Origin of the sequence: Quadrisphaera sp. RL12-1S, from assembly GCF_014270065.1 — a bacterium.
Lineage (GTDB): Bacteria > Actinomycetota > Actinomycetes > Actinomycetales > Quadrisphaeraceae > Quadrisphaera.
The window spans coordinates 1-57,671 of sequence record NZ_JACNME010000004.1 but is presented as its reverse complement, the minus strand read 5'-3'; the positions used below and the strand labels follow the sequence as shown (position 1 = coordinate 57,671).

Here is a 57,671-nt window from a genome sequence, read left to right as displayed (position 1 = left end):
TGGTGGGACTGGCTGGCCGGCCCGAGCGTCGCCATGACGGCCCTGATCCTCCTGGCGATCTTCACGACGTCGGGGACGTTCATGCTGCTGTTCCTGGCGGCGCTGCAGAACATCGCGGGCGAGGTCTCCGAGGCGGCCACCATGGACGGCGCCAACGCCTGGCAGCGGTTCGTCTACGTCACCGTGCCGATGCTCCGGCCGACCCTGTTCACCGTCCTCACCCTCGGACTGGTGGGCACGTGGCAGGTCTTCGACCAGATCTACACCGGCACGCAGGGCGGTCCGGCCAAGACCACCATCACGCCGGCCTACCTCAGCTACACGACCTCGTTCGTCAACGGCCAGTGGGGACAGGGCGCGGCGATCGCGTTCATCCTCTTCGCGATCATCGTCGTGCTGACGCTCGTGCAGCGCGCCGTGCTGAAGGAGCGGTGATGGGGACGACGACGACCGTCGAGCGCCCGGAGGCGCCCGCACCCGCTCCGCAGCCGGCGCGGCGCCCGCGCCGGCGGTTACGGTGGACGACGGCGACCTCGTACACCGTCTTGACGGTGCTGGCGCTGGTGTACGTGCTGCCGTTCCTCGTGCAGCTGGCCAACAGCTTCAAGACGGACGCCGCGGCCACGGCCGACCCGCTCGACCTGCTGCCCTTCCCCCCGACCCTCAGCGCGTACGCGCAGCTCTTCACGGGGCAGCCGTTCGCCCTGGCGGCCACCAACAGCGTGGTGGTCGCGGTGTGCGTGACAGCGGGACGCGTGTTCTGCAGCTCGCTGGCCGGCTACGCCCTCGCGCGCCTGCGCTTCCGCGGGTCTTCGCTGGTCATGGGGCTGTTCCTCGCGGTCATCGCGGTGCCGCCCGTGGTGCTGCTGATCCCCAAGTTCCTCGTGCTCAACACGCTGGGGATCTACAACTCCTACACGGCGCTGATCATCCCGCTCGTCGCGGACGCCGCCGGCGTCTTCATCATGCGGAACTTCTTCGCCTCGCTGCCCACGAGCGTGGAGGAGGCGGCCAAGCTGGACGGCGCGGGCGCGTTCCGCACGTTCTGGTCGGTGGTGCTGCCGATGGCGCGCCCGGCGGTCATCACCATCACGATCCTCAGCTTCCAGGCGTCGTGGAACGAGCTGAGCCACTTCGTCGTGGCCTCCAACGCCCCCGAGCTCGTCACGCTGACCAAGCTCGTCGCGCAGCTCGCGTCGGGTGGGCTGGGGCAGGCCAACCAGTACCCGCTGAAGCTGGCGGCGGCCCTGCTCATGACGATCCCGGTCGCGGTGCTCTTCTTCGTGTTCCAGAAGAAGATCATGTCCACGGCCGAGGGCGCCGTGAAGGAGTAGTCCCCCGCTCCTTCCCACGCGCGCGAGGGGGCCCGTCCGGCAGCTGCCGGACGGGCCCCCTCGTCGTCGTCCCCCGCCCCCTCCCTTCCGCGACGATCAAGGAAGCTGCACCCGCCGAGTCGTGCACGACTTCCTTGATCGTCATGGAAAGGGGGCTGGACGAGGTGGCAGACGGCGACGAGGCCGGCCCGAGCGCCCCGTGAGGGGCGCCGGACCGGCCTCGTCGGACCAGCGCTGCTGGTCAGGCGCTCAGCAGGCTCCGCAGCACGTACTGCAGGATGCCGCCGTTGCGGTAGTAGTCGGCCTCACCGGGGGTGTCGATGCGCAGGCGCGCGTCGAACTCGGTCACCGTGCCGTCCTGCTTGGTCGCCGTGACCTTCAGGGTGCGCGGCGTGGTGCCGGAGTTGAGCTCGGTGACCCCGGCGATGTCGAAGGTCTCCGTTCCGTCCAGGCCCAGGGAGTCGGCCGACTGCCCCTCGGGGAACTGCAGCGGCAGCACGCCCATCCCGATGAGGTTCGAGCGGTGGATGCGCTCGAAGCTCTCGGTGATGACGGCCTTGACGCCCAGCAGCGTGGTGCCCTTGGCGGCCCAGTCGCGCGAGGAGCCCGAGCCGTACTCCTTGCCGCCGAGCACCACCAGCGGGGTGCCCTGCGCGGCGTAGTGCTGCGCGGCGTCGTAGATGGTCTCCTGCGGGCCGCCCTCGACCGTGAAGTCGCGGGTGAAGCCACCGGCGACGTCGTCAAGGAGCTGGTTGCGCAGCCGGATGTTCGCGAACGTGCCGCGGATCATCACCTCGTGGTTGCCGCGGCGCGAGCCGTAGGAGTTGAAGTCCTTGCGCTCGACGCCGTGCTCGGCGAGGTAGCGCCCCGCGGGGCTGTCGGCCTTGATGGAGCCGGCCGGGCTGATGTGGTCGGTGGTGACCGAGTCGCCCAGCTTGGCCAGCACCCGCGCCCCGGAGATGTCCGAGACCGGCGACGGCTGCGACTGCATGCCCTCGAAGTACGGGGGCTTGCGCACGTAGGTCGACTCGCCGTCCCAGCTGAAGACGTCGCCGTCGGGCGTGGGCAGCGACTGCCAGCGCTCGTCACCGGCGAAGACGTCGGCGTAGTCCTTGGCGAACATCTCCTGGGTGATGGAGGTGCCCACCACCTCGGCCACCTCGGCCGCGGACGGCCAGATGTCCTTGAGGAAGACCTGCTGGCCGTCCGAGCCGGTGCCGATCGGGTCGGTCTCCGGGTCCCAGTCCATCGTGCCGGCGAGGGCGTAGGCGATGACCAGCGGCGGGGACGCCAGGTAGTTCAGCTGGACGTCGGGGTTGATGCGGCCCTCGAAGTTGCGGTTGCCGGACAGCACCGCGGCGACGGCGAGGCCGCCCTCCTGCACCCCGGCGGAGATCTCCTCCGGCAGCGGGCCGGAGTTGCCGATGCAGGTGGTGCAGCCGTAGCCCACCAGGTGGTAGCCGAGCTTCTCGAGGTAGGGCACCAGGCCGGCGCGCTCGTAGTAGTCGGTGACGACCTTGGAGCCGGGCGCCATGGAGGTCTTCACCCAGGGGCGGACCGACAGGCCCTTCTCCACGGCGTTGCGGGCCAGCAGGCCCGCGCCGACCATGACGAACGGGTTGGACGTGTTGGTGCACGAGGTGATCGCGGCGATCACCACGTGGCCGTGGTCGAGGTCGAAGGACTCCCCGCCGGCCACCGTCACCGGCACCTTCTTGGACGGGCGGCCCGCCGGGGTGGGCAGGTCCCCGCCGGAGTGCACCGGCGCGGAGCCGTTGCCGCCGGAGGCCGACGGCGCGTCGGAGGCCGGGAAGGTCTCCTCGAGCGCCTCGTCCTGGGAGGTGCCGGAGTCCTGCCCGTCGGCACCCACGTACGTCGGCAGCGTCTTGCGGAACGAGGCCTTGGACGCGGACAGCTCGATGCGGTCCTGCGGGCGCTTCGGGCCCGCGATGGACGGCACCACCGTGGACAGGTCCAGCTCGAGGCGCTCGGAGAAGCGCGGCTCGGAGGACGGGTCGTGCCAGAGGCCCTGCTCCTTGGCGTACGCCTCGACCAGGGCGACCTGCTCGTCGGAGCGGCCGGTGAGGCGCAGGTAGTCGAGCGTGATGTCGTCGACCGGGAAGATCGCGCAGGTGGAGCCGAACTCCGGGCTCATGTTGCCGATGGTGGCGCGGTTGGCCAGCGGCACGGCGGAGACGCCCTCGCCGTAGAACTCCACGAACTTGCCGACCACGCCGTGCTTGCGCAGCTGCTCGGTGATGGTGAGGACGACGTCGGTGGCGGTGGCGCCGGCGGGGATCTCGCCGGTGAGCTTGAAGCCCACGACGCGCGGGATCAGCATGCTGACGGGCTGGCCGAGCATCGCGGCCTCGGCCTCGATGCCGCCGACGCCCCAGCCGAGCACGCCCAGGCCGTTGACCATGGTCGTGTGGGAGTCCGTGCCGACGCAGGTGTCGGGGTAGACGACCCCGCCGCGGTCGTAGACCACGCGCGCCAGGTGCTCGATGTTGACCTGGTGGACGATGCCGGTGCCCGGCGGGACCACCTTGAAGTCGTCGAAGGCGCCCTGGCCCCAGCGCAGGAACTGGTAGCGCTCACCGTTGCGCTCGTACTCGATCTCGACGTTGCGCTCGAAGGCGTCCTGGCGGCCGAACACGTCGACGATGACGGAGTGGTCGATGACCAGCTCGGCCGGGGCCAGCGGGTTGACCTTGGACGGGTCACCGCCGAGCTCGGCGACGGCCTCGCGCATGGTGGCGAGGTCGACGATGCAGGGCACGCCGGTGAAGTCCTGCATCACCACGCGCGCGGGGGTGAACTGGATCTCGGTGTCCGGCTCGGCCGAGGGGTCCCAGCCGGCGAGCGCGCGGACGTGGTCCGCGGTGGTGTTGGCGCCGTCCTCGGTGCGCAGGAGGTTCTCCAGCAGCACCTTGAGGCTGAAGGGCAGGTCAGCGGCGCCCTCGACCGCGGAGAGGCGGTAGAGCTCGTAGCTCTTGGAGCCGACCCGCAGCTCGCCCCTCGCCCCGAAGCTGTCGACGCTGGTGCTCTTGGTGCTTCCCGAGCTCATGCCCGTCCTCCCGCTCGACCGATCTCCGCTGACCGCAGACCATCCTCGCCCACGCCCGGTGTGCGTTCGTCATCGGGCACGGCTGACTGAAGTACCTTGAGCTCAAGATACCTCGTCGGGCCCACGGCCTCCCGCCGCGGGAGCGGGTCTCAGCGGGGTCGGCGCTCCTGCCGCCCGCGGGGCACGACCAGCGGCGTCCCCGTGACCGGGTCGGGGACGACGACGCAGGCGAGGCCGTAGACGCGCTCGACCAGCTCTGCCGTGAGCACCTCGGCCGGAGGCCCGGCGGCCACCACAGCGCCGTCGGCCATGACCACGAGGTGCGTGGCGTAGCGGGCCGCGTGCCCGAGGTCGTGCAGGACGGCCACCACCGTCGTCCCCGCCTCGTGGAGGTCGGCGAACAGGTCCATCAGCTCCACCTGGTGGGCGATGTCCAGGAAGGTGGTCGGCTCGTCGAGCAGGAGCAGCGGGGTCTGCTGCGCCAGCGCCACGGCCACCCACACCCGCTGGCGCTGGCCACCGGACAGCTCCTCCACCAGCCGGTCGCGCAGCTCGTCCACCCCGGTGGCGACCATCGCCTCGGCCACGGCCACCTCGTCCGCCGCCGACCACTGCCGCACCAGCCCCTGGTGGGGGTAGCGGCCGCGGGCCACGAGGTCGCCCGCGGTGATGCCCTCGGGCGCGCTGGCCGACTGCGGCAGCAGCCCGATCCGCCGCGCCGCCTCCTTGGGCCGGTAGGAGGCGAGGGTCTGCCCGTCGAGCAGCACGGTCCCGCCCTGCGGGCGCAGCAGCCGGGAGAAGGCCCGCAGCAGGGTCGACTTGCCGCAGGCGTTGGGCCCGACGACGGCGGTGAAGGACCCGTCGGGGACCGCGAGGGAGAGGTCGTCGGCGACGGCGCGCCCCTCGTACCCCAGGCGCAGGTGCTGCGCCTCGAGCCTCGGCAGCCTCGACGCCGCCCGACCGGTCTGCTCGCTCACGCCGCCGCCCTCCCCGGCCTCCGGCTGCGGACCAGCAGCAGCGCCAGCAGGTACACCCCGCCGCCCACCACGGTCACCACGCCCACCGGCACCCCGGAGGCGAACCGCTGCGCCGCCTGGTCGGCCGAGAGCAGCAGCAGGGCCCCCACCAGCGCGGACCCGAGCAGCGGCAGCCCCGGCCCGCGCATCGCCAGACGGGCCACCTGCGGCGCGGCGAGCGCCACGAAGGCGATCGGCCCGGAAGCGGCGGTCACCACGGAGACCAGGGCGACGCCGACGACGACGAGCGCCAGCCGGGCCCGCTCCACGGGCACGCCGTGGGCGCTGGCGGTGTCGTCACCGAGCTCCAGCTGGCGCAGCGCCGCCGCGAGCAGTGCGAGCAGCGGCGCCAGGAGGGCCAGCGCCGCCAGCGCCCACCGCAGGTCCTGCCAGCCGACCAGCGACAGGGAGCCGGCGCCCCAGACCGCCCCGGCCATGGCCACCTCGGTCTGGGCGCGCAGCAGCAGGTAGGTGTTGGCGGAGTGCAGCACCGCCGTGGCGGCGATCCCGACGACGACGAGCCGGTAGCCCTGCACCGTCCCGCGCACGCGCGCCAGGGCGTAGACGGCGGCGGCGGTGAGCATGCCGCCCACCAGCGCGCCCGCGGTGGTGGAGACCCCGCCGCCGGTGGACCCGGTGGCCGACCCGGTGGTGGCGGAGAAGGCTGCGCCGGCGCCGCCGCCGAGCACGGTCAGCGACAGCAGCGCGCCGGTGTAGGCGCCGGTGGAGAAGCCGATGACGTCGGGCGAGCCGAGGGGGTTGCGGGTGAGGGACTGGAAGACCGCCCCGGAGGCCCCCAGCGCAGCGCCGAAGGCCAGCGCCGCGAGCACCCGCGGCAGCCGCCACCCCAGCACGATCGTGCGCTCGAAGCCGGCGCCCGGGTCGAGCACGGCGGTGAGCACCTGGGCCGGGGAGAGCGGGTAGTCCCCCGTGCCCAGGGCCACGACCGCGAGCGCGGCGCAGGCGGCGGCCACCGCCAGCCCCACCACCAGCGGCCGCCGGTGCAGGCGGATGCCGACCACCGGCAGCCGCCCGCCGCGCCAGCCCTCCCGCAGCCCCACCGACGCGCTCACGGGGCCGGCACCCGCTGGCGGCGGACCAGGGCGATGAGCACGGGGGCGCCGAGGGCGGCGGTGACCACGCCGGCGGGCAGCTCCCCCGGACGCAGCACGACGCGCCCCACGACGTCCGCGAGCAGCAGGAGCACGGGCGCCGCGAACGCGCAGCAGGCCACGAGCCACCGCTGGTCGGGCCCGACGGCCCACCGCACGGCGTGCGGCACCACGAGCCCCACGAAGGCGATCGGCCCGGCGGCCGCCGTCGCCCCGCCGGCCAGCAGCGCCACCGCGCCCACGGACGCCGCGCGGACCAGCCAGACCCGGGCGCCGAGGGCCTGGGCGAGGTCGTCGCCGAGCGCCACGGCGTTGAGCGCGGGCGTCAGCGCCAGGGCCACCACCAGCCCGGCGGCCAGCAGCGGCCACACCGCCGCGAGCCCGGACCAGCCGCGGTCGGCGAGGTTCCCGCTCTCCCACACCACGAGGGCGGAGAAGGCCTGCGGGTCGGACAGGCGCAGGGCCGAGGTGAGCCCGGCGAGCACCGCGCCGAGGGCCAGCCCGGCGAGCAGCAGCTGGACGGGCGAGCCGCGCCCGCCGCTGGTCGAGGCCCCCACCAGCTGCACGAGCACGGAGGCCAGCAGCGCGCCCAGCAGCGCGGCCCAGACCCCGCCGCCGGTGGCCGAGGCCCCCAGCACGCCCACCGCCACGGCCGCGGCGAAGGAGGCACCGGCGGTGACGCCGAGGACGCCCGGGTCCGCCAGGGGGTTGCGCGTCACGGCCTGGACGAGGGCGCCGGAGACGCCCAGGGCCGCGCCGGCGGCGAGCCCCAGCACCGTGCGCGGCAGCCGCTGGTCGACGACGACGCCCGCGTCCGTGCCCGCTGGCGCGGCCCCGCCGCCCAGCGCCGACGACAGCGCGTGCAGGACGGTGGCCGGCGGCACCGGGCGCGAGCCGACGGCGAGGCTCAGCCAGACCGCCACGAGGAGGCAGGCGGCCATGACGAGCAGCGCCGCGCGGCGCCGCCGGGCCCTGGTCATGCCGTCCTCACATCCGTGAGGTTAGCCTGGCCTCACTCGAAGGTCGCCGGGAGATCTCCTCGCCGTCCCCGGCGCCGTCCCAGCCTGCTCGCCCCCCGCCCGTCCCGCCACCGCTCAGGAGTCCCCGTGCGCCGCCGCGACCTGCTCGCCCTCGTCCCCGCCACCGCGATCGCCGCGGCGCTGGCCGCGTGCTCCTCGGGAGGCACCGCCTCCGGCGGGACCTCGTCGGCGGCGCCGTCCGGCTCGGCCAGCGGCTCGGGCGGTGCCGGCTCAGCGTTCCCCGCCACGGTGCAGACCAAGTTCGGCGACGTCACCGTCACGGCCGCCCCGCAGCGCGTGGTCGCGCTGGGCTGGGGAGACGCCGAGACGGCGCTCGCCCTCGGCGTGCAGCCCGTCGGCGCCTCCGACTGGCTGGCCTTCGGCGGCGAGGGCGTCGGCCCGTGGGCCAAGGGCCTGTACACCAAGGCCCCGACGATCATCGCCACGCTCGAGCCGTCCTACGAGGCCATCGCGGCGCTCCAGCCCGACCTCATCCTCGACACCAAGAGCTCCGGCGACGCCGCCCGGCACCAGCGCCTCTCCCAGATCGCGACCACGGTGGGCGTGCCCACCGGCGGGGACAGCTACCTCACCACCACCCGCCAGCAGGTGGAGCTGGTCTCCACCGCGCTGGGCAAGCAGGCCGAGGGCCAGCAGCTGCTGGAGGGGCTGCGCGAGGGCTTCGAGGCCGCCGCGGCCGCCCACCCGCAGTGGAAGGGCCGCACCGCCACGGTGGCCACCAAGACCTCCAACGGCTGGGGCGCCTACGTCGCCGCCCCCGGCGCCGAGGGCTCGGACCCGCTCGGCGGGCGGGTGGAGTTCATGGAGGCCCTCGGCTTCCAGCAGAACCCGAAGATCGCCGCGCTGCCGGCCAACTCCGGCGGCTTCAGCGTGGACGTGTCCACCGAGCAGCTGGACCTGCTGGACGCCGACGTCGTCGTCGCCTTCCCGATCTTCATCCCCACCAGCGACATCACCGGGGACGCCGCCTGGGGCGCCGTGCCGGCGGTGGCCGCGAAGCACGCCCTCGTCATCGACGGGGACACCGCCAGCGCGTTCTCCCTGGGCACCACGCTGGCCACCCAGTACGCCCTGGAGCAGCTGGTGCCCCAGCTGGAGACCGTCTCCCCCTGACGGGTCGTCAGGCGCGCGTGAAGCGCGCGACGGCCTCCACGTGGTGGGTCTGCGGGAACAGGTCGAACGCGCGCAGCGCGTCGAGGCGGTACCCCAGCTCCCCCAGCACCGCCACGTCGCGGGCCAGCGCCGCGGGGTCGCACGCGACGTGGACCACCGTGCGGGGCCGCAGCGCCGCCACCCGCTCCAGCACCGGGCGGCGCGCGCCGACCCGCGGCGGGTCGAGCACCACGACGTCCACGTGCTCGTCGTCGGCGGCCATGGCCGCGAGCGCCCGGTCCACCCGGCCCGGCAGCACCCGCACCTGCGGCAGGTCGCGCAGGTTGCGGCGGGCGTCGGCCACCGCCCGCGCGTCGCCCTCCACGCTGACGACGCCGCCCTCGGCGCCGACCTCCTCGGCCAGCGCCGCGGTGAGCAGCCCGGCGCCCGCGTACAGGTCGGCCACCCGGTCGCCCGGCTCCAGAGCGGCGAAGGCCACCACGGCGCCCGCGAGCGCCGCCGCGGCACCGGGGTGCACCTGCCAGAAGCCGGAGCCGGTCACCCGGAACGTCCGCGGCCCGCGGGGCAGCTCCACCTCCTGGGCCACCCAGGTGCGGCCGCGCACGCGCGCCAGGCCCTCGTCCCCCACCACCGCCAGGGACGACGGCACGGGCGGGGTCGGCAGGCGCAGCCGGCGCCCCTGCCCGTCGCCCGTGCGGCGCGGGGTCACCACGAGCAGGCGGTCCTCACCGGGCTGCGGGGCCACCACCTCCACCGCCTCGGCGCCGGGCCAGGTCACCGCGCGCGGGTCCAGCTCGGCGGCGCGGGGGGCGGCGATGCGGCAGTCGTCCACCTCCACCACGCGGTGGGAGCGGTGCTCGCGCAGGCCGAGGCGCCCGCCCGGGCCCACCGCGTACTGGACGCGCGTGCGCCAGCGCAGCCCGGCCTCGACGTCCACCCCGTCGCCGTCGACGGCCTCCACCACCAGCCCCGACCCCGCCGGAGCGCCGACCACGCCCGCCAGGGCGGCGGCGTCGAGGCCGGCGAGGCGCTCCAGCTGCTCGGCGACCACCGCGGCCTTGAGGGCGCGCTGCGCGGGCGGCGCGGCGTGCTGCCAGTCGCAGCCGCCGCACAGGCCCGGCCCGGCCCACGGGCACGGCGGCGCCACCCGGTCCGGGGAGGGCCGCAGGACCTGCACGGCGTCGGCGCGCCAGTAGCTGTCGCGAGGGGCGCCCTCGGTGACGCGGGCCAGCACGCGCTCGCCGGGCAGGGCGTGGCGCACGAACAGCACCCGGCCCTCGTGGCGGGCCACGCAGTGGCCGCCGTGCGCGACGGCGCCGACCTCGACCTCCACCTCCAGGCCCACGGGCGAGACCTCGGACGGTGCCTGCTCGGTGCTCACCGGGACTGCCCCTCTGCTGCTGACGACGCTGACGACGGGGAGTACGGGGAGGACGACGACGCTGACGGGGGCGCCGGCCTGGCCAGACCCCCCTGGCGCACCGAGCCGGCCGCGGGGCCGTCCCAGCGGTCCTCTGCGCCTGCGGAGGAGCTCAGCTGGAACGGCACGCTGGCCACCACCACCCCGGGCGTGAACAGCAGGCGCCCCTTGAGCCGCAGCGCCGTCTGGTTGTGCAGCACCTGCTCCCACCAGTGGCCCACCACGTACTCGGGGATGTAGACCACCACCAGGTCTCGTGGCGACTCCCGGCGCAGGTCGCGCACGTACTGCACGATCGGGCGCGTGATCTCGCGGTAGGGGCTCTCCAGCGCCTTCAGCGGCACCGGCAGGTCCAGCGCGTTCCACTGGCGCTGCAGCGCCGCGGTGTCCTCGGGCTCGACGTCCACCGTCAGCGCCTCCAGCACCGACGGCCGGGACACCCGGGCGTACGCCAGCGCCCGCAGCGTGGGCCGGTGCACCTTGGAGACCAGCACGATCGCGTGGACCTTGGACGGCAGCAGCTTGGCCGCCGGGGTGGCCTCGACGGCCAGCTCGGCCGCCACCCGGTCGTAGTGCTTGCGGATGGCCCGCATGAGCACGAACAGCACCGCCATCCCCAGCAGCGTGATCCACGCGCCGCGGGTGAACTTGGTGATGAGCACGATCACCAGCACCGACCCGGTCATCCCCACGCCGACCGCGTTGATGATCCGCGACCGCACCATCCGCGAGCGCTCGCGGGGGTCGGTCTCGGTGGCCAGCAGGCGGGTCCAGTGCTTGACCATGCCGGTCTGGCTCATGGTGAAGGAGATGAACACGCCCACCACGTAGAGCTGGATGAGCTTGGTGACCTGCGCGTCGAAGGACACGATCAGCACGATGGCCACGCCGGCGAGCGCGATGATCCCGTTGCTGAACGCCAGCCGGTCCCCGCGGGTGTGCAGCTGGCGCGGCAGGAAGCCGTCCCGGGCGAGGATCGAGGCCAGCACCGGGAACCCGTTGAAGGCGGTGTTGGCCGCGAGCACGAGGATCACGCCGGTGGCGATGGTCACGAGGTAGAACGCCGGGGGGAACCCGGCGAAGACGGACTGCGCGATCTGCCCGATGACCGGGTCCTGCACGTAGCTGCCGCCCACCGGCGCGCCGTCGCGGATGAGCTGGGTGGCCGGGTCCTCGGCGAACTGCACCCCGGTGGCGCGGGCCAGCAGGATGATCGCGAAGAGCATGACGATGCTGATGCCGCCCAGCAGCGCCAGCGTGGTGGCGGCGTTGTGGCTCTTGGGCTTGCGGAACGCCGGGACGCCGTTGCTGATGGCCTCCACGCCGGTGAGGGCGGCGCAGCCGGAGGAGAACGCGCGCGCCAGCAGCAGCGCCCCGCCCAGCCCGGTCAGGCCGGCCTCGTAGCCGGGCTCGGCCACCAGCCCCAGGCCGGCGCTCTCGGCCGGCGGCAGGTCGCCCAGCACGAAGCGCAGTCCGCCGACGAGCGCCATGACGCCGATGGCGCCCATGAAGACGTACGTGGGGATGGCGAAGGCGGTGCCCGACTCGCGGACCCCGCGCAGGTTGAGGGTGGTGAGCACCACCACCACCGCCACGGCGATGAGCACCTCGTGCCCGTTGAGGAACGGCAGCGCCGCCGAGGCGTACTGGGCCCCCGAGGAGACCGAGACGGCCACCGTGAGCGTGTAGTCGCACAGCAGCGCCGCCCCCACCGTCACACCGCCGGTGCGACCGAGGTTGGTGGTGACCACCTCGTAGTCGCCGCCGCCGGAGGGGTACGCGTGCACGTTCTGCCGGTAGGACGAGACGACCACCACGAGCACCAGGACGACGACGAGCGCGATCCACGGCGACAGCAGGTACGCGCCCGTGCCGGCGATGGCGAGGGTGAGCAGGATCTCGTCGGGGGCGTAGGCGACCGAGCTGAGGGCGTCGGAGGCGAACACCGGCAGGGCGATGCGCTTGGGCAGCAGCGTCTCGCTGAGCTTGTCGCTGCGCACCGGGCGACCGACGAGCAGCCGCTTCACCGCGTCCGTGATGGGCACGAGCGTCGATGGTAGGCCGGACCGGGGGTCCCGGGGTGCGTCCGACCCCGCGGACGGCCCCGACGTCCCCGTCGTCGCCGTCGTCGTCCTCGTCGTCCCCGTCGTCGTGGTCGCCGTCGTGGTCGTCGTCCGGTCGGCGGCGCCGCCGCCCCGCCCCCCGGCCGCGCGCTGTAGGTTCGCTGGCGTGCGCGTGGTCATCATGGGGTGCGGGCGGGTCGGCTCGGCCCTGGCCCTGCGCCTCGACGCCCTCGGCCACCAGGTCACCGTGGTGGACCAGAACCCCGACGCCTTCCGGCGCCTCGGCCCCTTCGACGGGGACCGGGTGACCGGGGTCGGCTTCGACAGGGACACCCTCGTCGAGGCCGGCATCGAGAGCGCTGACGCCTTCGCCGCCGTCAGCAGCGGTGACAACTCCAACATCCTCGCCGCGCGCGTCGCCCGCGAGACGTTCGGCGTGACCAACGTCGTCGCCCGCATCTACGACCCGGGGCGCGCCGAGGTGTACGAGCGCCTCGGCATCCCCACCGTCGCCACCGTGCCGTGGGCCGCCGACCAGGTGCTGCGGCGGATCCTCCCGCAGGGCGCCACGAGCGAGTTCACCGACACCACCGGGACGCTGTCCCTGGCCCAGGTGCAGGTGCACCCGGGCTGGGTGGGCACCCGCCTGACGGTGCTGGAGGGCCGCGTCGGCGCCCGCGTCGCCTACCTGGTGCGGCTGGGCCGGGCGCTGCTGCCCGGACCGGACACCGTCCACCAGGACGGCGACCAGGTGCACCTGCTCGCCCGCGCGGAGGACGTCGCGGGCGTGGAGCGGGCGCTGGGCCGCCCGCCCGCGGCCGAGGAGTGAGCGCGGTGGCCGTGCGAGCGGCGCTGGCGCTGCAGGTGGCGCTGGTCCGGGTGGGCCGCGTGTCGAGGGTCGAGGGGGCGTCGTGCGGGTCGTGATCGCCGGAGCGGGCAACGTGGGGCGGTCCATCGCCCGCGAGCTGCTCGGCAACGGGCACCAGGTGCTGCTCATCGACAGGGACCCCCGGGCGATGAAGATGCAGTCGGTGCCGGAGGCGGACTGGCTGCTGGCCGACTCCTGCGAGACCTCCAGCCTGTCCGAGGCCGCGCTCGACACCGCGGACGTGGTGGTGGCCGCCACCGCGGACGACAAGGCCAACCTCGTGACGAGCCTGCTCGCCAAGACCGAGTACGGCGTGCCGCGCACAGTGGCGCGGGTCAACAACCCCAAGAACGAGTGGATGTTCGACGAGGCGTGGGGCGTCGACGTGGCGGTCTCGACGCCGCGGCTCATGACGGCGCTGGTCGAGGAGGCCGTCTCCATCGGCGACCTCGTGCGGATGTTCACCTTCCAGCAGGGCGGCGCCGCCATGGTGGAGCTGACCCTCCCGGCGGCCTCCCCCCTGGCCGGCACGCGGGTCGGTGACGTCGCGTGGCCGCCGGACACCGTGCTCGTGGGCATCATCCGCACGGGACGTCCCATCGCGCCGTCCCCGGACGACGCCCTGGAGGGACGCGACCAGCTGCTCCTGCTCACGGTGCAGGACAGCGAGGAGGCCCTCAAGGAGCTGCTGGCGCCCCCGGCGCCGGACCGGCAGAGCGGCCTCGAGGACTAGTGAGCCCCCTGGCTCCCTGACGGCGGGGAGCTCCCCGCCGCGGGAGCGTCCTGCGCGGCGGCTCCCGCTCGGCGCAGCGCGAGCCACGTCACCCAGGCGGCAGCGGCGAACAGCGGCAGGCCCATGGCCAGCCGGGCCACGCCCAGCGCTGTCACGGCACCCGCGAGGTAGAGCGGGGTCTGCACCGCCAGGCGCAGCACGAACAGGCCCACCCACATCCAGGTGAGGCGGCGGTGCAGGCGCAGCTGGGCGGGGTCGCGCCGCCACGCGCCGCTGCCCGGGCCTCCGCCGCGCGCGGCGGCGACGAGCAGGCCGGTCACCGGCAGCGGGCCGCCGGGCAGGGGGCCGGCCTTCGGCAGCGGCAGGGTGGAGACGGCCAGCACCACCGCGTACACGGCGTTGAGCAGCAGCCCCCACCAGTAGAAGTCGACGGCGTCGCCGGTGCGCCAGGCGGTGAAGGCGCAGATCGCCACGCCCGCGGCGCCGGCGAGCGCCTGCTGCAGCGGCTGGCGCGCCACGAGGCGCGCCAGGCCCGCCAGCGCGGCCACGCTCAGGGCGAGCCCCCCGGCCCACACCAGCGAGCGGGTGGCTGTGACCACGATCACGAAGACGAGGCCGGGGAGGACCGCCTCGACGGCCCCGCGGGGACCGCCGACGGCGTCCGCCAGCGAGAACCGCTCGCCGGAGGCGGCCCGTCCGACGCCGGACTGCAGGCTCACCGCTGCGCCGCCCGGGTCAGGAGGCGGCGGTGGCGGGGACGAGCTCGTAGCGCGGGTTGTAGACGGTCTTGCGGCCGTCGTCGCAGCCCACGAAACCCTCCACGCGCACCGCGGCGCCGGGGACGATGCCGGGGATCTCGCGCCGTCCCAGCCAGATGACCGTGAGCGTGCCGGTGCCGTCGAACAGCTCCGCCACCAGGGCCGGGACCCCCGCCCGGGGACGCAGCGTCACGGTGCGCAGGGTGCCCGAGACGCTGGCGCGCCGGCGTCCCGACAGCGAGGCGCAGGGGGTGCCGCCCATCGCGGCCGAGGCCTTCTGCGCGTCCTCGGCGATCAGCTGCTCGTTGCCCGCCGTCAGCCGCGACAGAGCGCGCAGGAGCGGGTGGCGAGAGGACTTCACTGTGCCCATGGCGACGAGGGTAGGCGCTCGGAGGGAGTGCTGCGGGCGAGTCCGGGAGCCGCTGGGCCGGACGAGCGCGCGCGGTGCACGGACTCGCCCGGGCGGCCCCCGGGCGCGCTGCTAGGCCTGCTCGGACCCCGCCGCGGACCCGTCGGCGCCGGGCTGCTGCCCGTCCGCCGGCGCGGCGCCGGGGGGCGCCTGGGGCAGCCGCAGCGGCAGCAGGTCACGGGGGGCCATGGCCTCGGCGCCGCGGACCACGACGGCGCCGCGGAGCAGCTCCTCCAGGGGGGCCGCCGCCTGGGCGTCCACCGCCGCCGGGCCGGACAGCACCGCCCGCAGGAACCAGCGCGGCCCGTCCACGCCCACGAAGCGCGCCGGCGAGGCGACCACCTGGCCGTCGGGCAGACGCGTGGGCACCTGCGCCACCAGCTCGGTGCCGTACGGGCCGGGCACCTCCTGGGAGAGTCCGCCGGAGCTGGCCAGGGACGCCGCGATCTCGTCGCGGACCTCGCCCCAGATGCCCTGGGTGCGGGGCGCGGCGAAGGCCTGCAGCTGGGCCGTGGAGCCGGCGAGCGCCACCGTGGCGGCCACCACGCGGCGGGTGCCGTCCTCGACCTCCAGCCGCAGCTCCATGCCGGGCACGCCGGGCAGGCGGAGGGCGCCGAGGTCCACCCGCGGCAGCTCGTCGTCCACCTCGGTCACGTCGAAGGGACCCTGCGGCCGCGGCGAGAGGCCGGCGGGTGCGGGGGCCTGCGCGGGCTCCGCCGAGGTCGCGGCACCGGCGCCGTCAGAGCCGTCAGCGCCGTCAGCGCCGTCACGGGAGGAGCCGGTGGTGGCCTCTCCGGCCTCGTCGTCGCGCGCGGAGCGGCGCCGGAAGATGCTCACAGCACGTCCCTCGTCGTCGTGGTGGAACCGGTCGCGGTGGTCTGACCGGTGGTCTGGCCGGTGGTCTGGCCGGTGTTCTGGCCGGTGGGGTCGGTGGTCGCCTGCGCGCCCGCGGGGGCGGCGTCCCATCCGCCGGTGGAGCCGTGCCCGCCGCTGCCCCGGTCGGTGGCGTCCAGCACCTCCACGGGCACGAACCGGGCCCGCGCCACGCGCTGGAGCACCAGCTGGGCGATGCGGTCGCCGCGGCGCACCTGGAAGGGCTCGACGGCGTCGGTGTTGACCAGGGTCACGCGGACCTCGCCGCGGTAGCCGGCGTCCACCGTGCCGGGCCCGTTGAGGGTGGTGACCCCGTGGCGGGCCGCCAGGCCGGAGCGGGGGTGCACGAAGGCGGCCCAGCCGTCGGGGACGGCCACGGCCACGCCGGTGGGCAGCGTCGCGCGCCCCCCGGGGGCGATGACGGCGTCCACGGCGGAGCGCAGGTCCGCGCCGGCGTCCCCGGGGTGGGCGTAGGAGGGGTCGGGCAGGTCTGCGGTGAGGCGCTGCAGGGGGACCTCGAGCTCCTCCGCGCCGGGCAGCGCCGCGCTCGACCCGTGCGGGCCTGTCGAGGGGCCGGCCGGGTCGCCCTCGAGCCCCGCCCCTGCTGCGAGCACGCCTGTCACGGGCCGAGCGTAGGCGGCTGCGGGACGTGCGAGGCTGGCGGGGTGGGCCTCTCGCACGAGCCGCAGGACGCGGCGCAGCAGCCTCAGCAGACCGGACCCGGGTTCTCCGAGCGCCTGTGGCCGAAGCCGGCCACGTGGCTGCTGGTGCCGCTGGCCGCGGCGTTCGGCGCCGCCACCGGGTTCATCGGCGGCCCGGTCTGGGTGGTCGTGGGCGGCGCGGTGATGGCGCTGGTGGTGGTGGCCTGGCTGGTCTCGGCCAGCTCGGTGGTGGCCCTGGGCGCGGACGGCGTGCTGCGGGTCGGGGAGGCGCACGTGGAGGTGCACCACCTCACCGGTGCCGTGGCCGCCCGCGGCGAGCGGGCCACCGCGCTGCGCGGACCGCTGCTCGACGCCCGCACGCACCTGCTGCTGCGCGGCTGGGTGGACCCGGTGGTCCTGGTGGGCCTCGGGGACCCCGAGGACCCCACGCCGGCGTGGCTCTTCTCCTGCCGGCACCCCGAGGACCTCGTGGAGGCGCTGGCGCGGCACGGCGTGAGCGGCCCCGTGGCCGTGCACGTGCCCTTCAGCGGCGGTCTGCCGCTGTGGGGCCCGGGCAGCCGCGAGGCGCTGGACGCGGCGGCGCCCCGGCCGGAGCTGGGCTCGGACCGGGGCGCTCAGGGGCGCCCCGCGGACTAGCTGCCCGCTCAGCGGGCGCCACCCGCGGGGGCGGTGGTCCTCCAGCCCCGGCGGTCCCGGGGCTGGAGGCGGTGGGTGCTGGGTGTCAGGCCGCGCACTCGGTGCAGACGAGCTGCCCGCCGTCGTCGCTGGCCAGCTGGCTGCGGTGGTGCACGAGGAAGCACTGCGAGCACATGAACTCGTCGGCCTGGCGCGGGAGGACGCGCACGGAGAGCTCCTCGCCGGAGAGGTCGGCTCCCGGGAGCTCGAAGCCCTCGGCGGCCTCGGTCTCGTCCTCGTCGACCGAGGCGGCGCCGGGCTCGTTGCGGCGGGCCTTCAGCTCCTCGATCGAGTCCTCGGACAGCTCGTCATCGGTCTTGCGGGGTGCGTCGTAGTCGGTCGCCATGGTGGCTGCTCCGGATCTGGCTGGTGGTGGGGCTGGTCGGGGTCCTGCCGGGCGCGGTGGGGACGGCTGGCCGTGGGTCGTGCCCTCCGGCGCTGAGGCGGACCGCCAGGTGTACCGGCTGCCGCCGCAGATCCGACTGCGACACGACTGGGAAACCTCTGTGGATGGCCTGCTTCTCCTCACCGCCCGCGGTGGACGGACCCCCTGCAACACCGGGGACGCCGCTGGCATGCCCGGTAGCGCCGGGATCATGCCCTACCCGCTCCAGGCGCGCGCACCGGGTCCCCCCGGAGCCCCCGCGAGGCGGCTGCCGGACCCGTGCGGAGCGGGCCCGGCAGCCGGCCGGCAGAGGGCCGGCAGAGGGACGGCAGAGGGACGGCAGAGGGACGGCAGAGGGACGGCAGAGGGCCGCAGGCGGCCTCAGACGGGCGGCAGGGCCCCCGCCCGGAACAGCTCCGCGGCGAGCTCCTCGGCGAGCCGGGGTGCGGCGGCCACGAGCATCTCCTGGCTGGCCCCGGCGCCGTCCAGGCCCACCAGCGCCACCCCCGCCTCCGCCGCGACCAGCCACCCGGCCGCCGCGTCCCAGGGGTTGAGGCCGCGCTCGTAGAAGGCGTCCAGGCGTCCGCTGGCGACGGCGCACAGGTCGAGGGCGGCGGAGCCGATGCGGCGCACGTCGCGCACCCGCGGGAGCAGGTGGGCCACCACGCCGGCCTGCTCCTGGCGCCGCTGCGCGGTGTAGCCGAACCCGGTGCCGACGAGGGCCTCCGCGAGCGGCGGCCCGGCCGCCGCCACGACCGGCTCGCCGTCGAGGCGCGCGCCGGCTCCCCGGACAGCGGTCCACGTCTCCCCGGTCTCGGGGTTGTGGACGCACCCGGCCACCGGCTGCCAGTGCGGCGGAGCCGGCTCCCCCGCCACCACGGCCACGCTCACCGCGTACGCGGGGATGCCGTACACGTAGTTGACGGTGCCGTCGATGGGGTCGAGCACCCAGGTCAGACCGCTGGTGCCCCCGGTGGTGCCGCCCTCCTCGCCGAGCACGGCGTCCTGCGGGCGCTCGGCCCGCAGGAGGTCCCGGATCAGCTGCTCGGCGGCCGTGTCCATGGCCGTGACCACGTCCGTGCGGCTCGACTTGGTGGCCGTCACGGCCCCGTGCTCGGCGCGGCCGGCGCGCACCAGCTCCCCGGCGGCCCGCGCCGCCCGCTCGGCCAGGGCGACCAGGGCGTCCGCCTCCTGCGGCGAGAGCCCGCCCGGCAGGCCCGAGGCGCCTTCGGCGGCCGGCGGCACCGCCGCGCTCACGAGGCGGTCCCGGACGGGGCGGCGGCCACCTGCGGGTCCACCCAGTCCGCGCCGCAGGCTGCCGGCCGGTCGGGCGTGCGCAGGTTCCGGCAGCACCCGACGGGGCACACGTCGTGGCTGGCGCCGAGCGGCCCCACCGCGGGGCGCTGCGGCGCCTCGCCGCGCTCCGCGGCCGCCCGCTCGACCACGAGGTCCACGAGGGTCCTCACGAAGGCGCTGTGCACACCGGCGGTCGCCGCGCGGGCCACCGGCAGCCCCAGGCCCTCGGCCGTCTCGGCGGCCTCGGTGTCGAGGTCGTACTTGACCTCCATGTGGTCGCTGATGAACCCCACGGGGGCGACCACGGCGGCCGGCGCGCCCGCCGCGCTGATCGCCTCGAGGTGGTCGTTGACGTCGGGTTCGAGCCACGGCTGGGTGGGCGGGCCGGAGCGCGAGCAGTAGACCAGCGCGCTCGGGTGCTCCACCCCGGTGCGCTCGGCCACGCGGCGGACCACCTCGGCGCGCACGGCCTCGTGCTGGGCCTCGTAGGCCCCGCCACCGGGCCCCGCGGCCTCGGCCATCCCCGTCGGGATGGAGTGCGTGGTGAAGACGAGGTGGGCGCCGTCGCGCACGTCGTCGTCGAGCTCGTCCAGCGCGGCCAGCACCGCGTCGGTGTTGGCGTCCAGGAAGCCGGGGGCGTTGAAGTAGTGGCGCACCTTGTCGGCGCGCAGCGCGCGGCCCTCCCCGGCCAGGGCGATGAGGGAGGCGGCCACGTCCTCGCGGTACTGGCGGCAGCCGGAGTACGACGCGTACGCGCTGGTGGTCAGCACCAGCACCCGGCGGGCACCGGCCTCGTGGGCCTCGCGCAGGGTGTCGGTCAGGTAGGGCTCCCAGTTCCGGTTGCCCCACACCAGCGGCAGGCCGTCCAGGCCGCGCGCGTCCAGCTCGGCCCGCAGCGCCGCCAGCAGCTCCTTGTTCTGGTCGTTGATGGGGCTGCGCCCGCCGAAGGCGAAGTAGTGCTCACCCACCTCGACGAGGCGCTCGCGGGGGATCCCGCGGCCGCGGGTGACGTTCTCCAGGAACGGCACCACGTCGTCGGGGCCCTCGGGCCCACCGAAGGACAGGAGCACGAGCGCGTCGTACGGGGCGCTCGGGGACGTCTCGGCACTCACCCGTCCATCCTGCCCCGTGCGGCTGAGGACGGCGCAGGGAGATCGACCGGAGACCGCCCGTGCGGCACCGGGCAGCACCGGACGCGGCGGGACGATCCGGTGGAAGTCCCCCGCGCGACCCGCCGGGCGCCGCGCGCGGCCGACGCGGCGCCTCGACGCGGGGGAAGCGCGGGTGGCACCCTGGCTGCTCGGGTCCGCGGCGGGGTGCCGCGGCACCGCCGCGCCGACGGTGCGAGCTGACGAGACGGGGAGGTCGGGTGCGCGACGGGCTGGAGGAGCCGCTGGTGGCGGACGCCGCAGCGGCGGGTGCGGACGCGCCCGTGGAGCTGGCGGTGGTCGGCGCCGACCCGTCGGACCCGTCGGTGCTGCTGCTGGAGGCCCCCGACGGGCGGCGCTTCCGCCTGCCCGCGGGCTCGCGCCTGCGGGCCGCGGTGCGCAGCGCGGGGCCCGTCACCCACCCCGTGCCGGTGGTCAGCGAGCCCCTGCGCCCGCGGGACATCCAGGCCCGCATCCGCGCCGGCGAGACCGCCGCGGACGTCGCCGCCGACGCCGGGGTCCCGCTGGAGCAGGTGCAGCGCTACGAGGGGCCCGTGCTGGCCGAGCGCGCCCACGTGGCCAACCTCGCCAAGCTGGCCGTGGTGCGCGGCGGTCCCGGCCGCCTGACGCTGGAGGAGGCCGTCCGCGCCCGCCTGCTGGCCCGCGGCGCCGACCCGGGCACCGCAGCGTGGGACGCCTGGCGCCGCGACGGCGGCTGGGCGGTGCAGGTGGCCTTCCGCGCCGCCGGCCGCGACCGGTCCGCCCAGTGGTCCTTCGCCCCGTCCAACCGCGTGCTGGAGCCCCTGGACGACGAGGCGCGGTGGCTGACGGCCCCCTCGGACGACCCGACGGGCCGCCGCCTGGCCGCCGTGCGCGTCTACGACGTGGAGGCCGAGGACGCCCGCCTCGAGGGCGGTCACGAGCCGGCCAGCCCCGCGGGGCACGCCTCCGGCCACGCGCCCGCGCCGTCCGCGCCGTCCACGGGTGCCGGCCCCTCGCTGGCCCCGGGCTCGGTGTCGACCACGGCGCCGCCGGTCACCTTCGAGCCCTCGCCCCCCGCGGGCCCGGTGGAGACGCCGGCCGACGGGCCGCACCGCGACGCCGGACCGCCGCCGTCGCCCCGGAGCCCGGCGCCCTCGCCGTTCGCCGCACCGGCCGCTCCGGCGTCGGCGGCACCACCGGCTGCGCCCACGGCACCGCCCGAGCTCGAGGAGCCGGAGGACGACGGCGCCGCGTCGGACGAGCCGGTCACCGCCGACGACCTCGCCTCGCGCACGCTGGACCTGCTCGACGCCCTGCGCGACCGGCGCGGGCGCCGGGTGCCCCTCGACATGGGCCCCGACGGTGAGCCCTGGGACGACGAGGAGGACGACGACCTCCTCAACGCCCTGCTGGACCTGCCCCCGGGCTCCGACCCCGACGCGCTGGAGCTGCAGGAGGAGGTCGACAGGGCCCGCGCGCGCCTGCGCATGGTCACGCCTCCGCGGGGGCTGCAGATCCCCCGCTCCGGGGACGACCCCGCCGGTGCCGGGGAGGACGACGACGCGCCGCCCGCCCCCGCCGGCCCGCGGGCCTCGCTGGGCCTGGTCCCCGCTCCCCCGCCCACCGAGCCCCTGCCCTCCACCCCGGCTCCGGTGCCGGCGCCACCCGCGACCGGCAGCACGCCGCGGGAGCTGCCCCGTGACGCCGACCTCGACGGCGAGCTCCTGCGCCGGGAGCCGACCACCCGCCGCGAGCGCTGGCGCGGGAGCGACGCCGCACCGTCCCCCCAGCCGCAGGCCTCACCACGCCCCTCCCCGTCCGGTCCCGCCCGGGACGAGGACGACGAGGACGTCCGTCCTCAGGTCTCGCGCAGCGTCCCCGCCCCGGACGGCGTCGAGGACCCCGAGCACGACGGCGACGACCCCGGCGAGCAGCCCGCCCGCCGCCGGCGCAGCGTGCCCAGCTGGGACGAGATCGTGTTCGGGGCGCCCCGGCGCGACTGAGACCGGAGCCGTTCTCGGCCCCAGCAGGGGCGCTCAGCAGGGGCGCGCGGCGGCCTCCCGGACGTCGACGTCCGTCGTCGTCGAGGGGGCGCGGCGGCCCGCGGTGGCCTCGGTCTCGCGGCGCATGTGGTGGCGGCGGCACAGCACCTCGTAGCCGACGGCGCCCGCGCCGGCGGAGACGTCTCCGACCACCACCTGCTCGCCGTCGGTGACCATCGTCCCGTCGACCGTGCGCGCGTTGTGGGTGGCCCGCGCCCCGCACCAGCACAGCGCCTCGACCTGGAGCACCTGCACGCGGTCGGCCAGCTCCACGAGGCGGGCGCTGCCGGGGAAGAGCCGGGTCCGGAAGTCGCTGGTGATGCCGAACGCGTACACGTCCACGCCCGCCTCGTCGACGACGCGGGCCAGCTGCTCCACCTGCTCGGGGCGGTAGAACTGGGCCTCGTCGCAGACGAGGTAGTCCAGCGGGCCGTCCTCGCGCGCTCGGGAGACGACGGCTTCGAAGTCGGTGCCCGCCGTCACCTCGTGGGCGGGCCGGCGCAGGCCGAGGCGGCTGGAGATGGTGTCGGCCCCGGCGCGGTCGTCCCGCGTGAACAGCAGCCCCCGGCGCCCGCGGGCGCGGTGGTTGTGGTCGACCTGGAGCGCGAGGGTCGACTTCCCGCTGTCCATGGTCCCGGAGAAGAAGACGAGCTCGGCCACACCCCCATCTTGGCGGGCGCCTCCTCAGCGGCGGCGGGGGCTCCCGGAGACCAGCAGCGGGACGAGCACCTCGTCGGCGGTGCGGCCGCCGTGCATGCCCACCAGGCCCGCGAGCTCGGGGCGCTGCACGCGGCTGTCGTGCACGGACACCGCGCCGCTGGCCGCGGCGACCACGTCGCCGGTCCGCTCGAGCACGGCCGCGTCGAGGCCGTGCGGGCCGAACCAGCCGGCCTCGACGGCCTCCTCGCGGCTGGCCACCTCCAGGACGTGGCCGAGCCGCTCGCGCCAGGTGGCGAGCACGTCGGCCGCTGCTCCGGGGGCGCAGTGCAGCTGGGGGGCGCGCGGCTCCCCCGCCACCACCTGCACCCCGGCGGCCAGCTCGGGGTCGGCGGCCACGTCCCAGCGGGCGTCGTCCGGGACGTCGACCATGCCGTGGTCGCCGGTGACCAGCAGCACCGCTCGCGGTGGCAGCCCGGCCAGCAGGTCCGCGACGGCCGCGTCGACGCGCTCCAGCTCGTCGGACCACTGCGGTGAGGCCCAGCCGTGCGTGTGGCCGGCCTTGTCGAGGTCTCCCCAGTAGACGTGCACCAGGGCGCGGGTCCGCTCCCGGGCCGCGGCGCGCAGCGACCCCAGACCGGCCTCCACCCGGCCCGCGAGGCTGGACGCCGCCCGGAAGCGCCCGCCGCGGGAGGTGGCCTCGGTGAGCCCGGAGCCGTCGAAGAAGCCCGGGCCCACCCGCGTGACCGCGGCGCCGGCGGCGGCGAGGTGCTCGAAGACGGTCGGGTGCGGCTGCCAGCGGCGCGGGTCCGGCGGCGGCGCACCGGCGGCTCCCGCCCCCGGTCCCCCGGCTCCCGGAGCGACCTCCCAGGAGAGCTCGTTGAAGAGGACCCCGGTGGCGGGGTCGCGCACCTGGTAACCCATGATCCCGTGCTGCCCGGGGTGCAGGCCGGTGCCGATGGACGCTGTGGAGGTGGCCGTGGTGGAGGGGTAGCCGGCGGCGAGCACCGCCGCGCCGGGAGCCCCCGCCGCGGCTGCCATGGAGCGCAGCCGCGGGGCGTGGCCGCCGCGCGCCGCCAGGAGCCGCTCCCCGAGCCCGTCGACCAGCAGCACGCAGACCTGCTCGACGCCGTCGTGGGCCTCCCGCAGCGCCGCGGTCAGCGGGGAGGGCTCCTCCCGGACCGGGGCGCCCAGCAGGTCCGCCACCGCGGGCAGCACGTCCGCCAGCGCGCCCTGCACCGCGGGACCGCGCGGCGACGGGGTGCTCACGCGCGCGGAGCCCGGGTGGCCCTGGTGAGGCTGCGGGCGAAGCGCCGGGCGGCCAGCACCGCGGCCTCGCCCTCGGCGTCGGCGCTGATCCGCAGCGACACGTCGTCAGCGGTCATGGTGCCGGTGTAGCCGTGGTCGGCGTCGCACTCGGGGTCTCCGCAGGTGGCGGGCTCCACGTCGAGGCGGCTGAGGGTCCCCCAGGCCACCGTGAGGGTGAGCTCCTGGGGGGCGGCGCCGGACCGGTGCCGCTCGGGCGCGGTGACGCGGTGGCCCACCACCACCGAGCGCACGTCGTGCAGGGGCACGGACTCCGAGGAGGCCACCGCCACCGGCGCACCGCCGGTCTCCGGCGGGTCGTGGTCGTCCACGTGGGCGGTGACGAGCCGGGTGGCCGTCAGGGCCAGCACCGTGACGTGGCGGCGCACGGCGTCGGCGTCGAACGTGGTCTCCAGGTGCACCAGCGCGTCCACGAGCGGCTCGCCGGCGAGGGACTGCAGGACCACGTCGGCGAGCAGCTGCGGGTAGTACCCCGTCTGCTCGAGCTCGGCCACCAGGTCCCGCGGGAGGCGCTCGGCCTCGCCGGGCGCCTCGCTGCGCCAGCCCGGCACCGCCGGTGCGCTGGACGTCCCGCCACCCAGGAGGCCCTCCGGCCCCTCCGCTCGCCGTCTGCCGGCGCCCTCACCACCCCACACGCCGGCCATCCTCCCACCGGGGTCCGACGTCAGGCGGGCAGCACCCGCCGGCCGGCGTCGGAGCGGCCCACCGGCACCGCCAGCTCCACCTGGGCCCCCAGCACCGCCAGGCCGCGCTCGGCCACCTGCACCGGCGAGAGCTCGCTGGAGAACACCTCCGGCAGGTCGTCGGCCATCACCGAGATCCGCGCCAGCAGGTCCTCCAGCGAGCCGACGTCGACGGCGGGGGTGCCCATGTACCCGAACAGGCGCGGAGCCGCGCGCAGCGTGCGGACCAGGTCCACCACGTCCACGTCGGTCAGCGGCGGGATGCGGTGGGAGACGTCCCCGAGCAGCACGGTGGTGTCCCCCGCGAGCCCGAAGGAGACCAGCGGTCCGAACAGCGGGTCCTCCAGGGTCCGCACGAGCACGGAGATGCCGGAGGGCGCCATGGCCTGCACGAGCAGCGCGGGGGCCGGCCCCCCTCCGCTGCCGGCGGGACCGGCGAGCATGGCGTCGACGTGGGCGCGCAGCTCCCGGGCGTCGCTGACGTCCAGGCGGACCCCGCCCAGGCCGGGGTGGCGCAGGTGGCGCTCGGTGGCCTTGACCACCACCGGCCAGCCCACCCGGTCCGCCGCGCGCACCGCCTCGTCCGCGGAGCGCACCGTGACCACCGGCCACAGCTGCACCCCGTAGCACGCGAGCAGGGCGGCGACCTCCTCCTGCTCCAGCCGCAGCGGGGGGTCGTCGGGCGTGCGCCCGTCCAGCAGCGACTCCACCAGCGCCCGCGCCGCCCGCGCGTCGGTGCCCGCGGGGGCCACCCGGGCGCCGTGGTCGCGCCGCCGCCACGCGGCGTAGCGCACCACGGCCGCCAGCGAGCGGACGGCGTCCTCGGGGGTCGTGTAGACCGGCAGCGCAGCGGCGGCCGGCCGGCCGGCGCCGTCGTCGTCGTCCCGGGGCCGGCTGGGGGGCTGGAGGGTGCGGGTGGGCTCCACGCCGCCGACCAGCGCGACCAGGCACGCCGCGCACGGCTTGCCCGCGGCCGCCGCCACCTCCTGCAGGGCCGTGACGACCTCCCGGTCGACCTCGGCCACCGGCGGGATGAGGCAGGCCACCACCACGTCGACGTCGGGGTCGGTGAAGACCCGCTCGAGGGCGGTCCGGACCTCGGAGGCGTCGGCCTCCGGGGCCACCACCACCGGGTCGGCCACGTCCAGCCCCCACGAGACCGCGGCCTCGGCCGCGAGCGCCGCCAGGGCCCCGGAGTTGGCGACCACGCCCACGCGCTCCCCGGCCGGCAGCGGCTGGGTCTGCAGCAGCTGCGCCACGTCGAAGAGCTGGTGGACGTTGTCCACGCGGATGACGCCGGCCTGGCGCAGCATCGCGTCGAGGGCCTCGCGGGGCGCGCGGGTCTCGCGCACGGCGTGCCCCGGGGGCACGGTGAAGGAGCTGACCCCGGACTTCACGACGACGACGGGCTTGGTGCGCGCCAGCCCCCGGGCCACGCGGGAGAACTTGCGGGGGTTGCCGACGCTCTCCAGGTAGAGCCCGACCACGGAGGTGGCGGGGTCGTCCTGCCAGTACTGCATGCAGTCGTTGCCGGAGACGTCGGCGCGGTTGCCCGCCGAGACGAAGGTGGACACGCCCAGGCCGCGGCGGTGGGCGGCGTCGAGCACGGCCACGCCGAGCGCCCCGGACTGGCTGAACAGGCCCAGGCCCCCGGACGGGGGCACCACCGGGGCCAGGGACGCGTTGAGCCTCACCGCGGGGTCGGTGTTGATGATCCCGAACGAGGTCGGGCCCACCAGGCGCATCCCGTGCACCCGCGCCAGGCGCAGCAGCTCCCGCTGGCGCGCCAGGCCGTCGGCGTCGACCTCGGCGAAGCCGCTGGAGACCACCACCAGGCCGCGCACGTCCAGCTGCGCCAGCTCGGCGACCACGCCGTTGACGGACTCCGCGGGCACCGCGACCACGGCGAGGTCCACGGGCCCGGGCACGTCGGACAGGGAGCGCACCGCCGGCACGCCCCGCACGACGTCGGCCTCGGGGTGCACCACGTGCACGGCGCCGGTGAAGCCGCCGCCGACGAGGTCGGCCAGGAGCCGCCCGCCCACCGAGCCCGGCCGGCGCCCGGCGCCCACCACCACCACCGAGCGGGGGTGCAGCAGCCGGCGCAGGCTCTCCGCCTCGGCGCGGTGCTCGCGGGCCTCCATGACCTCGCGGGACCTGTCGGTGGGGGTGACGTCCACCGTGAGCATGACCACGCCGTCCTCGACGGCGCGGGTGGTGGCGAACCCCGCCTCGGTGAAGACGTCGAGCATCTTGCGGTTCTCGGGCAGCACCTCCGCCACGAAGCGGGTGATGCCCTGCTCGCGGGCCGCCACCACGAGGTGCTCCAGCAGCACCGAGCCCACGCCGCGGCCCTGGTGGGCGTCGGAGACGTTGAAGGCCACCTCGGCCACACCGTCACCGACGCGGTCGTAGCGGCCGACGCCGATGATCGCCTCGCCCACCAGCACCACCAGGGCCACCCGGTCGTGGTGGTCGACCGTGGTGAACCGGGTGAGGTCGCGCGGGGACAGGCGCGGCATCGGGGCGAAGAAGCGCAGGTAGGTGGAGCGCGGCGACTGGGCCACGTGGAAGGCCTGCAGCGCGTCGGCGTCGGCGGGGCGGATCGGGCGGATGTGGGCCGCTCCCCCGTCCCTCAGGACGACGTCCGCCTCCCACGCGCGCGTCCACGCGGGGTGGGTGGGTGACACGGTGTCGAGGTTAGTCGGCGAGCGACGGCCGCGGCGCTCCACCGCAGGACGGCGCAGGTCCGTGCGGCGGGGTGCCGGCGGGGTGGCAGGGTCGGGGCCGTGGAGCTCGACGAGGTGCTGCGGCGCCGGCGGGCGGTGCGGCGGTTCACCGGCGCCCCCGTCTCCCGCGAGGCGCTGGACGCCGTGGTGGCCGCCGGGGTCGGCGGACCGACCGCCGGGGGCTCGCAGGGCAGGTCGCTGCTCGTGCTCACCAGCGCAGCGGACCGCGACCGCTACTGGCGCGCCACCAGCGACGACGTCGGCTCCCCCGACCCCTGGCTGGCCGGGATGCTCACCGCCCCGGTGGTGGTGCTGTGCCTGGCCGACCCGGGCGCCTACGTCGAGCGGTACGCCCGGCCCGACAAGGAACGGGCCCGCCCGGACCTCGGCCCCGACCACTCCGACGCCGCCTCCTGGCCGGTGCCCTGGTGGGACGTGGACGCGGGGGCGTCCGGCCTGCTGGTGCTCCTGGCTGCCGTGGACGCCGGGCTGGGCGGCTGCCTGGTGGGCGTGCCCCCGCCGCGCTGGGCGCGGGTGCGGGGGGCGTTCGGGATCCCCCCCTCCCACCGCCTCACCGCGGCCGTGGTGCTGGGGCACCCCGCCCCCGAGCTCCCGCGCTCACGGCGCCGGCCTGCCGTGGCCGCCGTGGTGCACGACGGCGCCCACGGCCGGCCCTGGGTCACCGGGACCTGACACCGGTCCGCGGACCGGCCGGGCTCCCGCGGCGCGTCAGCGCGGGGCCCGGCCCCGTCAGCGCAGGGCCCGGACCCACCCGACGGCTCGGGCGGCGTCGCGGCGGGCCTGCTCGATCCGCACCGCCAGCAGGAGCACGACGGCACCGGCGAGGAAGAGCCCCACCGCGACCGGGACCTGCCGCGCGTACGGGCCCAGCTGACCGACGGCGACCACGAGCGCCGCCGCCGCACCGAGGACCACCGGCGCCTGCAGCGACCAGCGGATCCCGGCCCAGCAGACCAGCGCACCCGCGACGGCCACGACGGCGGTCCGCCACGGGCTGCTCGTGACGGCGGCGTGCAGCGCCGAGGGCAGCAGCGCAGCCGCCAGGCCCGGGCCCAGGACGGCCCACGAGCCGAGCCCGGGGTGGCGCTGCCAGACCAGCGCACCCACCGCCAGGGCCAGCGCCGCCGGCGGCAGGGACCACCACTCCACCTCGGCCGGGGCGGGCAGGACCCGCCCCGCCTCGCTCCACCACGCCGCGGACAGCAGCACGACGGCGGGCAGCGCCCAGGCGGTGCGCCGCCGGTCCCCGGCTCGCGCGAGGGCGCCCAGCCCGGACACCGCGAGCGGCACCGAGGGGTGGACCGCACCGTCACCGGTCATGAGCAGGGCCACCAGGCCGACGAGCCCCCAGCCCGCGACCAGCACGGCCTCCGGCGCGCCGCGCACCACCGCCGACAGCGCCAGCAGCACGGCCGCGACGCCGAGCGCGAGCAGCACCGCGAGCACCCCGGCCACCGGGTCCGGCGCGGTGAGCACGCCGCCGAGGGCGGCGGCCGACCCGGCCGCGGCCCACACGGCCCGCGGGACGGGCAGCGCGCGGCGGTCGGCGAGGGCCTCGGCGGGGGCCGAGGCGACCGGGCGGCGCGCCCCGGCCAGCAGGGACGCGAGGGCGAGCGCGTACCAGGCGGCGGGCCGCCACCAGGTGCTCTCGGAGCTGCCCACCACCGGCTCGCCCAGCAGCGAGCCGCCGGCCAGGGCGAGGGCGGCGACCGCCACCGGCCACGGCAGCAGGCGCGGGCGGACGGCCAGGAGCGCGGCGGTGACCGCCGAGACCCCCAGCGCCAGCAGCAGCAGGGCGAAGGCGCCGCCCGCGGCGGCCAGGGAGACCAGGGCGCCGATGACCCCGCCGTAGGCGACCACGACGGCCGTGCGCCGCAGCTGCGGGCGGCCGGCCAGCAGCGCCCGGGCAGGCGTCGGGGCGGGGGCCTGCGCGGGACCCTCCGCGGCCACGGCGGCCCCCTGCGGGACGGGCCGCCCGGCGCGGCCCGCCGTCCAGGCCGCGGCCAGCGCGAGCAGGGCGAGCTCGAGGGCCGCCAGGTAGGGGGCGGAGGCGTCCGGCCCGCGGCCCGGAACGGCGTCAGCGCCGGCGTCCACCGAGAGCAGCACGACCACCGCCGCCCCCAGGTGCGCCGCACCGACGACGAGGGAGAGCACGCCCAGGCCGCGGGCGTGCACCGCCAGCAGCCGGGACGCGGGCGCCGAGAGCACCGCGAGCGCCAGGGCCGCCGCGGCCCAGGTGAGCAGCTCACCGTCCACGGCGAGGGTCAGCGCGGTGGGGACGCCGGCGGTGAGGAGCACCGCCGCCCAGGCCGGGACCACCGGTCGGGCCGGGTGCGCCGCCGGGCGCAGCCAGCGGTCCCCAGCAGCGCAGGCACCGACGGCCACCAGGAGGGCGCCCAAGCCGTAGGCGTCGGCGTCGGTGGCGCCCAGCCCCAGCACGTCGAGGCTGCGAGCGGCCCCGAGCACGACCAGGAGCACCACCACGGACACCAGGGCCAGGGCCTCCGCGCTGGCCCCGAGGGCGCGGCGCGCCGTGGCGCGCGAGGCCGCGGCGGCACCGGCGCAGACCAGCAGCAGGACCAGCGCCTGCCCCAGGGCGCCGATGGCGCTCCACACCAGGGCCCGGAACGCGAACGCCCCCGCGGCGACGAGCACGACGCCGGTCACGAGGAGCAGCTGCTGCGCCCCGAAGCGGCGCTGGCGCGGCATGGACGGCTGCCCGGACGGCTGCCCGGACGGCTGCCCGGACGACTCCGACAGCGCCGGCCGGTCGGTGGGGGGCGCGTAGGGGCCGGCACCCGGGAGGTGGGTGGCCCCCGCCGGGACGCCGGCGGCGGCTGCGGGCCCGGGGGCCGCGGTCCGGGCCGACGCACCGGGCGCCGCCCACACCGCCTCCGCCGGTCCGGTCGTTGGACCGGCCGCCGGGCTGCTGGTGACCGGAGCAGCCGGCACGGCAGGAGCGGCGTCGGGCCCACCCGCCAGCGCCGCCAGCAGCCCGGCACGGCGGTGCTGCAGCAGCGCGAGCTGCTGGTCGAGCTCCCACAGGGCCGCGGCGTCCTCGCCGACCAGGCGCAGGCCGCAGCGCGGACACGCGGGACGGCCGGGCACCAGCGGCGCCGAGCAGCGCGGGCAGCCGGGCTCGGGTGGCGGGGCGTGCTGCTCGGAGTCGCTCACGCGTCCACTCTGGCAGCGCGGACCGCTCGCCGTCGTCGTCCGCGCGGGGGTTGTGGACAACGCCGGGCCTGTGGCAGCGGCCCAGGTCAGAGGCGTGCCGACCGTCGCGGTGCGGCGAGATCCGCCACTCCTGCCCGGTCTGTCCCACCCGCGCGGGAGGATGGTGCCCATGGCACGACGCAGCACCCCGGCCCCCTCCGACGGCAGCCAGCCGCCCACGGGGAGGGTCGTCGACGTCGACGTCGACGAGGAGATGCGGTCCTCGTTCCTCGAGTACGCGTACTCCGTCATCTACTCCCGCGCCCTGCCCGACGCGCGCGACGGCCTCAAGCCGGTGCAGCGCCGCATCCTGTTCCAGATGGGCGAGATGGGCCTGCGGCCCGACCGCGCCCACGTGAAGAGCGCCCGCGTCGTCGGTGACGTCATGGGCCGGCTGCACCCCCACGGCGACACCGCCATCTACGACGCCCTGGTCCGCATGGCGCAGGACTTCTCCCTGCGCCTGCCGCTCGTCGACGGCCACGGGAACTTCGGATCCTTGGACGACGGTCCCGCGGCTTCCCGATACACCGAGGCGCGGATGGCCGTCTCGGCGACGGCGATGGTGGACGGCCTCGACGAGGACGTCGTCGACTTCGTCCCCACCTACGACAACTCGGCCACGCAGCCGTCCGTGCTGCCCTCGGCCATCCCGAACCTGCTGGTCAACGGCGCCTCCGGCATCGCGGTGGGCATGGCCACGAACATGCCCCCGCACAACCTCGGCGAGGTCGTGGCGGCCGCGAGGCACCTCATCGCGCGCCCCGGGGCGACGCTGGAGGACCTCATGCGCTTCGTGCCCGGTCCCGACCTGCCCACGGGCGGGCGGATCGTGGGGCTGGAGGGCGTCCGGGACGCCTACGCCACCGGGCGCGGCACGTTCCGCACCCGCGCGACCGCGCGTATCGAGGACATCACCGCCCGCCGCAAGGGCATCGTCTTCACCGAGCTGCCGTACACGGTGGGCCCGGAGAAGGTCATCGAGAAGGTCAAGGACGCCGTCTCGGCGAAGAAGCTGCTCGGGATCTCCGCCATCGACGACTTCACCGACCGCCAGCACGGCACCCGCCTGGTGGTGGAGGTCAAGACCGGCTTCCAGCCGGAGGCGGTGCTGGAGCAGCTGTACCGGCTGACGCCGCTGGAGGACTCCTTCGGCATCAACAACGTCTGCCTGGTCGAGGGCCAGCCCCGCACCCTGGGGCTGCGCGAGCTGCTGCAGGTGTTCATCGACCACCGCCTCGAGGTGGTCCGCCGCCGCAGCACGCACCGCCTGGGCAAGCGGCGCGAGCGGCTGCACCTGGTGGAGGGCCTGCTCATCGCCGTCGTCGACATCGACGAGGTGATCCAGGTGATCCGGACCTCCGACGACGGCGCGGCCGCCCGTACGCGGCTGATGGAGGTCTTCGAGCTCTCCGAGCTGCAGGCCGAGCACATACTGGAGCTGCGGCTGCGGCGCCTGACCCGGTTCTCCCGCATCGAGCTGGAGACCGAGCGCGAGGAGCTGCTCGCGGCGATCTCGGACCTGGAGGCGCTGCTGGCCGACGAGCAGCTCCAGCGCGAGGCCGTCTCCGACGAGCTGGCGCAGGTGGCCCGCGACCACGGCACGCCGCGCCGCACCGTGCTGCTGGAGGCGGGGGCGGCTCCGGCGACGGCCGCGGTGCCGCTGCAGGTGGCCGACGACCCCTGCTGGGTGCTGCTCTCGGCGACCGGTCTGCTGGCGCGCACCGGTGGGGCCGAGCTGACCGCGGGCGGGCCCCGCACCAACCACGACGTGCTGCGCAGCGCGGTGCGGACGACGGCGCGCGGTGACGTGGGGGCGCTGACCTCGCGCGGCCGCGTGCTGCGGGTCGGCGTCGTCGACACCCCCGTGCTCCCGCCGACGGCGGGTGCCCCGAGCCTGTCGGGCGGGGCGCCGCTGCGGGAGTTCGTGACGCTCGAGGCCGGCGAGGAGGTGGTGTCGCTGGTGCCCCTGACCCCCCAGCCCGGGGACGGCGAGGGCGCCGGGCTGGCGCTGGCCACCGCCCAGGGCGTGGTGAAGCGGGTCGCGGCGGAGCCGTGGGGAGCCCGCGACTCCTGGGAGGTCATCGGCCTCGACGCCACCGATGCGGTGGTCGGGGCGGCCTGGCTGGCCACGGGCACCGAGGAGCTCGTGTTCGTCACCAGCGACGCGCAGCTGCTGCGCTTCAGCGCCTCCCTCGTGCGCCCGCAGGGCCGCCCCGCCCGGGGCATGGCCGGCGTGCGGGTCACCGCGGGCGAGCGGGTCGTCGCCTTCTCAGCGCTCAGCGCCGCCGAGGCCGCCCGCGCCGAGGTGGTCACCGTGGCCGCCGCCGAGGGGGCGCTGCCTGGCTCACCCGGGGTCAGCGTCAAGGTGGCCCCCTTCGAGGAGTACCCGCCCAAGGGCCGTGCCACCGGCGGGGTCCGCTGCCACCGGTTCCTGCGCGGCGAGGGTTCGCTGGCCCTGGCCTGGGTCGGCCCCGGCCCGGCGCGCGGCGCCTCGGCCACCGGCGCGCCGGTGGAGCTGCCGGAGCCGACGGGGCGGCGCGACGGGTCGGGGGTGCCGCTGTCCGGCGCGCTGACGGCCGTGGCCGGCAGTCCCGCTCCCGCGGCCCCCGACGACGACGGGGGCGCGCCCGCGGACCCGCGGGCCTGAGCCTCAGCGGGGCTCAGCGCGGCACGGCGGTGCCCCAGACCACCTCGACCTGGTGGGGGGCGTACCCCAGCCGCTCGTACAGCCCCAGCGCACCGCTGGGGTTCTCCCGGTCCACGTCGAGGCCGGCGGCGTCCATGCCGGCCTCGGCGAAGGCCCGCAGGCTGGCGGCCAGCAGCGCCGCGCCGACGCCGCGGCGGCGGTGGGCGCGGCGGGTCCCCAGCAGACCCGTCCACCCCTCCTTGAGCCCGTCCACCCAGTCCTGCTCGAAGGCGAAGGCGATGGTGTAGCCGGCGACCTCCGGCCCGTCCGCACCGTCGACGGCATCGGCGAGGGCGACGAAGCTCCAGTCGGTGCGGGCGTCGCGGTGCCCGCTGACCCAGCGGCTCCAGTCCTCGCTGCTGCGCGGCTCGCTGCCGCGGTGGTCGGCGAAGGCCTCGTTGTGGGCCAGGCGCACCCGTTCGTCCAGCTCGGGTGACCACCGCACCAGCCGCAGGCCCTCGGGCAGCTGCACCTCCGGGAGCGGTGCGGCGTCCGGTCCGGTCAGGAGGCGCCGCATGACGAGGTGGTAGCGCCGCACCTCGAACCCGGCGGCCCGGGCGAGCGCCGTGCGGTCGGCGAGCCGCTCGTCGCTGTGCAGCACCAGCTCGCCCGGTGCCGAGCCCGGTGCGGCGGCGATGAGCTGGCGGCCGACGGCGCACTGCCAGGCCAGCAGCTGGCGCCCCAGGCCCCTGCCGCGGTGCTCGGGGTGCACCCCGCCCCACAGCGAGGCGCGCACGGTGCTGACGTCCCCGGGACGCACGTCGACCAGGCCGAACGCCAGGAGGCGCCCGTCGTCGTCCTGCGCGGCCAGGGAGCGGTGCGCCGGGTCCTTCCAGGAGCCGGCGAGCAGCTCGTCGCGCAGGTCGTCCTCGGTGTAGCGCTCGGCGGGCTGGTCAGCGGCCTCGACGGCCCGGGTCAGCTCGTGCCAGCGCGGGAGGTCGTCCTCGCGCAGCGGCCGCCAGGTCACGCCGGGGGTGACCGGCTCGGGGAGGTCGGTGGTGCTCACGCGCTCGCACGTTATCCAGCGGTGGGACCTGACGCACCCCGCCCGCCGTCCCCCGCTGGGGCGGAGACCGGGCTCAGCCGCTCAGCCGCCCAGCCGCGAGGGGTCCTCCACCCGCGTGCGCAGGCCGGCGCGCCGGCGCTGCAGCCACGTGAAGAACCACAGCACGAAGCCGAGGGCGAGCAGCGACCCGGCGATGGAGTACTGGACCGGGGCGCGGTCGGTGAGCGGGCTCACGAGGTACAGGCAGACCACGGCGCCGACCCACGGCAGCGCGGTGGGGGCCTTGAAGTGCTCGTGGTCCACCCGGTCCCGGCGCAGCACGAGCACCGCCACGTGCACCACGGTGAAGACCGCCAGGAGCAGCAGCGAGGTCGTGCCGCCGAGGTTGCTCACCACCTCCGAGCCCGGGTCCGCGGCCGCGAGCGCCGAGACGGCGCTGATGAGGACCAGGGACAGGCAGGTGCTGAAGACGACGGCGGTCCACGGCGTGCGCCGGCCGCGCAGCACGCGGCCGAGGAAGCGAGGCAGCACGCCCTCCCGCGACATCCCGTACAGCAGGCGCGAGGCCATGAGCATGTTGAGCAGCGCCGAGTTGGCGACGGCGAACATCGTGATGAGGGCGAACACGCCCAGGGGGAAGCCCGGGGCGCCGGCCGAGACCACCTGCAGCAGCGGGGTGTCCCCCTCGGACAGGTCCTCCAGCGGGACCACGGCGACGGCGATGACGCCGACCAGCAGGTACAGGGCGCCGGCGGTGCCCAGGGCCAGGAACATCACCTTGGGGAAGGTCCGGACGGGGTCGTGCGTCTCCTCGGCCATGTTCACCGAGTCCTCGAACCCCACCAGGGCGAAGAAGGCCAGGGCCGTGGCCGCGGTGATGGCGGTGAACGGGGCCTGGTCGGGGTTGAGGTCGAGCGTCGCTGCGCGGGACAGGTCTCCCTGGCCGCCCAGCAGCGCCCAGGCGCCGACGCCGATGACGATGAGGAGGCCGGAGAGCTCGATGAGGGTGAGCACGGTGTTGGCCTTGACGCTCTCCCCCACCCCCCGGAGGTTGACCGCGGCCACGAGCAGCATGAACGCCAGCGCGACCACCGTCACCACGAGGGCGCCCGGGGCCTCGACCCCGAAGAGCTCCAGGCTGTTGGAGGAGAACGCCCGCGAGGCGGTGGACGCCGAGGTGATGCCCGAGCACATCACGGTGAAGGCGACCATGAAGGTCAGCACGTGCACGCCGAAGGCCTTGTGCGTGTACAGGGCCGCGCCAGCGCACCGGGGGTACTTGGTGACCAGCTCCAGGTAGCTGCAGGCGGTGAGCATCGCCACCGCGAACGCCACGAGGAAGGGGACCCACACGGCCCCGCCGACCTCGTCGGCCACCTGCCCGGTCAGCGCGTAGATGCCGGTGCCGAGGACGTCGCCGATGATGAAGAGGAACAGGAGCTTGGTGCCGATGGCCCGCTTGAGCGCGGGTTCGCCGGGTTCGCCGTGCACGGACGCGGTCTCCGTCGTCGCCATCGCGTCAGGGTGGCGTGCCGATCTTGGGCGCGCCAGCCGAGATCACGCCGGGAGCGGTTTCGCAACCCAGCTGTGACACGGCCTCACGCGTCGATGCGGTCCGCGTCCAGGCCGGAGGCCCCGTCCACGATGAAGTCCTTGCGCGGCGCGACGTCGTTGCCCATGAGCAGCTCGAACACGCGCTCGGCGGCTGCCGCGTCGGCGATGCCGACGCGGCGCAGGGTGCGGTGCGCGGGGTCCATGGTGGTGCCGGCCAGCTGGTCGGCGTCCATCTCGCCCAGGCCCTTGTAGCGCTGGATGTCCGGCTTCCAGCGCCGGCCCGCCTGCTTCAGGCCCGCCAGCGTGCTCTGCAGCTCGGCCTCGGAGTAGGTGTAGACGTACTCGTTCTTGGTGCGGCCGTTGCCGATCACCTCCACCCGGTGCAGCGGCGGCACCGCCGAGTACACCCGTCCCGCCTCGACCATGGGCCGCATGTAGCGGAAGAACAGGGTGAGCAGCAGCGTGCGGATGTGCGCGCCGTCCACGTCGGCGTCGGCCATGAAGATGACCTTGCCGTAGCGGGCGGAGTCCAGGTCGAAGCTGCGCCCCGACCCCGCTCCCACCACCTGGATGATCGCCGCGCACTCCGCGTTGCGGAGCATGTCGGCGATCGAGGCCTTCTGGACGTTGAGGATCTTGCCGCGGATGGGCAGCAGCGCCTGGAAGTCGCTGGAGCGCGCCAGCTTGGCGGTGCCCAGGGCGCTATCGCCCTCGACGATGAACAGCTCTGACTTCTCCACGTCGTTGCTGCGGCAGTCGGCCAGCTTGGCGGGCAGCGTGGAGGTCTCCAGCGCGGTCTTGCGGCGCTGGGTCTCCTTGTGCTGGCGGGCGGTGACGCGGGCGCGGGACTCGGCGACCACCTTCTCCAGCAGCGTGGCCGTCTGGAGCTTGGTGCCCTTGGCGGGGCTCGTGAAGAGCGCCGCCACCTCCTTCTCCACGACCCGGGTGACGATGGCCCGCACCGCCGCGGTGCCCAGCACCTCCTTGGTCTGGCCCTCGAACTGCGGCTCGGCCAGGCGCACCGTGAGGACGGCCGTCATGCCGGCGGTGACGTCCTCCTTGGTGACCGGCTCCTCCTTGGCGCCCACCTTGAGCTTGCGGGCGTTGTCGGTGATGGCCTTGCGCAGGGCCCTGAGCAGCGCGTTCTCGAACCCGGCGACGTGGGTGCCGCCCTTGGGGGTGGAGATGATGTTGACGAAGCTGCGCAGCTCGGTGTCGTACCCGGTGCCCCAGCGCAGGGCGACGTCGACGCCGCACTCCCGCTCGACCTCCTGGCTGACCATGTGGCCGCGCTCGTCGAGCATCGGCACGGTCTCCTTGAACCGGCCCTCCCCCTGCAGCCGCCAGGTGTCGGTGACCGGCGGGTCGGTGGCGAGGTGGTCGACGAACTCGGTGATGCCGCCGTCGTGGCGGAAGAGCTCCTCGTGGGGGCCGTCCTGGCCGGGGGTCCCCGCCAGACCGCGCTCGTCGCGGACGCGCAGCTCCAGGCCCGGGACGAGGAAGGAGGTCTGGCGGGCGCGCGTGACGAGCTCGTCGTAGGAGAACGCCGCCTCCTTGAGGAAGATCGTCGGGTCCGACCAGTAGCGGACGCGCGTGCCCGTCCGGCCGCGCCGCACCTTGCCGACGACCCGCAGCTCGGAGGCGTCGGTGAACGGCGAGAAGGTGCTGGAGGGTGAGGGCGCCGCGCCGCTCCCCGCAGCCCCGCCGGCGGGGTCGGCGAAGGTGCCGGGCTCGCCGCGGCGGAAGCTCATCGCGTGCGTGACGCCCCCGCGGTCCACCTCGACGTCGAGGCGCGCCGACAGCGCGTTGACCACGCTGGCGCCCACGCCGTGCAGGCCGCCGGAGGCCGTGTAGGAGCCTCCGCCGAACTTGCCGCCGGCGTGCAGCTTGGTGAAGACCACCTCGACGCCGGTCAGCCCGGTGCGGGGCTCCACGTCGACCGGGATGCCGCGCCCGTCGTCGCGGACCTCCACCGACCCGTCGGCGTGGAGCACCACGTCGATGTGGCTGCAGTGGCCGGCGAGGGCCTCGTCGACGGAGTTGTCGATGACCTCCCACAGGCAGTGCATGAGCCCGCGGGAGTCCGTGGAGCCGATGTACATGCCGGGGCGCTTGCGGACGGCCTCCAGGCCCTCCAGCACCGACAGGTGGCGCGCCGTGTAGTCGCCACCGCCGGCCGTCTGGGCGGGTCGCTGAGGGGTCGAGGTCACCCGGTCAGGGTAACGACGGGCACCGACACCGCGGCGCGCTTCGCGCACGTCCTCTCCGCGCGGCCGAGGGCACCGCTGCCGCCGTTCCGGTTACGCGGTCGGCGAAAGGGTTCCGTCCGACCGCCGGGAAGCATCGAGGCGTGGTTCGATGCTGAGACTGGTGGACGCCAGACGGCGTCCTCCACCGGTCCGGGCGCCAGCCCGGACCACGAGGCACTCGGAAGGGGCCACAGTGACCGCTGTCCTGACGACTCCGCCCATCACCGCCGCCGAGCGGTGCGACCGCTGTGGGGCGCAGGCCTACGTGCGCGTCCTGCTGGCCTCCGGCGGCGAGCTGCTCTTCTGCGCCCACCACGGGCGTGAGCACTCCGCCCGCCTGCGCGAGGTCGCGGCCGAGATCCACGACCAGTCCGACCGGCTGACGTCCTCCACCCCGGCCTCCGCGCCGGCCGAGGAGCGCTGAGCCCCACCCGCGTCCGAGGGCGTCGGCGGTGAGCGTGGTCACGCTCGTCGCCGGCGCCCTCGTCGTCGTAGGCCTGGCGGGCATCGTGCTGCCGGTCCTGCCGGGGAGCCTGCTCGTGGGCCTCGGGGTGCTCGTCTGGGCGATCGCCCAGGGGACCCTGGGCGGCTGGCTGGTCTTCTCCGCGGCGGCCGTGCTGCTCGCGTGCGGCTGGGGCACGTCCTACGTGTGGACCGGCAGGCGGCTCCTGGCCGCGGGCGTGCCGACGCGGTCCCTCGTCATCGGCGCGCTGGCCGGCGTGGTGGGGGTCTTCGTCATCCCCGTCGTCGGCCTGCTGGTCGGCTTCTGCGTGGGCCTGTACCTCGCCGAGGTGGGCCGCCTCGGCTACGGCGAGCCGTCGTGGCGGTCCACGCGCCTGGCGCTCAAGACCGTGCTGCTGTCCATCGGGGTGGAGCTGCTGCTCGCGCTCGTGGCCGCGACCGTGTGGCTGGTGGCTGCGCTCCACGCGGGCTGACAGCGGCTCACACCGGCTGGCCACAGCTGGCGGATCCCTGCACCGCCCACGACGACGGCGAAGCCCCCTCCCGCGCAGCGGGAGGGGGCTTCGCCGTGCTGGGCCGCGCGGGCCCGGACCTCAGTCGAGGTAGTCGCGCAGCACCTGCGAGCGCGACGGGTGGCGCAGCTTGCTCATCGTCTTGGACTCGATCTGGCGGATCCGCTCGCGCGTCACGCCGTAGACCTTGCCGATCTCGTCGAGGGTCTTCGGCTGGCCGTCGGTCAGGCCGAAGCGCATGGAGACCACGCCGGCCTCGCGCTCGGACAGCGTGTCCAGCACCGAGTGCAGCTGCTCCTGGAGCAGCGTGAAGCTCACCGCGTCCGCCGGGACCACGGCCTCGGAGTCCTCGATGAGGTCACCGAACTCGCTGTCGCCGTCCTCGCCGAGGGGGGTGTGCAGGGAGATCGGCTCACGGCCGTACTTCTGGACCTCGACCACCTTCTCGGGGGTCATGTCCAGCTCCTTGGCCAGCTCCTCCGGGGTGGGCTCGCGGCCCAGGTCCTGGAGCATCTGGCGCTGCACGCGGGCCAGCTTGTTGATGACCTCGACCATGTGCACCGGGATGCGGATGGTGCGGGCCTGGTCGGCCATGGCGCGGGTGATCGCCTGGCGGATCCACCAGGTGGCGTACGTGGAGAACTTGTAGCCCTTGGTGTAGTCGAACTTCTCCACGGCGCGGATCAAGCCGAGGTTGCCCTCCTGGATGAGGTCCAGGAAGAGCATGCCGCGACCGGTGTAGCGCTTGGCCAGGGACACCACGAGGCGCAGGTTGGCCTCGAGCAGGTGGTTCTTGGCGCGGCGGCCGTCGTGGGCGATCCACTGCAGCTCGCGCTTGTAGCCCGGCTCGAGCGTCTCGTCGGAGGCCAGCTTCTCCTCGGCGAACAGACCGGCCTCGATGCGCTCGGCGAGCTCGACCTCCTGCTCGGCGTTGAGGAGGGCGACCTTGCCGATCTGCTTGAGGTAGTCCTTGACCGGGTCAGCGGTGGCGCCGGCGGAGACGACCTGCTGCGCGGGCGCGTCGTCGTCGTCGGCGTCGGAGACCACGAAGCCGGTGTCGCTGTCGGCGGCCTTGGCGGCGGGGGCGGCGTCCTCGTCCTCGGAGTCGCCCTCGACGTCGGCGGCGACCTCCGGGGTCTCGTCCGCCACCTCGATGGCGGCGTCGGCCTCGGCGTCCTCGCCGACGAGCGCCTCGACGTCCTCGGGGCTCTCGTCCTCGGGGGAGCTGTCGTCAGCGTCCTTGGCGGCCGTCTTGGCGGGGGCCTTCGCGGCCTTCGCGGCGGGCTTGGCGGGGGCCTTGGCGGCCTTCGGCTTGGCGGCGGCGCGCGGCTTGGGGGCTGCGGCGCCCTCGCCGTCGGCCTCGAGGGTCGCGGTGGCGGAGGCGGCGCGGCGCGAGGTGGCGGCGGCCACGGCGCGGGCCGGGCGGGGCGCCTCGGCCTCGTCCGCCGGGGCGGCGGGGCTCGCGGCGGGGCGGGTGGTCGTGCGGGCGGCCGGGGCGGCGGCGCGGGTGGTCTTGGCGCGGGCGGGACGGGCCGGCGCGGCGGGCTGCTCGACGACGACGGTGACCTCCGCCGCCTCGAGCGCGCGCAGCACGGCCTTCATCCGCTTCATGGGCACCTGGGCGTCCTCGCAGGCGGAGCGCAGCGACGCGGCCTGGACCGAGCCGCTCGCGGTGCCCTCGCGCAGGAGCTCCTGCAGGCTGGGGTGGCTGAACTCCGGCGGGAGCGTGGGCGTGGAGACCGACGACACGGACTGCCTTTCGTCGACTGCGGATCACTGGCTGAGGGGCGGTCACGCCGCCCTGACAGGTGTCACAACGCCCGGGGTGCCGCCTTGCTTCCCGGTCTACCCGGAACAGGGCATGCGTCGCCGAGGACCTTGGCAAGCCATTGTGCCACGCGCAGGAGGCGGTGCGGGCCACCGCCCGGGACTTTCCGGGCAGGACGGCAGGTGCCGCCCGATCGGACGCACCAGGGGCCCCGGCAGCGGCGCTGCCGGGGCCCCTGGTCGGCGGCTCGTGGCGCCCGGTGGCCTCTGATGACCGCCTCAGGAGGCGGCGGGCTTGACGGTGATGACCGGGCAGGGCGACTCGAGGAGGATGCGCGTGGCGTTCGCGCCGAGGATCAGCTTCCCCACGCTGGAGCGGCGGCGCAGGCCGATGACCACCAGCTCGGCGCCCTCCGCGGCGGTGATGACCTCCTCGGCGGCGTCGCGCAGGGGACCCGGCGGCACCAGCTGGTGGTCGACGTCGAGCCCGTCCAGAGCGGCCTGCAGCTCCGCGGCGGGCATCGGCTCGCGGCCGGTGTCGACCACGAGCAGCGAGGTGCCGCGCAGGGCCGCCTCCTGCCCCGCCCGGGCCAGCGCGGCCCGTCCCTCGTCAGTCCCGGCGAAGCCCACGACGACCGCCATCGCACCCCCATCGCTCCCCCGCCGCTGACGGGCAGCAGGCGGACACGGCGCGTCTCGCCGTGGGGCGAACCTACCCACCCGGGAGGCCGCGACGCGCACCAGCGCTGGTCGCGGCCCTCCCGGGGCCGCGCTCAGGCGCTGAAGAGCTCCCCGGCCACCTTGGCGATCGCCTCGCTCTCGATGAGGAACCCGTCGTGCCCGTAGGGCGAGGCCACGACGTCCAGCTCGGCGCCGGGCACTCCGTCGGCCAGCTCCTGGGACAGCGCGACCGGGTAGAGGCGGTCGGTGTCGACGGCCACCACGCGGGTGCGGGCCGTGACGCGCCCAAGGGCCGCGGCGGTGCCGCCGCGGCCGCGACCGGCGTCGTGGCTGTTCATGGCCTCGGTGAGCACCACGTAGGAGCCGGCGTCGAAGCGGCGGACCAGCTTGTCGGCGTGGTGCTCCAGGTAGGACTCCACGGCGAAGCGCCCGCCGCCGCCCAGGGGCTGCTCCCCCGGCTGCGCCGACCGCCCGAACCGCGCGTCCAGCTCGGCGGCGGAGCGGTAGGTGGTGTGGGCGACCATCCGCGCCAGCCCCAGGCCGCGGTGGGGGCCCTCACCGGGGGCGGCGTCGTAGTAGTCGCCGCCGTTCCAGCCCGGGTCGGAGCGCACCGCCGCCAGCTGCGGGGCGCACCAGGCGATCTGGTCGGCCGTGGCCCGCGCCGTGGTGGCCACGGCGAGCAGCCGCTCCACGCGGTCGGGGTGGGTGACGGCGTGCTCGACGGCGCGCATGCCGCCCATCGAGCCGCCGACGACGGCCGCCCAGCGCTGCACGCCGAGGACGTCCGCCAGGGCGACCTCGGCGGCCACCTGGTCGCGGATGGTCAGGTAGGGGAAGCGGCTGCCCCACGGGCGGCCGTCGGGCGCCTCGGACGACGGGCCGGTGCTGCCCTGGCAGCCGCCGAGCACGTTGGGCGCCACGACGAACCAGCGGTCGGTGTCGATGGCCAGCCCGGGGCCGACGAGCTCGGACCACCAGCCCGGCGTCGGGTGGCCCGGCCCGGCCGCCCCGACGACGTGGCTGTCGGCCGTGAGCGCGTGGCAGACCAGCACGGCGTTGCTGCGGTCGGCGTCCAGGCGCCCCCAGGTCTCGTAGGCGAGCCGCACCGCGGGAAGGGACCCCCCGGCCTCCAGGGCGAGCGGGCCGAGGTCGGCGAACAGGCGGTCGCCGACCGGGTCCCCCTCGCGCCAGCCGCCGCTGACCGGCAGCTGCGCCCGGGCCGGGCGCGCTCCCGGCCGCGTGGCGCCGGGCCCCTCCCCGCGGGCGGCCCCGCTCATGCGCCCTTCGCGGCGGTGAAGCCGGCCTCGAGGTCGGCGAGGATGTCCTCGATCCCTTCCAGGCCCACCGCCAGGCGCACCAGGCCGGGGGTGACCCCCGCGGCGCGCTGCTGCTCGGCGTCCAGCTGGCTGTGGGTGGTGGAGGCCGGGTGGATCACCAGGCTGCGCACGTCACCGATGTTGGCGACGTGGCTGTGCAGGCCCAGCCCCTCCACGAAGCGGCGGCCGGCCTCGGCACCGCCGTCGATCTCGAAGGCCACCACGGCGCCGACACCGCGCGGCAGCAGCTCCTGCGCGCGCTGGTACCAGGGGCTGGAGGGCAGGCCGGCGTAGGAGACGGACAGCACCTCCGGGCGCTCCTCGAGCCACTGCGCCACGCGGGTGGCGTTGGCCACGTGCCGCTCGATGCGCAGGCTGAGCGTCTCCAGGCCCTGGGCGATGAGGAAGCTGTTGAAGGGGGCCAGGGACGCTCCCAGGTCGCGCAGCAGCTGCACGCGCGCCTTGAGGATGTACGACAGGTTGGCGCCCAGCGGGCTGCCGACGCCCAGGTCCCGCGCGAAGACGAGGCCGTTGTAGCTGTCGTCGGGGGTGGTGAAGCCCGGGAACCTGTCGCCCTGGCCGTAGTCGAACCGGCCGCCGTCGACGATGATGCCGGCGATCGCGGTGCCGTGGCCGCCGAGGTACTTGGTGGCCGAGTGGACGACGACGTCGGCGCCGTGCTCCAGCGGACGCAGCAGGTACGGCGTCGCCACCGTGTTGTCGACGACCAGCGGCACCCCCACCTCGTGCGCGACGCCGGAGACGCCCCTGATGTCGAGGACGTGCGAGCGGGGGTTCGAGACCGTCTCGGCGAAGAAGGCCTTGGTGCGCGGCGTCGCCGCGGCCCGCCACGCCTCCAGGTCGTCAGGGTCCTCGACGAAGGTGACCTGCACGCCGAGCTTGGGCAGGCTCCGCTTGAGCAGGTTGTACGTGCCGCCGTAGAGGCTGGCACTGGCCACCACGTGGTCGCCCGCCTCGGCGACGTTGAGCAGCGCCAGGGTCTCGGCGGCCTGCCCCGAGGAGACCGCGAGCGCGCCGACGCCTCCCTCGAGGGAGTTGACGCGCTGTTCCACCACGTCGGTCGTGGGGTTCATGATCCGCGTGTAGATGTTGCCGAACTTCTTCAGCGCGAACAGGTCTGCGGCGTCCGCCGCGTCGTCGAAGACGTAGGACGTCGTGGAGTAGATCGGCAGGGCGCGGGCGCCGGTGGCGCTGTCGGCCGTCTGGCCGGCGTGGATCTGCCGCGTCTCGAAGGACCAACCGTCGTTCACAGGTACTCCCCTGACCTCAGGGCCAGGGCGCGACGGGCCAGCGCCCGCCGGGCCCGTGGCCCGCGCTTGCCGCTGCCCCGGTCGGGGAGCGGCCAGGTCATCACCCGGGGCACCCCACCGCGGGCGGGGGTTGCCGGCCAGCGAGCCGGGGCTTCGCGCTGGCGCTCATGACCTCATCGGAGGATAGGCAGCGCCGCAGCGGCACTCCACCTCGTCTCAGCATGTGGACACCACTGTCACCCCACCGGCCGGTCCTCCCCGTCACCCCGTCAGCGGCGCGCCGCGCTCCCGGCCGCGCTCCCGGCCGCGCTCCCGGCCGGGCGGCGGCAGACCGATGCTCACGGCCTGCAGGACCAGCGCGGACAGCGAGTGCCCGGGGTCGAGCTCGAGCGCCGCCTCGGCCCAGACCCCGGCAGCCGGCGCCGAGCCGGCGCACCAGGCGACGTACGCGGCGCACCCCGTGGCCGCGGCGCGCCAGGAACCGGTCGCCCGGCGGGCCAGCTGCTGCAGCACGGCGAGGGCGGCGTCCGGGTCCGCAGCGGCCCCGGGGGCCGCCGCCAGGTCCGGCAGGGCCTGGGGCACCGCCGTCGCCAGGAGCTGGTCGCGCAGGGGCAGGCGCCGCAGGCCGTCGAGCAGCTCCGCCGCGCTGGCCGCGGGCAGGCGCAGACCCGCGCCGGGTGCGGCGGTCTCGTCCGCGAGCAGGCGGCTCCAGGTGCGCCGGAGGGCCCTGCTGCCGGGCCTGCCGCGCGACGCCAGGTCGGCCAGCGCCTCGGTGACCGCGGCATCACCGGCGTCCTGGGGACCGCTCGGCTCGTCCGGGCCACCCGAGCCACCCGACCCGGCCGCCGCCACCGCGGTGCGCAGCCCGCGCTCCCAGCCCGCGCGGTCGGCGGGGAGCACGCGCCCGGCGAGGACCATCTCCGCCGCCACCTGCGTGGCCCCGAGGCGCTCCAGCGGGAGGCCCTCGGCCGGGCAGCAGCCCCGGTCGCAGGAGTAGGAGTAGAGGCGCCCGCGGTGGAGCAGCCACGGCTCGGGCTCCACACCGGCGCGGACGAGGGCAGCGCACACGTGGGCGGCGCGGTCGGCCCCTGGCAGGGGCAGCAGGCCGTCACCGGTCCAGGACCGCGGCCGCGGCACCTCCGGCCCGCCCCGGAGCGGGGGCACCAGGGACAGCCGGCGGCGGGTGCCCCTCTCCGCCGGCGGGACGCACCCCTCGTCGGTGACCACGGCGACGAAGCACCGCCCGGCGCCGTCCGCCACCACGTGGCGGACCACCGCGTCCACCACCTCCGGCTCGTCCACCGCGGCGACGTCCACCCTCCCCACCACCCCGGTGCGCCACCTCGGAGGCCGCAGGCTGACCACCAGCAGGCTCTCGCGGGGGCGGAAGCCGAGGGTGTGCTCGGCGAGGGACAGCACCTCGAACGGGCTGCTGCTCCTGATGACGCTGGCTCCGGGCTGCTCCACGGGGTCAACGCTGGTGGCCGCGGCCCCGGCACCAGAAGGCCTGCGGGGCGCCTGTGGACGGACCGCCGCCTCGACCCCTCAGAGCCCCGCCTGTGGGCCGATGACGGACCTCGCCCTCAGCCGACGACGTCCCCCGGCACCACGGTCGAGCGGCTGCCCCGCCCCTGCCACCGGCGGCGCGGGGACGCCCCGGCCGAGCGCTGCCGCTCCTCCCACGCCAGGAACGCCTGTCCCTCCGACAGCAGGGACCCGGCGAGCCAGGCGAGGACGGCTGCGTCGTCGGCGAGGCCCACCGGGCCCAGCAGGCCCTCCGGCAGCAGGTCGACCGGCGAGGCCACGTAGAGGGCGGCACCCGCCATGAGCGCCAGGCGCCCCCGCGAGCACCCGGTGTACCGGCCGGTGACCACGGCCGGGACGAGCCGCGGCACGCAGGCGAAGACCGCCGAGGTGCGCGGGCCCCCGCGGGCGCGTCCCCGGCGCACGGCCCACCACAGGGCCCGTGCGGCGCCGGGAGCGCTGCGCGCCGCTCGCGGCGCGCCCGGGCTCACCGTCCCGCTCCCCCCGTGACCTCGCCCGCGCTGCCGCGGCGCAGCGGGAACGCGGCGCGGGCGGCCTTGGCGGTGCGGCGCAGCGCGTAGGCGTCCAGGCCCGCGCCGAGCAGGCCGCCGGCCAGCGGCAGCCCGCGTCCCAGGCGCGACAGGCTGGAGCGTCCCAGGCGCGACAGCAGCTGGAAGCCGATCGCCTTGTTGAGCACCGCGAGCCCGGGGCCGGCGAGCTGCTTGCGCGCGAGGCGGGTGACCAGGCCCCCGGGACCGGCGAGCCCGAACTTGGTCAGCAGCGCACCGCCGTCCTCGTCGGCCAGCACCAGCAGCACCGCCGAGCGGACCTCCTCGGAGGACAGGTCGTAGCCGCGCAGCGCCGCCGTGCCGGCCACCGTGCGGGTGGCGATGACGTAGTAGCCCAGGAGGTTGGCCGGGAGCGCGACCGGCAGCGTCACGAAGCCGCCGAGGCCCGTGACGAAGCCGCCGACGGCCGCGGAGCGGGTGGAGGAGGAGACGAGCGCGTCGATCGCGTCCTCGACGTCGCTGTGCTTGCGCCGGGCCGCCGCGGCGGCGTCGGCGGCCGGGGCCAGCGGTCCGGCGCCGTCGATGCCGAGGTCGACCAGGCGGCGCACCAGCTGCGTGGCGGCCTGCGACAGGCGACCCCGGTCGGCGTCGTCCGACGCCTTCGCCAGCGCCTCGTCGGCGGCGGAGTCCTCGTCCTTGGAACGGCGCAGCAGCGGCATGGGCCTAACGGTAGGCCCGGTGCTGGGGCCACGGCGCGTCGAGATCGCGCAGCTCGGACCAGCCCCGCTCGCGCGCGGTCCACGCGGCCAGCACGCCGGCCACCAGGCTGGGGCTGTTGAGGTCCCCGGCCAGCACGGCGTCGCGCGCGGCCTCCAGCGGCACCCACGTGGAGACCATCCCCGCCTCCTCGGCCTCGCGGTGGTGCCGCTCGGCCTCGGGCACGGGCGACAGGTCGCGCGCCAGGAACAGGCGGAACGCCTCGTCGGAGCCGCCCGGGGACAGGAACCAGTCGAGCAGCACGTGGTAGCGGCCAGCCCGCAGGTCGGCCTCCTCGGCCAGCTCGCGGGCGGCCGCCAGGTGCGGGGGCTCCCCCGCCACGTCGAGCAGGCCCGCGGGCAGCTCCCACAGCAGGTGCTCGACGGGGTGGCGGTACTGGCGCACGAGCAGGATGCGCTCGTGCTCGTCCAGGGCCAGCACCCCGACGGCGCCGGGGTGGCGCAGCAGCTCGCGCGTCACCGTGCCGGAGCCCAGCGCCCCGCCCTCGACGCCGTCCAGGGCGACGACGTCGCGGACGAGGTCCCACACGTACCCCCGGTGGAGCACCTCGCTGGTGCGCGGGGCCGAGGTCACGAGCTCGTCGCGCGGGGCTCCCGAGGCCCCGGCCGTGGCGCTGGCCGGAAGGCCAGCGCCACCCCCGTCAGCACCGCTCACGCGGTGACCTCCAGCAGCCGCTCGGAGGCCTGGCGCGCCAGCGCCGCGGCCACGAGCCCCTGGAACAGCGGGTGCGCGCGGTCGGGGCGGGAGCGGAACTCGGGGTGCGCCTGGGTGCCCACGTAGTACGGGTGCACCTCGCGGGGCAGCTCGACGTACTCGACCAGACCCCGGTCGGGCGAGGTGCCGGAGAAGACCAGACCGGCCTCCTCCAGGCGCCCGCGGTAGGAGTTGTTGACCTCGTAGCGGTGGCGGTGCCGCTCGGAGACCTGCGTGGAGCCGTACGCCTCCGCCACCACCGAGCCCTCGGCGAGGACGGCGGGGTACAGGCCCAGGCGCATGGTGCCGCCGAGGTCGCCGTCGCCGGAGACGATGTGCTCCTGCTCGGCCATGGTCGCGATGACCGGGTCGGACGCGCCCGGCTCGAACTCGGTGCTGGAGGCGCCCTCGATGCCGGCGACGTTGCGCGCGTGCTCGATGACCATGCACTGCAGGCCCAGGCACAGCCCGAGGGTGGGCACCTGGTTCTCCCGGGCCCACTTCAGCGCGCCCAGCTTGCCCTCGATACCGCGCACGCCGAAGCCGCCGGGCACGCAGACCGCGTCGACCCCGGACAGCTCGCGGCGGGCGCCCTCGGGCGTGGTGCACGTGTCGGAGGCGACCCAGCGCAGCTGGATCCGCGCGTCGCAGGCGATGCCGCCGGCGCGGATGGCCTCGGTGACCGACAGGTAGGCGTCGGGCAGGTCGATGTACTTGCCCACCAGCGCCAGCACCACGGTGTGCGCCGGGCGGTGCACCCGGCGCAGCAGCTCGTCCCACGCGGTCCAGTCGACGTCGCGGAACGGCAGGTCGAGGCGGCGCACGGCGTAGGCGTCCAGCCCCTCGCCGTGCAGCACCTTGGGGATGTCGTAGATGGAGGCGGCGTCCACGGCGTTGACCACGGCGTCCTCGTCGACGTCGCACATCGCGGCGATCTTGCGCTTGACCGACTCCGGCACGGTGCGGTCCGAGCGCAGCACGATCGCGTCGGGCTGGATGCCGATGCTGCGCAGCGAGGCCACCGAGTGCTGGGTCGGCTTGGTCTTGAGCTCGCCGGAGGGGCCCAGGTAGGGCACCAGGGAGACGTGCACGAAGAAGCAGTTGTCGCGCCCGATCCGCTGGCGCACCTGGCGCGCGGCCTCGAGGAACGGCAGCGACTCGATGTCACCGACGGTGCCGCCGACCTCGGTGATGATGACGTCCGGGGCGGGCTCGCCGTCCGGGCCGGGCTTCGCCTGCGCGCGCATCCGCTCGACGATCTCGTCGGTGATGTGCGGGATCACCTGCACGGTGTGCCCGAGGAACTCCCCGCGCCTCTCCTTGGCGATCACCGTGGAGTAGATCTGGCCGGTGGTGACGTTCGCCGCGGCGTCGAGGTCCACCCCGAGGAAGCGCTCGTAGTGGCCGATGTCGAGGTCGGTCTCGGCGCCGTCGTCGGTGACGAAGACCTCACCGTGCTCGAACGGGTTCATGGTGCCCGGGTCGACGTTGAGGTACGGGTCGAGCTTCTGCATCGAGACCCGCAGCCCGCGACCGCGGAGGAGGTGGCCGAGGCTCGAAGCCGTCAGACCCTTGCCGAGGGAGGAGGCAACGCCCCCGGTCACGAAGATGTGCCGGGTGGTGCCCCCGCGCTGACCCTGCGTTCCGCGTTTCGCCACGGGCTGCCAGCCTACCAGCGGCCCCGGACCTCCCCGGGCCCGCTGGTCCGGCGTCACGCGGCCGGGCGCACCCGCGCCGGCGCCCTCAGCGCTCCTTCGCGGCCGCCACCAGCAGCTCCTCGGCGTGCGCGCGCGCCGAGCCCGACTCCTCCTGGCCGGCCAGCATCCGCGCGAGCTCCACCACGCGCTCCTCGCCGTCCAGCGCCGTCACGCCGCTGACGGTGACCTGCCCGTCCACGGCCTTGGCCACCCGCAGGTGCTGGTCGGCCCACGCCGCCACCTGCGGCAGGTGGGTCACGACGACGACCTGCCGGTCGCGCGCCAGCCGCGCCAGGCGCCGGCCGATCCCCACCGCGGCCTTGCCGCCCACCCCGGCGTCGACCTCGTCGAAGACGAACGTGGGGACCACGTCGCTGGCGGCCAGCACCAGCTCCAGCGCCAGCATGACCCGGGACAGCTCGCCGCCGGAGGCGCCCTTGGCCAGGGGGCGCTCCGCCTGCCCCGGTGAGGGGCGCAGCAGCAGCGCCACGTCGTCGGCGCCGGTGGCGCCCAGGCCCGGCAGCCCCTCCCGGTCGGCCGAGGAGGGCGGCGACGGCGCGACCTGCACCAGCAGCTGCGCGTGCGGCATGGCCAGCCCGGGCAGCTCGGCGGTGGCCAGCTCGGACAGGCGCTCGGCGGCGCTGGCGCGCGCCGCGGTGACCTCGGCGGCCACCGCCAGCAGCTGGGCCACGAGCCCGTCGCGCTCGGCGCGCAGGTCGGCGGTCCGGTCGCCGTCGCCGTCCAGCTCGAGCAGGCGCGGGGAGGCCGCCTCGGCCCAGGCCAGCACCGCGTCGACGCCGGTCGGCGCGTCGTCGGCCTGCGCGGCCCGGTCCGGGACGGCTGCCGGCAGCGCCCGCACGAGCGCGGTCAGCTGGGCCCGCCGGTCCTGCACGGCGGCCAGCCGCACCGGGTCGACGTCGACGGCCTCCGCGGCAGAGGCGAGCTCGGCGGCGGCGTCGGCGACCAGGTAGCCGACCTCGGCCAGCTGGTCGGCCAGGGACCCCAGGTGCGGGTCGTGCTCGCGCACGGCCTCCAGCGGCCGCCGCGCGGCCTCGATGAGCGAGGCCGCGTCGGGGGCGTCCTCGGCCAGCGGGTCGCCGGTGAGGGCGGCGTGGGCCAGGGCCGCCGCAGCGCGCAGCTCCTCGGCGTGGTCGAGCCGGTCGGCCTCGGCCGCCAGCGCGCGGTCCTCCCCCGGCTGCGGGGCCACGGCCTCCACCTGGTCGAGCCCTGCGCGCAGCAGCTCCGCCTCGGCGGCCCGCTCCCGCGCCGTGGTGACGATCTCGGCGAGCTCGGCGTCCAGCGCCCCGAGCCGGCGCCAGGCGGCCGCGTAGCGCCCCAGCGGCTCGGCGACGGCGTCGGCGGCGAACCTGTCCAGCGCCTGGCGCTGGCGGGCCGGCGAGCGCAGCAGCACCTGCTCGGACTGGCCGTGCACGGCCACGAGGTCGTCGGCGAGCTCGGACAGCACCGCCACCGGCACCGAGCGACCGCCCGCGTGCGCGCGGCCGCGTCCGGTGGCGGAGACGCTGCGGGCCACGATGAGCACGTCGTCGTCGAGCTCCGCGCCCGCCTCCGCGGCCCGGGCGGCGGCCCGGCTGCCGGGGGCCACCAGGAACCGGCCCTCCACCACGGCGGAGTCGGCTCCGCGGCGCACCGACCCGGCGTCGGCGCGCGCGCCCAGCAGCAGCCCCAGCCCGGTGACCAGCATGGTCTTGCCGGCGCCGGTCTCCCCCGTGATGACGGTGAACCCGCCGGACAGCTCCAGCGTGGCGTCGGTGATGACGCCCAGGGAGCGGATCCGCACCTCCTCCAGCACGGCCCTCACCCGATCCCGCGGGGCGGGGCGGGGCGCCGGGTGGAGGAGTGACCGGCTCCGGCCACCCCCTGGGGAGCACCGTCGTCGGGACCGCGCCACCCCCCGACGGCCAGGCCGAACTTGGCCACGAGCCGGTCGGTGAACGGGCCGGTGCTGATGTGCGCCAGGCGCACGGGCTCCGGGCCGCGGCGCACCTCGATGCGGGCGCCGGGGCGCACCTGCACGGCGCGGCGCCCGTCGCACCACACCACGCCGTCGGTCTGGTTGCGCTCGAGCACCTCCACGGCCATCACCGAGTCGGGGCTCACCACGAGCGGGCGCGCGAACAGCGCGTGCGCGGAGATCGGCACCATGAGCAGCGCCTCCACCCCCGGCCACACGACCGGCCCGCCGGCGGAGAACGCGTACGCGGTGGAGCCGGTGGGCGTGGCCATGACCACGCCGTCGCAGCCGTAGGTGGACACCGGGCGCCCGTCCACCTCGGTCACGAGCTCCAGGACGCGCTCGCGCGCGCCCTTCTCCACGCTGACGTCGTTGAGGGCCCAGGAGGTGGCGCGCACCACACCGCCCTCGACGATGTCCACCTGCAGCGTGAGGCGCTCCTCCACGCCGTAGTCGCGGGCGGCGACGTGCGTGACGGTGCTCTCCAGGGCGTCCCGCTCGATCTCGGCGAGGAAGCCGACCCGGCCCAGGTTCACCCCGAGCAGCGGCACGCCCGTGCCGTGCACCAGCTCCGCTCCGCGCAGCACCGTGCCGTCACCGCCGACGACGACGACGAGCTCGAGCCCGTCGAGGTTCCCCGGCTGCACCCGCCGCACGCCCGTGCAGTCGGGGATGTCGGCGGCCTCGTCGTCGAGCAGCACCGGCTCGATCCCGGCGGCGTCGAGCAGGGCCACCAGCTGGCGGGCCGCGTCGACCGCGTCCTGGCGTCCGGTGTGGGTCAGCACGAGCACTCGCCTCACGGCGTTCCTCCCGGTCCTTCGGCGACAGCGGTGGCCACGAGCTGCTCGACCTCCTCGGGCGGCAGCGGCTCCCCGCCGCGCAGGTGCACGAAGTACTCCACGTTGCCGCTGGGCCCGGGCAGCGGGCTGGCCGCGCAGGCGTGCAGCCGCAGGCCCAGCTCACCGGCCGCGGCCACCACGTCGCGGACGGCGCTGGCGCGCAGCTGCGGGTCGCGCACGACACCGCCCGACCCGAGGCGCTCGCGACCCACCTCGAACTGCGGCTTCACCATGAGCAGCAGGTCGGCGTCGGGCGCGGCCGAGCGGACCAGCGCCGGCAGCACGAGCCGCAGCGAGATGAACGACAGGTCGGCCACCACCAGCGACGGCGCGGGCGCCACCTGCTCGGCGGTCAGCTCGCGCACGTTGGTGCGGTCGTGCACCTCGACGCGGTCGTCGTTGCGCAGCCGCCACAGCAGCTGCCCGTAGCCGACGTCGACGGCCACGACGGAGGCGGCGCCGGCGCGCAGCAGCACGTCGGTGAACCCGCCGGTCGACGCGCCGGCGTCCAGGCAGCGCCTGCCCTCCACCGCGACGCCGGTGGCCTCCAGCGCACCCAGCAGCTTGTGGGCGCCGCGGCTGGCCCAGCCCGCGTCGTCGGCGTCGTCCTTGACGACGACGGCGGCGCTGGCCTCGACCTGCGTCGCCGGCTTGGACGCCACGGCACCGCCGACGGTCACCCGCCCCGCGGCCACCAGCTCACCGGCGTGCTCGCGGGAGCGGGCCAGGCCGCGCCGCACCAGCTCGGCGTCGAGGCGCTGCCGACGCGCCACGGGGCTCACCCGGCGTCGGCCAGGCGGGCGCGCAGCGCCTGGTGCGCCTGCGAGAGGGCGCGCGAGGCCGCCAGGGGGTCTGCCCCCGGAGCAGCGGCGACGGCGTGCAGCGGTGCCAGGGCGGCGTCGACAGCGGCGTCGCCGGTGCGCGGCAGGCCGTCGGAGGTCGCTTCGGAGACCGCGCCGGAGGTCACAGCGGAGGTCACGGGCGCCCGCCGCTGTTCTGCCCGTCCTCGGCCGCGGCCTCGTCCGTGCCGGCGGTGGCCTTGCGGGGGCGGCGGACCGGGGTGACGCGCGGGGCCGGCTCCTCCTGGCCGGCAGGGCCGGAGGCGGCGTCCGCCCGGGCCTGCGCGGCGGTGGGACGGCGCCGGGTGGTCGCGCGGGCGGACGGGCGGCGAGCGGGCGCCGGCGGTGCGTCCGGCGCGGGCGCCTCCGTCGTCGTCGTGGTCTCCGGGCCGCTCGCCTCGGGGGTCGGCGGCGCTGCGGGCGGCGCGGCCGGGGCCGAGGGGCGGGTGGAGTGCGGGGCACCGGCCGGCGGGCGGCCGCCGACACCGCTGCGGGAGGTCGCCCGCGCCCGGGCGGCCGAGGGGCGCCGGGCCGGCCTCGACGCGGTGTCCGACCCGCCGGTCCCGGAGGACGACGACGGCGACGGTGCGCCCTGCGACGCTCCCTCCAGCGCCGCGACGCGGCGCTGGAGGCGGTCGACCGAGCGCTTGAGGGCGGCGACCTCCTCGGCGCTGGCGAGCCCCACGGCGACGCCGGCGCGCTCGACCTCCGCCCGGACCGCCTCGCGGACCGCCTCCAGCAGGCGCGCGCGGGCGATGGCCGAGAGGTCGTTGGCCGCCTGCGCGTAGCCGCGCAGTCCCTCGAAGGTCATGGCTCCCCTCCCGTGCACGTCCTGTGCACACGCTCGAGCGCGTCTCGAGCGCACCGCTGCGGGCGCACCTGCGCCCGCCTCACGCTACCCGGCGGAGCGGGTGGTCAGCCTGACGGCTGCTCCCGCCGGCAGCGGACGCTGAGGTCGGTGAGGGCCGAGGTGAGGTCGGCGTCCAGCTGGACCGCCGGCCCGTCGTCGTCCCGGGCGTCCTGGGAGGCCCACGCCGCGGCGCACGCCGCACGGAGCAGGTCGAGCAGGTCCTCCAGCGGGGCCCCCGCCGCGGGCGAGCCGTCCGCCCCGGACAGCGACCCGCCCTCGAGCACCACCCGGGCACCGCCGCAGACCGCGCCGCCCTCCACCAGGCGGGCGGTGGACGGGGCCGGGGCGTGCAGCGCACCGAGGTCGGGCAGGACGAGGTCGGGGCGCTGCCCGGCGGGCGCGGCGACCAGCGCGACGGCGCTGGTGAGACCGGTGAGCACCAGCGCGCCGGTCATGCCCGAGTTCACGGCGCCCGCGACGTCGGTGTCGAGCCGGTCGCCCACCACCAGCGGGCGCTGGGCCCCCGCGCGCGCGGCGGCGGCGTGGAACAGCGTGGGCTGGGGCTTGCCCGCCACCAGGGGGTCGACGTCGACGGCGTTGCGGACCGCGCCGACCAGGGAGCCGTTGCCGGGGGCGGGGCCCCGCTCGGTGGGCAGGGTCAGGTCGGTGTTGGTGGCCACCCACAGCGCCCCGCCGCGCACGGCCGCGGCGGCGTCCGCGAGGTCGCTCCAGCCGAGCTGGCGTCCGAAGCCCTGCACGACCGCGGCGGGGTGCTCGTCAGCGGGGGTGACCGGCTCGAGGCCGGCCTCGACCAGGGCGGCCCGCACGCCGGGACCGCCCACGGGCAGCACGCGGGCACCGGCGCCGAGGCGCTCGACCACCAGCTGCGCAGCGGCCTGCGAGGAGGTGGTGACCTCCTCGTCACGGGCGCGGATGCCCAGGCGGCGGAGGTGGTCGGCCACCTCCTGCGGGGTGCGGGAGGCGTTGTTGGTGGCGTACCCGACGGCCCTGCCGTCGTCGTAGGCGCGCCCGATCGCCTCCACGGCGCCGGGGACGGCGTCCTCACCGACGTAGACGACCCCGTCGAGGTCGAACAGCAGCAGGTCGTGCGCCTCAGCGAGCGTGGACGTGCCGCCGTCGGTGCTGTCGGTGCTGTCGGTGACAGCGGTGTTCTCAGTGCTACCGGTCACCGGTGGCCTCCTTGCGGGCGCGCAGCGTCGCCCTTACCTGGGTGAGCGAGTCTCGGTACTCGGGGCGGTCGGGCCGCATGGCGACCGCCAGGGCCAGCTGTTCGGCGGCCTCGGGGAACCTGTCCAGCCGGGACAGGCTCAGCCCCAAGCCGAAGCGGGCGTAGTCGGAGTCGGGGGCGACCTCGACCAGTGAGGCGAAGGTGGTCGCGGCCTGGCCGACGCGGCCGGCGTCGAACTGGGCGCGGGCGAGGGCTTCGAGCACGCTGGCAGAACCGGGCTGGTCCCGGTTCGCGCGCTCCAGCAGCACCGCCGCCGCCTCGGCGTCTCCGCTGCTGAGCAGCGCCAGCCCGCGCTGCAGCCACTCGTAGGCACCACCGCTGGGGGCTCCGGGGTCGCTGGACACCCGGCGACGGTACGACGAGAGCCCCGCGGACGGCGCCGCGGGGCTCTCGATCGGACTCGGGGTCAGCTGCGCGGCTGGGAGTCCTCGGCGTCCTCGGCGTCCTCGGCGTCCTCGGAGTCCTCGGAGTCCTCGGAGTCCTCGGAGTCCTCGGAGCCCTCGGAGCCCTCGGAGCCCTCGGAGTCCTCGGAGTCCTCGGAGTCCTCGGAGTCCTCGGAGTCCTCGGAGTCCTCGAGGAGGTCGTACACCACGACGTCGTCCTGGTCGTCCGGGTCCTCACCGGTCAGGCGGTCAGCGGCGCCGGTCTCGCCCGTCGTGTCAGCGGCGGCGGCGCGCTGCAGCCAGGCCTGGGCCTCGCCGTGCCGACCGGCCGCCTCGAGGGCGTCCGCGTAGGCGGACATCAGGCGGGCGTGCCAGGGCTCCCGGCTCTTGCTGTCGAGCTCGGGGCCCTGCAGGGAGACCACCGCGGCCTCGGCCTGGCCGAGGTCCTGCCGGGCGCCGGCGGCGACGATGCGCATCTCGATGCGCCCCGCGAGGTCCAGCCGGGCCACCTCGGGGGTCGCGGCGAGGTCGAGCGCCCGCTCGGGCCGGCCCAGTCCCCGCTCGCAGTCGGCGAGCACGGGGAGGTGGACGTCGGACCCGGTCAGGCGTCGGGCCGTGCGCAGCTCGCGCAGTGCGTCCTCGAAGCGACCCGCGGCGTACGCGGCGAGGCCGGCGGCCTCGCGCACGGAACCGATGCGCCCGGCACGCCGCGCCGCCGCGGCAGCGTGGGCGTAGGCGGCCTCGGGGTCGGTGTCCATGAGGCGACCGGCAGCCACCAGGTGCCGGGAGACGACGACGGCCGTGTCCTTGGACAGGGTCAGCAGGTCCGAGCGCACCTCGCGGTCCAGCTCGGTACCGGTGATGGTGTCGGGCAGGCGGGGCTCGTCGCGGTGGGCGGGCCCGCGGCGCGAGGTGGACGGCGCGCTGCGGTCGCGGTCCCACGGACGAGCAGCGCTGGGAGCGCGACCGGGCCCGCCGGCGCGACCGGCGCCCCCGCCATCACGTCCACCGTCACGACCGCCGAAGCGCCCGCCGCCCGCAGCGGCACCTCCGCGCGACGGAGCACCTCCGCGGGAGGGACCGCCGGTGCGAGACGGAGCACCGCTGCGAGACGGAGCGCCGCTGCGGGACGGTGCGCCACCGTAGGTGGAAGGACCGGAACGGCCGGGGGCGCCACTGCGGGGAACCCCGTAGCCACCGGCGCGGGGGGCGGACCTGTCTGCACCGCCAGCACGGTCGGCGCGGCCCGCGCCGAACCCACCGGAGGGACGGTCGGCCGGCCTGCCACCAGCGGCGTCGCGGGGACCGCTGCGGAACGGCCGTCCCGCACCGCCGCTGGCCTGGTCGGGTCGCTGGGGACGGTCGGACCCCTGGAAGCGGGAGCCGCCGGCAGCGGGCCGGCCGCCGTCGCGGGCGCCGAAGGGACGGTCCCCGCCGACCGGTCGGTCACCGCCGCGGTCGTCACGCGCCGGACGGGGGCCGCGGTCGTTCCACTGCTGCCGCTCACCCCGCTGGGGGCGGTCAGCGGGTCCGCCGCGTCCGCCAGCGGAGCCACCAGCCGCGGGACGGCCCCCCGCACGCGCGGGACCACCGCGCTGCCACCCGGCAGACGCTCCCCCGGAGCGCCCAGCCCCAGCACCGCCACGCGGCGACGAGGGGCCGCGGTCGCCAGACCGGGAGCCACCCGCACGAGAGGACGACGTCCTGTCGCTCCTGCGCTGCTCGTCATCCTGCACGGGGTCCTCCTCGGGGTGTCACGCGATCGTCGGCCAACGCATCGAGGGGGATCGTCCACTGCACCTCTGCAGTGGACGACCCCCCTCGACGAAAGGATGTCCGGCGGTGACCTACTCTCCCACCCAGCTTCCCGGGCAGTACCATCGGCGCAGGTGGGCTTAGCTTCCGGGTTCGGAATGGGACCGGGCGTTTCCCCACCGCTATGACCGCCGTAACACTATCGAGTTCTCGGCACCCCAACAACGCAGGGGTGGTCACCCGTGACTCGGGAACCGCACAGTGGACGCGAACAGAACTCACGTTCTTAACTTCAACCCTTGACCGACGCACTCCACCACCAAGGATGGGGTGTAGCAAGTCATCGGCTTATTAGTACCGGTCAGCTACAACCATTACTGGTCGTCCACATCCGGCCTATCAACCCAGTAGTCTGCTGGGAGCCTCTCGGACTCGAAGTCCATGGAGAC

48 protein-coding genes, 2 rRNA genes, 1 pseudogene and 1 riboswitch (1 of these 52 running past the window's edge) are annotated in these 57,671 nt (G+C 76.2%); of the genes and pseudogenes, 11 read left to right on the top strand and 40 right to left on the bottom strand.

What is annotated here, in order from left to right:
* Both H7K62_RS08830 and H7K62_RS08825 read left to right on the top strand, forming a co-directional pair.
* Positions 1 to 435: the end of a carbohydrate ABC transporter permease gene (locus tag H7K62_RS08830; protein WP_222437314.1), read on the top strand. It extends 630 nt beyond the left edge of the window; the window shows 435 of its 1,065 coding nt (coding positions 631-1,065); its start codon lies off the left edge, out of view; it ends in the stop codon at positions 433 to 435.
* On the top strand, positions 435 to 1,334 hold the full coding sequence (locus H7K62_RS08825; RefSeq protein ID WP_186717594.1) for a carbohydrate ABC transporter permease: 900 nt from the start codon (positions 435 to 437) through the stop codon (positions 1,332 to 1,334). Before H7K62_RS08830 ends, H7K62_RS08825 begins: the two co-directional genes overlap by 1 nt.
* 241 nt (positions 1,335 to 1,575) lie before the next feature.
* On the opposite strand, the gene H7K62_RS08820 is transcribed toward H7K62_RS08825, so the two are convergent.
* From H7K62_RS08820 to H7K62_RS08805, 4 genes are all read right to left on the bottom strand, one after another.
* Entirely contained in the window at positions 1,576 to 4,401 is a 2,826-nt protein-coding gene (locus tag H7K62_RS08820; RefSeq protein WP_186717593.1) for an aconitate hydratase, read from the bottom strand.
* Positions 4,402 to 4,550: 149 nt separating this feature from the next.
* Entirely contained in the window at positions 4,551 to 5,378 is an 828-nt protein-coding gene (locus H7K62_RS08815; protein WP_186717592.1) for an ABC transporter ATP-binding protein, read from the bottom strand.
* Positions 5,375 to 6,490 carry a FecCD family ABC transporter permease gene (locus H7K62_RS08810; RefSeq protein WP_186717591.1) on the bottom strand — a complete coding sequence of 372 codons (1,116 nt, stop codon included), beginning with the start codon at positions 6,488 to 6,490 and terminating at the stop codon, positions 5,375 to 5,377. Before H7K62_RS08810 ends, H7K62_RS08815 begins: the two co-directional genes overlap by 4 nt.
* Positions 6,487 to 7,509, bottom strand: a complete 1,023-nt coding sequence (locus tag H7K62_RS08805) for a FecCD family ABC transporter permease (RefSeq protein WP_186717590.1) — start codon at positions 7,507 to 7,509, stop codon at positions 6,487 to 6,489. The genes H7K62_RS08810 and H7K62_RS08805 overlap by 4 nt, the downstream gene beginning before the upstream one ends.
* 126 nt (positions 7,510 to 7,635) lie before the next feature.
* On the opposite strand from H7K62_RS08805, the gene H7K62_RS08800 reads away from it, so the two are divergent.
* Entirely contained in the window at positions 7,636 to 8,682 is a 1,047-nt protein-coding gene (locus H7K62_RS08800) for an iron-siderophore ABC transporter substrate-binding protein (RefSeq protein ID WP_370591685.1), read from the top strand.
* 7 nt (positions 8,683 to 8,689) lie between these two features.
* Here H7K62_RS08800 and H7K62_RS23275 read toward each other — a convergent pair whose 3' ends face one another.
* Positions 8,690 to 10,063 (bottom strand): class I SAM-dependent RNA methyltransferase, encoded by a 1,374-nt coding sequence (locus tag H7K62_RS23275; protein ID WP_222437313.1) that lies wholly within the window; start codon positions 10,061 to 10,063, stop codon positions 8,690 to 8,692.
* Positions 10,060 to 12,147: an APC family permease gene (locus tag H7K62_RS08790; protein ID WP_370591684.1), complete on the bottom strand. Its 2,088-nt coding sequence runs from the start codon at positions 12,145 to 12,147 to the stop codon at positions 10,060 to 10,062. The genes H7K62_RS23275 and H7K62_RS08790 overlap by 4 nt, the downstream gene beginning before the upstream one ends.
* A gap of 184 nt (positions 12,148 to 12,331) precedes the next feature.
* On the opposite strand from H7K62_RS08790, the gene H7K62_RS08785 reads away from it, so the two are divergent.
* Positions 12,332 to 12,994 (top strand): potassium channel family protein, encoded by a 663-nt coding sequence (locus H7K62_RS08785; protein WP_186717588.1) that lies wholly within the window; start codon positions 12,332 to 12,334, stop codon positions 12,992 to 12,994.
* 82 nt (positions 12,995 to 13,076) lie between these two features.
* Positions 13,077 to 13,766, top strand: a complete 690-nt coding sequence (locus H7K62_RS23730; protein ID WP_186717587.1) for a potassium channel family protein — start codon at positions 13,077 to 13,079, stop codon at positions 13,764 to 13,766.
* On the opposite strand, the gene H7K62_RS08775 is transcribed toward H7K62_RS23730, so the two are convergent.
* The 4 genes and pseudogenes from H7K62_RS08775 to dut form a co-directional block, all read right to left on the bottom strand.
* Positions 13,763 to 14,485: a DUF3159 domain-containing protein gene (locus H7K62_RS08775; RefSeq protein WP_370591683.1), complete on the bottom strand. Its 723-nt coding sequence runs from the start codon at positions 14,483 to 14,485 to the stop codon at positions 13,763 to 13,765. The two genes, H7K62_RS23730 and H7K62_RS08775, sit on opposite strands and share 4 nt — an antisense overlap.
* A 16-nt stretch (positions 14,486 to 14,501) precedes the next feature.
* Complete coding sequence (locus H7K62_RS08770) at positions 14,502 to 14,894, bottom strand: OB-fold nucleic acid binding domain-containing protein (RefSeq protein WP_186717586.1); 393 nt, start codon at positions 14,892 to 14,894, stop codon at positions 14,502 to 14,504.
* A gap of 111 nt (positions 14,895 to 15,005) precedes the next feature.
* Entirely contained in the window at positions 15,006 to 15,770 is a 765-nt protein-coding gene (locus H7K62_RS08765) for a DUF3710 domain-containing protein (protein ID WP_186718053.1), read from the bottom strand.
* A 110-nt stretch (positions 15,771 to 15,880) separates the two neighbouring features.
* Positions 15,881 to 16,345: pseudogene (gene dut / locus H7K62_RS08760) on the bottom strand (dUTP diphosphatase); the annotation flags it as partial.
* Between the two features lie 126 nt (positions 16,346 to 16,471).
* Between dut and H7K62_RS08755 the strand changes: the two are divergent.
* Positions 16,472 to 17,104 (top strand): DUF3093 domain-containing protein, encoded by a 633-nt coding sequence (locus H7K62_RS08755; RefSeq protein WP_186717585.1) that lies wholly within the window; start codon positions 16,472 to 16,474, stop codon positions 17,102 to 17,104.
* An 85-nt stretch (positions 17,105 to 17,189) separates the two neighbouring features.
* Here the strand turns inward: H7K62_RS08755 and H7K62_RS08750 are convergent, their stop codons facing one another.
* The 3 genes from H7K62_RS08750 to H7K62_RS08740 form a co-directional block, all read right to left on the bottom strand.
* Entirely contained in the window at positions 17,190 to 17,489 is a 300-nt protein-coding gene (locus H7K62_RS08750) for a DUF4193 domain-containing protein (protein ID WP_139711256.1), read from the bottom strand.
* A 420-nt stretch (positions 17,490 to 17,909) separates the two neighbouring features.
* On the bottom strand, positions 17,910 to 18,785 hold the full coding sequence (locus H7K62_RS08745) for an inositol monophosphatase family protein (RefSeq protein WP_370591682.1): 876 nt from the start codon (positions 18,783 to 18,785) through the stop codon (positions 17,910 to 17,912).
* Positions 18,782 to 19,936, bottom strand: a complete 1,155-nt coding sequence (locus H7K62_RS08740; protein ID WP_186717584.1) for a ferrochelatase — start codon at positions 19,934 to 19,936, stop codon at positions 18,782 to 18,784. Before H7K62_RS08740 ends, H7K62_RS08745 begins: the two co-directional genes overlap by 4 nt.
* Positions 19,937 to 20,193: 257 nt before the next feature.
* Between H7K62_RS08740 and sepH the strand changes: the two genes are divergently transcribed.
* The gene (gene sepH / locus H7K62_RS08735; protein WP_186717583.1) at positions 20,194 to 21,957 is read left to right on the top strand and encodes a septation protein SepH; all 1,764 of its coding nucleotides are present in this window, start codon (positions 20,194 to 20,196) and stop codon (positions 21,955 to 21,957) included.
* A gap of 33 nt (positions 21,958 to 21,990) precedes the next feature.
* On the opposite strand, the gene H7K62_RS08730 is transcribed toward sepH, so the two are convergent.
* From H7K62_RS08730 to H7K62_RS08715, 4 genes are read right to left on the bottom strand one after another with little or no spacing between them, the layout of a single operon-like run.
* On the bottom strand, positions 21,991 to 22,656 hold the full coding sequence (locus H7K62_RS08730) for a thymidine kinase (protein ID WP_186717582.1): 666 nt from the start codon (positions 22,654 to 22,656) through the stop codon (positions 21,991 to 21,993).
* A 24-nt stretch (positions 22,657 to 22,680) separates the two neighbouring features.
* A complete protein-coding gene (locus H7K62_RS08725; protein WP_222437312.1) occupies positions 22,681 to 23,922 on the bottom strand; it encodes an alkaline phosphatase family protein in 1,242 nt (413 codons plus the stop codon).
* Positions 23,919 to 24,614, bottom strand: coding sequence for a DUF5998 family protein (locus H7K62_RS08720; RefSeq protein ID WP_222437311.1), 696 nt, complete (start codon positions 24,612 to 24,614; stop codon positions 23,919 to 23,921). The genes H7K62_RS08725 and H7K62_RS08720 overlap by 4 nt, the downstream gene beginning before the upstream one ends.
* A 29-nt stretch (positions 24,615 to 24,643) precedes the next feature.
* Positions 24,644 to 27,352 (bottom strand): bifunctional acetate--CoA ligase family protein/GNAT family N-acetyltransferase, encoded by a 2,709-nt coding sequence (locus H7K62_RS08715; protein ID WP_186717581.1) that lies wholly within the window; start codon positions 27,350 to 27,352, stop codon positions 24,644 to 24,646.
* A 99-nt stretch (positions 27,353 to 27,451) separates the two neighbouring features.
* On the opposite strand from H7K62_RS08715, the gene H7K62_RS08710 reads away from it, so the two are divergent.
* Positions 27,452 to 28,084 carry a nitroreductase family protein gene (locus tag H7K62_RS08710; protein ID WP_186717580.1) on the top strand — a complete coding sequence of 211 codons (633 nt, stop codon included), beginning with the start codon at positions 27,452 to 27,454 and terminating at the stop codon, positions 28,082 to 28,084.
* A gap of 57 nt (positions 28,085 to 28,141) precedes the next feature.
* Here the strand turns inward: H7K62_RS08710 and H7K62_RS08705 are convergent, their stop codons facing one another.
* Positions 28,142 to 30,586 (bottom strand): SCO7613 C-terminal domain-containing membrane protein, encoded by a 2,445-nt coding sequence (locus H7K62_RS08705; protein WP_186717579.1) that lies wholly within the window; start codon positions 30,584 to 30,586, stop codon positions 28,142 to 28,144.
* Positions 30,587 to 30,755: 169 nt separating this feature from the next.
* On the opposite strand from H7K62_RS08705, the gene H7K62_RS08700 reads away from it, so the two are divergent.
* Positions 30,756 to 33,275, top strand: coding sequence for a DNA gyrase/topoisomerase IV subunit A (locus tag H7K62_RS08700; protein ID WP_186717578.1), 2,520 nt, complete (start codon positions 30,756 to 30,758; stop codon positions 33,273 to 33,275).
* Between the two features lie 13 nt (positions 33,276 to 33,288).
* Here the strand turns inward: H7K62_RS08700 and H7K62_RS08695 are convergent, their stop codons facing one another.
* The 3 genes from H7K62_RS08695 to H7K62_RS08685 form a co-directional block, all read right to left on the bottom strand.
* Entirely contained in the window at positions 33,289 to 34,320 is a 1,032-nt protein-coding gene (locus H7K62_RS08695; RefSeq protein WP_222437310.1) for a GNAT family N-acetyltransferase, read from the bottom strand.
* 81 nt (positions 34,321 to 34,401) lie between these two features.
* Entirely contained in the window at positions 34,402 to 35,835 is a 1,434-nt protein-coding gene (locus tag H7K62_RS08690) for an APC family permease (RefSeq protein ID WP_186717577.1), read from the bottom strand.
* Between the two features lie 83 nt (positions 35,836 to 35,918).
* Entirely contained in the window at positions 35,919 to 38,084 is a 2,166-nt protein-coding gene (locus H7K62_RS08685; RefSeq protein WP_186717576.1) for a DNA gyrase/topoisomerase IV subunit B, read from the bottom strand.
* Between the two features lie 232 nt (positions 38,085 to 38,316).
* Here H7K62_RS08685 and H7K62_RS08680 point away from each other — a divergent pair, with 232 nt between their 5' ends.
* Positions 38,317 to 38,547, top strand: a complete 231-nt coding sequence (locus H7K62_RS08680) for a DUF7455 domain-containing protein (RefSeq protein WP_139711243.1) — start codon at positions 38,317 to 38,319, stop codon at positions 38,545 to 38,547.
* Positions 38,548 to 38,575: 28 nt separating this feature from the next.
* Entirely contained in the window at positions 38,576 to 39,058 is a 483-nt protein-coding gene (locus H7K62_RS08675) for a DUF456 domain-containing protein (protein ID WP_186717575.1), read from the top strand.
* 120 nt (positions 39,059 to 39,178) lie between these two features.
* Here the strand turns inward: H7K62_RS08675 and H7K62_RS08670 are convergent, their stop codons facing one another.
* The 19 genes from H7K62_RS08670 to H7K62_RS21530 form a co-directional block, all read right to left on the bottom strand.
* The gene (locus H7K62_RS08670; RefSeq protein WP_186717574.1) at positions 39,179 to 40,846 is read right to left on the bottom strand and encodes an RNA polymerase sigma factor; all 1,668 of its coding nucleotides are present in this window, start codon (positions 40,844 to 40,846) and stop codon (positions 39,179 to 39,181) included.
* A gap of 297 nt (positions 40,847 to 41,143) precedes the next feature.
* Positions 41,144 to 41,506 carry a universal stress protein gene (locus H7K62_RS08665; protein WP_186717573.1) on the bottom strand — a complete coding sequence of 121 codons (363 nt, stop codon included), beginning with the start codon at positions 41,504 to 41,506 and terminating at the stop codon, positions 41,144 to 41,146.
* A 131-nt stretch (positions 41,507 to 41,637) separates the two neighbouring features.
* On the bottom strand, positions 41,638 to 42,822 hold the full coding sequence (gene metX, locus H7K62_RS08660; RefSeq protein ID WP_186717572.1) for a homoserine O-acetyltransferase MetX: 1,185 nt from the start codon (positions 42,820 to 42,822) through the stop codon (positions 41,638 to 41,640).
* Complete coding sequence (locus H7K62_RS08655; protein WP_186717571.1) at positions 42,819 to 44,132, bottom strand: bifunctional o-acetylhomoserine/o-acetylserine sulfhydrylase; 1,314 nt, start codon at positions 44,130 to 44,132, stop codon at positions 42,819 to 42,821. The genes metX and H7K62_RS08655 overlap by 4 nt, the downstream gene beginning before the upstream one ends.
* A gap of 57 nt (positions 44,133 to 44,189) precedes the next feature.
* Positions 44,190 to 44,305: riboswitch (SAM riboswitch) on the bottom strand.
* Positions 44,306 to 44,393: 88 nt separating this feature from the next.
* Complete coding sequence (locus tag H7K62_RS08650) at positions 44,394 to 45,599, bottom strand: DUF4192 domain-containing protein (RefSeq protein ID WP_186717570.1); 1,206 nt, start codon at positions 45,597 to 45,599, stop codon at positions 44,394 to 44,396.
* Between the two features lie 116 nt (positions 45,600 to 45,715).
* Positions 45,716 to 46,147, bottom strand: coding sequence for a DUF1232 domain-containing protein (locus H7K62_RS23725; RefSeq protein ID WP_222437309.1), 432 nt, complete (start codon positions 46,145 to 46,147; stop codon positions 45,716 to 45,718).
* On the bottom strand, positions 46,144 to 46,884 hold the full coding sequence (locus H7K62_RS08640; RefSeq protein ID WP_186717569.1) for a hypothetical protein: 741 nt from the start codon (positions 46,882 to 46,884) through the stop codon (positions 46,144 to 46,146). Before H7K62_RS08640 ends, H7K62_RS23725 begins: the two co-directional genes overlap by 4 nt.
* A 4-nt stretch (positions 46,885 to 46,888) precedes the next feature.
* On the bottom strand, positions 46,889 to 47,596 hold the full coding sequence (locus H7K62_RS08635) for an NUDIX domain-containing protein (RefSeq protein ID WP_222437308.1): 708 nt from the start codon (positions 47,594 to 47,596) through the stop codon (positions 46,889 to 46,891).
* Positions 47,593 to 49,293, bottom strand: coding sequence for a CTP synthase (locus H7K62_RS08630; protein ID WP_370591681.1), 1,701 nt, complete (start codon positions 49,291 to 49,293; stop codon positions 47,593 to 47,595). Before H7K62_RS08630 ends, H7K62_RS08635 begins: the two co-directional genes overlap by 4 nt.
* An 85-nt stretch (positions 49,294 to 49,378) precedes the next feature.
* Positions 49,379 to 51,154, bottom strand: a complete 1,776-nt coding sequence (recN, locus tag H7K62_RS08625; RefSeq protein WP_370591680.1) for a DNA repair protein RecN — start codon at positions 51,152 to 51,154, stop codon at positions 49,379 to 49,381.
* Entirely contained in the window at positions 51,151 to 52,107 is a 957-nt protein-coding gene (locus H7K62_RS08620) for an NAD kinase (RefSeq protein ID WP_186717568.1), read from the bottom strand. Before H7K62_RS08620 ends, recN begins: the two co-directional genes overlap by 4 nt.
* Positions 52,104 to 52,919, bottom strand: coding sequence for a TlyA family RNA methyltransferase (locus H7K62_RS08615; protein WP_370591679.1), 816 nt, complete (start codon positions 52,917 to 52,919; stop codon positions 52,104 to 52,106). The genes H7K62_RS08620 and H7K62_RS08615 overlap by 4 nt, the downstream gene beginning before the upstream one ends.
* 5 nt (positions 52,920 to 52,924) lie before the next feature.
* Positions 52,925 to 53,125, bottom strand: a complete 201-nt coding sequence (locus H7K62_RS23720) for a hypothetical protein (RefSeq protein WP_186717566.1) — start codon at positions 53,123 to 53,125, stop codon at positions 52,925 to 52,927.
* On the bottom strand, positions 53,122 to 53,796 hold the full coding sequence (locus H7K62_RS08605) for a hypothetical protein (protein ID WP_186717565.1): 675 nt from the start codon (positions 53,794 to 53,796) through the stop codon (positions 53,122 to 53,124). The genes H7K62_RS23720 and H7K62_RS08605 overlap by 4 nt, the downstream gene beginning before the upstream one ends.
* Positions 53,797 to 53,900: 104 nt before the next feature.
* Positions 53,901 to 55,025 carry an HAD-IIA family hydrolase gene (locus H7K62_RS08600; RefSeq protein WP_186717564.1) on the bottom strand — a complete coding sequence of 375 codons (1,125 nt, stop codon included), beginning with the start codon at positions 55,023 to 55,025 and terminating at the stop codon, positions 53,901 to 53,903.
* Positions 55,015 to 55,428 (bottom strand): tetratricopeptide repeat protein, encoded by a 414-nt coding sequence (locus H7K62_RS08595; RefSeq protein WP_370591678.1) that lies wholly within the window; start codon positions 55,426 to 55,428, stop codon positions 55,015 to 55,017. The genes H7K62_RS08600 and H7K62_RS08595 overlap by 11 nt, the downstream gene beginning before the upstream one ends.
* Positions 55,429 to 55,490: 62 nt before the next feature.
* Complete coding sequence (locus tag H7K62_RS21535; protein ID WP_222437307.1) at positions 55,491 to 56,303, bottom strand: hypothetical protein; 813 nt, start codon at positions 56,301 to 56,303, stop codon at positions 55,491 to 55,493.
* 998 nt (positions 56,304 to 57,301) lie between these two features.
* Positions 57,302 to 57,418 (bottom strand): 5S ribosomal RNA (gene rrf / locus H7K62_RS08585).
* A gap of 135 nt (positions 57,419 to 57,553) precedes the next feature.
* A 23S ribosomal RNA gene (locus H7K62_RS21530) occupies positions 57,554 to 57,671 on the bottom strand; the annotation flags it as partial.

Coding starts and splice junctions, on each gene's coding strand:
- H7K62_RS08825 (WP_186717594.1), top strand. CDS start 435: ATGGGGACGACGACGACCGTCGAGCGCCCGGAGGCGCCCGCACCCGCT.
- H7K62_RS08665 (WP_186717573.1), bottom strand. CDS start 41,506: ATGGCGGTCGTCGTGGGCTTCGCCGGGACTGACGAGGGACGGGCCGCG.
- H7K62_RS08690 (WP_186717577.1), bottom strand. CDS start 35,835: ATGGCGACGACGGAGACCGCGTCCGTGCACGGCGAACCCGGCGAACCC.
- H7K62_RS08640 (WP_186717569.1), bottom strand. CDS start 46,884: ATGCCGCTGCTGCGCCGTTCCAAGGACGAGGACTCCGCCGCCGACGAG.
- H7K62_RS08750 (WP_139711256.1), bottom strand. CDS start 17,489: ATGGCGACCGACTACGACGCACCCCGCAAGACCGATGACGAGCTGTCC.
- H7K62_RS08820 (WP_186717593.1), bottom strand. CDS start 4,401: ATGAGCTCGGGAAGCACCAAGAGCACCAGCGTCGACAGCTTCGGGGCG.
- H7K62_RS08805 (WP_186717590.1), bottom strand. CDS start 7,509: ATGACCAGGGCCCGGCGGCGCCGCGCGGCGCTGCTCGTCATGGCCGCC.
- metX (WP_186717572.1), bottom strand. CDS start 42,822: ATGAGCGGGGCCGCCCGCGGGGAGGGGCCCGGCGCCACGCGGCCGGGA.
- H7K62_RS08770 (WP_186717586.1), bottom strand. CDS start 14,894: ATGGGCACAGTGAAGTCCTCTCGCCACCCGCTCCTGCGCGCTCTGTCG.
- H7K62_RS08605 (WP_186717565.1), bottom strand. CDS start 53,796: ATGACCTTCGAGGGACTGCGCGGCTACGCGCAGGCGGCCAACGACCTC.
- H7K62_RS08700 (WP_186717578.1), top strand. CDS start 30,756: ATGGCACGACGCAGCACCCCGGCCCCCTCCGACGGCAGCCAGCCGCCC.